Raw genomic sequence first — 56,478 nt, 5'->3', positions numbered from 1 at the left:
CGGTGCGTTCATCATGACCGTGTGGGTGCTGGCACTGCACGGCTTTAACCTTTCCGAGCTGCTGGGCGCCGCGGTGGAAACCGCCGGCAACCCCGAGCTGCTCAACCCGGGCCTGCAGTACGGCGTCTCGGAGGCGTCCAAGCTGGACTTCATCTCGCTGGCGCTGGCCTTGGTGCTGGGCACCGCGGCCCTGCCGCACGTGCTGATGCGCTTTTACACCGTGCCCACGGCCAAGGAGGCCCGCCGGTCCGTCGTCTGGGCCATCTGGCTGATCGGCGCGTTCTACCTGTTCACCCTCGTGCTGGGCTACGGCGCCGCGGCGCTGATTGGTCCGGAAGCCATCAAGAGCGCTCCGGGCGGGGTCAACTCCGCCGCGCCGCTGCTGGCCTTCGCGCTGGGCGGCCCGGTGCTGCTCGGACTGATCTCCGCGGTGGCATTCGCCACCATCCTGGCCGTGGTGGCCGGCCTGACCATCACCGCTGCCGCCTCCTTCGCCCACGATATCTACGCCAACGTGGTGCGCAAGGGGCAGGTCGACTCCGCCGGCGAGGTCAAAGTAGCCCGGCGCACCGTGGTGGTCATCGGCGTCGTCTCCATCCTCGGTGGCATCGGCGCGCAGGGCCAGAACGTGGCCTTCCTGGTGGCGCTGGCCTTCGCGGTGGCCGCCTCGGCCAACCTGCCCACCATTGTCTACTCCCTGTTCTGGAAGCGCTTCACCACCCAGGGGGCCGTGTGGAGCATGTACGGCGGCCTCGGCGCGGCCATCGTCCTGATCGTGTTCTCGCCGGTGGTCTCCGGAAAGGAGACGTCGATGATCCCCAGCGCGGACTTCGCCATCTTCGGACTGAACAACCCGGGCATCGTCTCCATCCCGCTGGCGTTCTTCCTGGGCTGGCTGGGTACCGTGCTGGACAAGAACCGCGAGGACGCGTCCAAGCAGGCCGAAATGGAGGTCCGCTCGCTCACCGGCGTCGGCGCGGAGAAGGCGACGGACCACTGACGCGACGACGGCGGTGCGCGCCTGCCGCAACGCGCCGCCACAGATAACACTGCGGGCCCGGCGGATGGATGCCGGGCCCGCAGCCATGCTGCGCGCGGGGATCAGCGGGCGGCGTGAGCCAGGCGCACGGGTTCGGAAACGATCTTCCCGTCCCGGGTGCTGAGCCCGGGCAACAGTTCCGGCCGTCGTTTGGCCGCGGCATCGAACCCCTCGCCGGCAATGAGTTTGGCGTAGGGGAGCGTGGCGTTGGTCAGCGCGTAGGTCGAGGTGCGCGGCACCGCTCCGGGCATATTGGCCACACAGTAGAACACCGTGTCGTGGACCTTGAACGTGGGGTCGGCGTGGGTGGTCGGCCGGGAATCTTCGAAGCAGCCGCCCTGGTCAATGGAGATGTCCACCAGGACGGCCCCCGGCCGCATCCGGCTGACCATCTCATTCGTGACCAGTTTCGGCGCCCTGGCACCGGGAATCAGCACCGCCCCGATCACCAGGTCTGCCGCCAGGACCGCCTGGCGCAGTTCCAGCGCGTTGCTGGCCAACGTGGCCACCCGGCCCTGATATTGGTCGTCGAGCCGCTGCAGTCGGCGCACGTCGGTGTCCAGCACGGTGACGTTGGCCCGCATGCCCACCGCCATGGACACCGCGTTGGCCCCTGCCACTCCCGCGCCGATCACGACGACGTCGGCGTGCCGGGTGCCGGGGACGCCGCCCATCAGGACGCCGCGCCCGCCCAGCGGCTGCATCAGGGAGTACGCGCCAACCTGGGCGGCGAGCCGGCCGGCGACTTCGGACATCGGGGCCAGCAAGGGCAGCGACCTGTCCGGCAGTTGCACGGTTTCATAGGCGATCGCCGTGGTGCCGCGGGAGCACAGTTCCTGGGTGAGGGTGGCGTCGGCGGCCAGGTGCAGGTAAGTGAAGAGCGTCAGGTCGCTGCGCAGCCGGTGGTATTCCTCTGCCACCGGTTCTTTCACCTTCAGGACCAGCTCCGCTTGCTCCCAGACGGCGTCGGCCGAATCCATGATCCTCGCGCCGGCCGCCGAGTAATCGTCGTCGGTGATGGAGGAGCCGAGGCCGGCGCCGGCCTCCACCAGTACCTGATGGCCGGCGGCGCTCAATTCATGGACGCCGGGCGGCGTGATGGCCACCCGGGACTCGTTGTTCTTGACCTCGCGTGGCACTCCAATGCGCATGGACGCCGTCCCTTCTGGTCGGACGCGGCCGGGGTTCCGGTCCCCAAACCCGGCCAGCGGTACGGGGCCTGCCCGATGCACCCGAGCTTACAGCTAGCCGGCTGCCCGGACCCCGCGGGAGAGCAGCGGTTCGATCCGGAACGGGATCAGTTCGTGCATGGCCAGCGACGTGTCGGTCCGCTCCACGCCGTCGATCGCCAGGATCTTGCCGTTGACGCGGAACAGGTCCTCGGCGCCCTCGGCGACGACGCGGGCCAGGATGTCCGCCTGGCCGGTGATGCCAATGGCTTCGAGTACCTCCGGGATGCGGGCCAACTCGTCGGTGATTTGTTGCAGTTTCGGCTGGTGCACGTGGATGTGGATGAAGGCCGCCAGCGGATAGCCCACGGCGGCAGGATTGATCCGCCGGTCAAAGGAGAGGAACACGTGGTCCTTTTCCAGGCGGGCCATGCGCGCCTGCACCGTGTTGCGCGACAGGCCCAAAATCTGCGCCAGGGCCACCACGGTCCGCCGCGGATCCTGCGCCAGGGCTCCCAGCAACCGCAGGTCGGTGCCGTCCAAATTCCGCATAGTGCGCAGACTAGCACGTCCTACACCGCCCCGACAGGGCATTCTGCTCAACTTTTTTCCGGATCATTGCGCTACTTGCGGGATGTGAGTAGTGTCACAATCAACCGCGGGCAAAGGTGCAGGCGGGGCTGTCCGGCGCCGAGAGGTCCACAAGACCTTCCCGGCCCTGAAGACGCAAAGGGAGTGTCGCAAGTGTCCTTACCAGGCACGGACCCGGCCGGTCCGCTCAACCAGGAAAGCTACATCCAACTGCTCGCGCCGGACGGAACGCGGGCCCCCAACGGGGAGTTCGACCCCTGGCTGGAGGATATCGACGGCGCCCGTCTCGCCGGTCTCTACCAGGACATGGTGGTGGTCCGCCGCCTGGACCAGGAAGCCACCGCTTTGCAGCGGCAGGGAGAGCTCGCCTTGTGGCCGCCGCTGCTGGGGCAGGAGGCGGCCCAGATCGGTTCCGGCCGCGCCCTGCGCAAGGACGACTTCGTCTTTTCCAGCTACCGGGAAAACGGCGTCGCGTACTGCCGCGGCGTGGACCTGACCGACATGATCCGCGTCTGGCGCGGCAACAGGCCCTCCGGTTGGGACCCCTACGAAATCAACATGGCCACCCCGCAGGTCATCATCGGGGCACAAACGCTGCACGCCACCGGCTACGCCATGGCGGTGAAGTTCGACGGCGACGATGCCGTGGCGGTGACGTATTTCGGCGACGGCGCCACCAGCCAGGGCGACGTGAACGAGGCCATGGTGTTTGCCGCCAGCTTCCAGGCACCGGTGATCTTCTTCTGCCAGAACAACCAATGGGCGATCTCCGAACCGGTGACCCTGCAGGCGCAAGGCAAACTGTCCGAGCGCGCACCCGGATTCGGCATTCCCAGTTACCGGGTGGACGGCAACGATGTTCTGGCCTGCCTGGCCGTGACCCGCAGGGCGTTGGAGCATGCGCGCAGCGGCGGCGGCCCGTCCTTCATTGAAGCGGTCACCTACCGAATGGGACCGCATACGACCGCAGACGATCCCACCCGCTATCGCGATGCCAACGAGCTGGAGGACTGGAAGAGCCGGGATCCGATCGACCGGCTGGCCGCCCTCCTGGCCGCCGAGGGCCTGTTGGACGAGGGGCTGCAAAAGCGGGTCCGCGACGCGGCCGACCAGGCAGCAGCCGAGATGCGCGCCGGTTGCACGACGATGGCCGAACCTGCCGACTTGGAACTGTTCGAGAACGTCTACGCGGCGCCGCACCCCGTGCTGGCAGAACAGCGCGCGCACTACGAGCGCTATCTTGATTCGTTCGACGCTGCCGAGGGAGGCCGCTGATGACCACCATGACGTTTGGACGCGCCATCAACACCGGGCTGCGCAAGGCCCTGGAAAACGACCCCAGGGTGGTGATCATCGGCGAGGATATCGGAGCGTTGGGCGGGGTGTTCCGCATTACCGACGAACTGCAAAAAGACTTCGGCGCCCACCGGGTGATCGACGCCCCGCTGGCCGAGTCAGCGATCCTGGGCACCGCCGTCGGCATGGCCTACCGGGGCTACCGGCCGGTCTGCGAAATCCAGTTCGACGGCTTCATCTACCCGGCGTTCGACCAGATCGTCAGCCAGGTGGCCAAGCTGCACTACCGCACCCGCGGCCGGGTAAAGATGCCGCTGACCATTCGGGTTCCCTTCGGCGGCGGCATCGGCGCGGCCGAACACCACTCCGAATCGCCGGAGGCGTATTTCACCCATACCTCCGGCTTGCGGGTGGTGGCAGTGTCCAACCCGCAGGACGCCTGCACGATGATCCAGCAGGCCATCGCCGCCGACGATCCGGTGGTCTACTTCGAACCCAAACGGCGCTACCACACCAAGGGCGAGGTGGACGAGAATGCGCTGGAGTCCGCGCTGCCGATGGGCAGCGCCCGGGTGGAGGTGCCCGGGTCCGATGTGACCCTGGTGACCTACGGTGCGCTGGTCCAGACGGCGCGGGAAGCGGCCCAGGCCGCCGAGGACGACGGCGTGTCGGTGGAAGTCATTGACCTGCGCTCGCTGTCGCCGCTGGACTTTCCCACCGTGGAGGCATCGGTGCGCAAAACCGGCCGCCTGGTGATCACGCACGAGGCGGCCCGGACCGGCGGGCTCGGCGCGGAGATCGCGGCCAGCCTGACCGAACGCTGCTTCTATCATCTGGAACACGCTCCCGTGCGGATTACCGGGATGGACATCCCGTACCCTCCGGCCAAGTTGGAGCGGCATCACCTGCCGGACCTGGACCGCATCCTGGACGGTGTGGACCGGGTGCTCGGCAGGCCCAACTCGCTGACCGGACTGGAGGACTGAATCCGTGGGGATCAAGGTATTCAAATTGCCGGACCTGGGCGAGGGGCTCACCGAGTCGGAAATCGTCAGCTGGAACGTGGCCGAGGGTGATGCGGTCCAGCTCAACCAGATCCTGGGCGAGGTGGAAACTGCCAAGGCCGTGGTCGAGCTGCCCTCGCCGTTCTCCGGGGTGGTCCGCACCTTGCATGAAGTTCCCGGCACCACCGTCAGCGTGGGCGAGCCAATCGTCTCCATCGAGGTGGAAGACGCGGGAGAGGACGGCGTGAAGGCGGCCGCAAAACCGCCGGAGCCGCGCCGCGAGGCGAACCTGGTGGGGTACGGCGCGGCGGCCGAAGGGAACGGACGGCCGGCCCGGCGCCGGCGCAAGACCGGCGGGGCGGCGGCCGCCACGGCGGTGCCGGCCGCATCCCCGGCGACCCTGGCGCAACGCGCAGCGGACGCGGAGCGCGCCGGAACCGCGGAGGTTCACGCCGCCGGCTGGCCGGCCGGCGCGCCCGACGAGGGCCCGGCCGAACCGTCCGGGAAGATCCTGGAGCGGCCGCGCACCACCCCGCCGGTCCGGAAGCTGGCCAAGGACCTCGGCGTCGATCTGGCACAGGTGGCCGGGACCGGCGAACGGGGCCTGATCACCCGCGACGACGTCCGGGCCTTCCACGAGGCAGCGGCAGCGGCCCCGGCCGTGGCGGCCCGGGGTGCCGTGCCCGGAACGGCCGGCGGCTGGCTCGGTGGCGCCGCCGGGGCAGAGACTAGGATCCCGGTCAAGGGCGTCCGGAAGCACACCGCCGCCGCCATGGTGGCCAGTGCTTTCACCGCCCCGCATGCGTCGTCGTTCCTCACCGTCGACGCCACGGAGAGCATGGAACTGATCCGGCGGCTCAAGGCGGGCAAGGCGTTCGCCGGGCTGAAACTCACGCCCCTGACCATCACCGCCAAAGCGCTGTGCCTGGCGCTGGAGCGCCGCCCCGAGCTGAACTCCCGTTGGGACGGGGACGCCGGCGAGATCGTGCAGCAGAACTACGTGAATCTGGGCATCGCCGCGGCGACCCCGCGCGGACTGACGGTGCCGAACATCAAGGACGCGCACCGGATGGACCTGCGCCGGCTGGCCGAGGCCCTGGGGGAGCTGGCCGAGACGGCACGCGCCGGCCGGACCGCCCCGTCCGAACTGCGCGGGGGAACCATCTCCATCACCAACATCGGGGTGTTCGGCATCGACGCCGGAACGCCGATCCTGAACCCTGGGGAGTCGGCCATCCTGGCCCTCGGCGCGGTGCGGCGGCAGCCGTGGGAATACCGGGGGGACGTGGCGCTGCGCGATGTGGTGACGCTCAGCCTGTCCTTCGATCACCGCGTGGTGGACGGAGAGCAGGCGGGACGCTTCCTCGCCGACATCGGCACCATCTTGTCGGACCCGGCCATGGTGCTGGCCATGGTGTGATGCCGGCGGGGAGGCGCCTCAGGCCAGTTCGAGGATCTCCTCGGTGACCACGGCGCCGCGGGCGTTGGCGAAGCCCTGGGCCTCACCGACGGTCCGGAAGCCGAGCTTGTGCAGGACCTTGACCGAGCCAAGGTTGTCCTTGACCACCCGCGCGCGGATGGGACGCGCGGTGAATTCCCGCAAGAAGGCCTCGACGGCCGCGGTGGTGACGCCCTTGCCCCACTGCGACTTCGCGGTCCAGTAGCTCAGTTCCGGGTACCCCTCGTTCGGGTAGGCCAGTACGCTGCCCACCACCTCGCCGTCGACGGTGACGGTGCGCACGGTGATGGTCTCGTCGTCGAGCAGGCTCTGCCAGTGAAGATCGAACACGCCGCGGTCAGACGGATTCCGGGCGGCGAATGCCGCCATATGGTTGGCGTCGGGATCCTGCTGGTACTCGAAGAACTCGTCGAGGTCGGCAGGTTCTACAGGACGAAGCTCAATCACAGCAGACCTTTCGGCTAGTTGGTGTCTGATACACCCTACTCGGCTTTCAACGCGGCCCAAGCCATTTGTTCCAGCAGGTTGCGGCGCCAGGCTTCCCGCGGCTGCCTGCTCCGGTGGGTCGAATGCGGCGTGGAGTTGATCAGTCCGAAGACGGCGTGCGCGCGGACCCGCAACTGCGCAGCATCGGCCTCGGGCAGCAGCCGCGCCAGCACGGAAACCCACACCTCCACGTAGGTGCGCTGCAGCGTCCGGACCATCGCCGAGTCCTCGGCGGGCAGGCTGTCCAGGTCCCTGTCGTGGACGCGGATGACGTCGGGATGCTTCAGGGCGAAGTCCACGTGGAAGGCGACCAATCCGCGGAGCGCCTCCTCGGCGTCCTGCGTGCCGGCCGCCACGTCCTGGCCGCCGTCGAGCAGGTCCTGGCTGACGCCCGTGAGCAGCGCCGCCAGCACCGCATGCTTGCTCTCGAAGTGCCGGTAGACGGCCGGGCCGCTGACGCCGGCCGCCGAGCCGAGGTCTTCAATGGAAACGCCGTTGAAGCCGCGCTCAGCAAAGAGGCGGGCGGCGGCGTCCAGCAGTGCGGCCCTGCGGGTCGCCTTGGCCAGGCTGCGGCCGGTCTGGCGCGTCGCGGCGGCGGCATGCGGTGCTGACATGGATCGGTTCCCTCGCGCAGATGCTGAATAAGTGCTGGACAAGACAGTTAGCGGCCACTAGCCTGATTTCAGTTAGTACAGACTAACCAAAATGCGTCCTGCAGGCCAGTTGCTCCCAGGCAGTGGGCGGCGGGTGGGGACGCGCGACGGCTTCGGCCAGGAAGGTGTCGATGGAGACACTGGCTTCCCGGGTGGACACTACCAGTGACAGCTTCCGGACCAACGACGCGGCGCAGCGCCGGCTGGCCGACGAGCTGCACGGCCGCCTGGCCTCGGTGGCGGCGGGCGGGCCGGAGAGCTCGCGCCGGCGCCACCTGGAGCGGGGCAAGCTGTTGCCCCGGGACAGGGTCGACACCCTGCTGGACGAAGGCAGCCCGTTCCTGGAGATCGCGCCGCTGGCCGCCGAGGGAATGTACGACGGCGATTCGCCGGGGGCGGGGATGATCGCCGGCATCGGCCTGGTGCACGGCCGCCACGTGCTGGTGGTCTGCAACGATGCGACCGTCAAGGGCGGGACCTACTACCCGATGACGGTCAAGAAGCACCTGCGCGCCCAGGAGGTGGCGCTGGAGAACAACCTGCCGTGCATCTACCTGGTGGACTCCGGCGGCGCGTTCCTGCCCAAGCAGGACGACGTGTTCCCGGACCGCGAGCACTTCGGCCGCATCTTCTACAACCAGGCGCGGATGTCGGCGGCGAAAATCCCGCAGATCGCCGCGGTGCTCGGTTCCTGCACGGCCGGCGGCGCCTACGTTCCGGCCATGAGCGACGAGACCGTGATCGTGCGCGACCAGGGCACCATCTTCCTGGGCGGGCCGCCGTTGGTGAAGGCGGCCATCGGCGAAGTTGTCACCGCGGAGGAACTGGGCGGCGGCGAGCTGCATGCACGGACCTCGGGGGTGACCGACCACCTGGCCGAGAACGATGTGCACGCGCTAGAAATTGTCCGCGACATCGTCGCCACGCTCCCGTGCCGGACGCCGGCCTGGGAGACGGCGCCGGTCGAGGAGCCGGCGGCCGACCCGCAGGAAATCTACGGAGCCGTCCCGGTGGACGTCAACGCCGGCTACGACGTCCGCGAGGTCATCGCCCGGCTGGCGGACGGCAGCCGCTTCCACGAGTTCAAGCGGGAGTACGGCACCACGCTGGTCACCGGCTTCGCCCGGCTCCACGGGCATCAGGTGGGCATTGTGGCGAACAACGGCGTGCTCTTTTCCGAATCCGCCCTCAAGGGCGCGCACTTCATCGAACTTTGCGACCAGCGCGGCATCCCGCTGGTTTTCCTGCAGAACCTCTCCGGCTTCATGGTGGGCCGCGACTACGAGGCCGGCGGCATCGCCAAGCACGGGGCGAAGATGGTGACCGCCGTCGCCACCGCCCGGGTGCCGAAGCTGACCGTGGTGATCGGCGGGTCCTTCGGTGCCGGCAACTATTCGATGTGCGGACGCGCCTACTCGCCGCGCTTCCTCTGGATGTGGCCGGCCGCGCGCATCTCCGTGATGGGCGGCAACCAGGCTTCCTCGGTCCTGGCCACCGTCAAACGGGACCAGTTGGAAGCCCGCGGGGAGGAGTGGAGCCCCGAGGCCGAGGAAGCGTTCAAGGCCCCCATCCGGGAGCAGTACGAAGCCCAGGGCAACCCGTATTATTCCACCGCGCGGCTCTGGGACGACGGGATCATCGACCCGGCGCAGACCCGCACCGTGCTCGGCCTCGCCCTCGACGTCTGCGCCAACAGTCCCTTGCCCGATACCTCTTTCGGCCTGTTCAGGATGTGATCAGCGTGTTCGAAACCGTCCTGGTTGCCAACCGCGGCGAAATCGCCTGCCGGGTCATCCGCACGCTGCGCGCCATGGGCATCCGCGCCGCGGCCGTCTATTCGGATGCCGACGCCGGGGCCCGCCACGTGCGCGAGGCCGACGTCGCGGTGCGGATCGGTCCCGCGCCCGCGGCCGAGAGCTACCTGCGCATCGACTCCGTGATCGAAGCCTGCAAGGCCACGGGCGCCGAGGCCGTCCACCCCGGCTATGGCTTCCTCAGCGAGAACGTGGCGTTTGCCCAGGCGCTGGAGGCGGCCGGCATCGTGTTCATCGGGCCCAACGTGGGGGCGATCGGGATCATGGGGGACAAGATCCGCTCCAAGAACCACGTGGCATCGCATTCGGTCCCGGTGGTCCCCGGGATCGCGGAACCGGGGCTGGACGACGACGGGCTGGTCCGGGCCGCCGAAGAGGTCGGCTACCCGCTGCTGATCAAGCCGTCGGCCGGCGGCGGCGGCAAGGGGATGATGGCCGTGCAGCGGCCCGAGGAACTGCGCGCGGCGCTCGCCGCCGGACGCCGGGTGGCCGCCTCCGCCTTCGGCGACGACACGCTCTTCCTGGAGCGGCTGATCGCCCGGCCGCGGCACATCGAAGTGCAGGTGCTGTGCGACCGGCACGGCAACGCCATCCACCTGGGGGAGCGCGAGTGCTCGTTGCAGCGCCGGCACCAGAAAGTCATCGAGGAGGCGCCGTCGTCGCTCCTTGACGCGGCGACCCGCGCCAGGATCGGCGAGGCGGCCTGCAACGCGGCGCGCTCGGTGGACTACACCGGGGCCGGAACCGTGGAGTTCCTGGTCTCCGACGACGCGCCCGACGAGTTCTTCTTCATGGAGATGAACACCCGGCTGCAGGTGGAACATCCGGTCACCGAACTGGTGACCGGCCTGGACCTGGTGGAGTGGCAGGTGCGCATCGCGGCGGGTGAGGTACTCACGCTGGCGCAGTCCGACGTCGTGCTCACCGGGCATGCGGTGGAGGCCCGCGTCTACGCGGAAGATCCCTCGCAGCAGTTCCTGCCCTCGGCCGGCACGGTGCTGGAATTGGCCGAAGCCGCCGGGGAGGGCATCCGGGTGGACAGTTCGCTGCTGCCGGGCCTGGTCATCCCCTCCGACTACGACCCGTTGCTGTCCAAGGTGATCGCCTGGGGCGAGGACCGGCAGCAGGCCCTGGCGCGGCTGGACGGTGCGCTGGCCGACACCATGGTGCTGGGCGTCCACACCAACATCGAGCACCTGCGCAGCCTGCTGGCCGACGACGACGTGCGGGCCGGGCGGCTCGACACCACGTTGATCGACCGGAAGATCGAACACCAGCAGTTCCGCCGGCCCGGTGACGCCGAACTGTCCGTGGCCGCCGTGGACTGGCTGCTCCGGCAACGGGACGCGCGGATCCGGACGGGCGCGGCAGGCCGGCCGGGGTCCGCCTGGCGGAGCGAGGGCTGGCGGTTGAGCGGGCCGCGCCCGGGCACCGTCAGCTTCGACCTCGGCGGCGGAGAACACCGTGACATGACCGTGGCCTGGACGGGGGACGCGGCCGGCCCGCCCTCCGGTGCCCTGGTGACGGCCGGCGGCGGCAGCTACGCCGTCGTGCTGGACCGGGCCGGGCAGGCGGCGGAGGTCGACGGAGTCCGCCGGCCGCTGCGCCACGCGTTCGGCGAGGACGGCACGATTTGGCTCGGCGACGCCGGCTGGTCGGCCCGGGTGACCGTCCGCGGCCGGGAGCGCAGGCTCGCCGACGCCCTGGCAGGGGTTCGCCAGTCCGGGGGCGAGGCATCACCCGAAGTGCGCTCGCCGATGCCGGGGACGGTGACGTCAGTCGCGGTGGCCAACGGCGACCGGGTGGTGGCCGGCCAGCCGCTGCTGACGGTGGAAGCGATGAAGATGGAACACCAGTTGAGCGCCGGGATCGACGGCGAAGCCAGCATCAACCTTAAACCCGGCGACCTGGTCAAGGCCGGCCAGATCGTCGCCGTCGTGCGGGCAGCGGATCCTGTCCCCGAAGAACCTGAACAGAAAGGGGCATGACCATGCCTGACTTCTCACTGAGCGAGGACTACCAGGACCTGGTGGAGACCGTGCGGGAATTTGCCCGGGAGGTGGTCGCCCCGGTGTCCGCCAGGCACGACGAGGAGCACAGCTTCCCGTACAAAGTGGTGGAACAGATGGGCGAGATGGGCCTGTTCGGCCTCCCGTTCCCCGAGGAATACGGCGGCATGGGCGGCGACTACTTCGCGCTCGCCCTGGCGCTGGAACAACTCGGGGCGGTGGACCAATCGGTGGCGATCACCCTGGAGGCCGGGGTCTCGCTGGGGGCGATGCCCATTTACCGCTTCGGCAGCGAGGACCAGAAGCAGCAGTGGCTGCCCATGCTGGCCAGCGGCGAGGCGCTCGCCGGCTTCGGCCTGACCGAACCCGAAGCGGGCTCGGACGCCGGCGGCACGAAGACCCGGGCCGAGCTCGTGGACGGGCAATGGGTGGTCAACGGGCACAAGGAGTTCATCACCAACTCCGGCACCGAGATCTCCCGGCTGGTCACCGTCACCGCGGTCACCGGCACCTCCGAGCGCGAAGACGGCTCGGTGAAGAAGGAAATTTCCACCATCCTGGTTCCCACGGACACCCCGGGCTTCACCGCCGAGAAGGCGTACAACAAGGTGGGCTGGAACGCGTCCGACACGCATCCGCTCACCCTGGACAACGTCCGCGTCCCGGAGGAAAACCTGCTGGGCGCCCGCGGCAGGGGCTATGCCAACTTCCTGCAAATCCTGGACGAGGGCCGGATCGCCATCGCCGCGCTGGCCACGGGCGTCGCGCAGGGCTGCGTGGACGAGGCGGTGCGCTACGCGAAGGAGCGCCAGGCCTTCGGCACCAACATCGGCTCCTTCCAGGCCATCCAGTTCAAGATCGCCCGGATGCAGGCCCGCGCGCACACGGCGCGGCTGGCGTATTACGACGCCGCGGCCAGGATGATCGCCGGCCGGCACTTCAAAACGCAGTCGGCGATTGCCAAGATGGTGGCAGGCGAAGCCGCCATGGACAACGCCCGCGATGCCACGCAGATTTTCGGCGGCTTCGGCTTCATCAACGAATTCCGGGTGGCGCGCCACTACCGCGACTCGAAGATCCTGGAGGTCGGCGAAGGGACCACCGAAGTGCAGCTGATGCTCATCGCCCGCGAACTGGGGCTTTGACGTAGCGCACAGGCAAAGGAGGACGCAGTGATCAACAAGGTAATGGCTTCCGCCGCGGAGGCCGTGGCGGATATTCCGGACGGCGCCTCGCTGGCCGTGGGCGGCTTTGGCCTGTGCGGCATTCCGGTGGCGCTGATCCAGGCCCTGCACGACGCCGGCACCACCGACCTGGAGACCATCAGCAACAACTGCGGCGTGGACGACTGGGGGCTGGGCGTGCTGCTGGCCGACGGGCGGATCCGGCGCACCATCAGCTCCTATGTGGGCGAGAACAAGGAATTCGCCCGGCAGTTCCTGGCCGGCGAGCTGGAAGTGGAGCTGACCCCGCAGGGGACGCTGGCGGAGAAGCTGCGGGCCGGCGGCGCCGGGATTCCCGCGTTCTACACGGCCGCCGGTGTCGGCACCCAGGTCAGCGAGGGCGGGCTGCCGCGCAAATACGACGCCGACGGCGCGGTCGCCAAGGCATCGGAACCGAAGGAAGTCCGCAGCTTCGGCGGGGCCGACTACGTGCTGGAGGAGTCCCTGCGGCCCGACTTCGGCCTGGTGCACGCCTGGAAGGGCGACCGGCTGGGCAACCTGGTGTTCCACGTGACCGCCATGAACTTCAATCCGCTGTGTGCCATGGCCGGCAAGATCACAATCGCCGAAGTCGAAGAACTCGTGGAACCGGGCGAACTGGACCCCCAGCAGATCCACACCCCCGGCATCTTCGTCCAGCGGGTGGTGGTGGCACCGGAGGTGGAAAAGCGCATCGAAAAACGCACGGTGCGCCTGGCCGGCCAAGACACCGGCGCGACCGGGAAGTAAAGGAGCACGCCATGGCGCTGACGCGCAACGAACTGGCCGCACGGGTGGCCCGGGAATTGGAAAACGGGCAGTACGTGAACCTGGGGATCGGCATGCCCACCCTGATTCCCAACTACATTCCCGACGGCGTGGAGGTCATCCTGCATTCCGAAAACGGGATCCTCGGCGTCGGCCCGTATCCGACCGAGGACAACATCGACCCGGACTTGATCAACGCGGGCAAAGAGACCGTGACGCTCAACCGCGGAGCGGCGATCTTCGACTCCTCCGCTTCCTTCGGCATGGTCCGCGGCGGGCACGTCGACGTGGCCGTTCTCGGCGCCATGCAGGTGTCCCGGACCGGAGACCTGGCCAATTGGATGATCCCGGGCAAGATGGTCAAGGGCATGGGCGGTGCCATGGACCTGGTCTTCGGTGCCAAACGGCTGATCGTCATGATGGAGCACGTGGACCGCGGCGGGAACCCCAAGATCCTCACCGAATGCACGCTGCCGCTCACCGGCAGGGGCTGCGTGGACACCATCATCACCGACCTGGCGGTCATCGACGTCGCGGAGCAAGGACTGGTGCTGCGCGAGACGGCCCCGGGCGTCGACGTGCAGGACGTCGTGGCCGCCACCGGAGCCGAGCTCCGGATCGACCAGTACCAGGCGGGTGCCCGGTGAACACCGACGCCGGGGCAGCGGCGACGCCCTCCGAAGCCGCGGGGGCGCAGAAAGTGATCATCCAGCGCGGGCTCTACTTCGAGGAGATCGAAGCGGACGTCATCTACGCGCACCGGCCGGGCCGGACGGTCACCGAGGCGGACAACGTCTTCTTCACCACTGCCACCATGAACAACCAGGCCCTGCACCTGGACGCGGCGTGGGCAGCAGGGCAGCCGTTCGGCCAGCGGCTGATGAATTCCATGTTCACCCTCGCCACGGTGGTGGGCCAGTCCGTCGGCCAACTCACCCAGTCCACGATTGTGGCTCAACTGGGCATGACGGACGTGACCTTCCCGCACCCGCTCTATCACGGGGACACCCTGTATACGGAGACGGTGGTCACCGACAAGCGGCTCTCCAGGTCCCGGCCCGGAACCGGCGTGGTGACCATGCACCACACCGGCCGGAACCAGCACGGGGATGTGGTCGCCACCGTCACGCGCAGTTGCCTGATGTGGACCAAGGACGGCCACGCGGCCGCCATCGCAGGCTCGGAAACCGGCGACGCCGAACTGTGGGACGGCCGGCCCGGGGGCGTCCGATGACCGGCTTCGGCATGGGACCGGCCATCCTGTTTTGTCCGGCGGACCGGCCCGACCGGTACGGCAAGGCGGCCGAACGCGCCGACGCGGTGATCCTGGACCTGGAGGACGCGGTCGCCCCGGCGGACCGCGCGGCGGCGCGCGCCGCCATCATCGACACCCCGCTGGACCCCGAACGGACCATCGTCCGGGTCAACGCGGCCGGCACCGCCGACCACGGCCCGGACCTGGACGCCGTCCGCCGGTCCGGCTACCGCACCGTCATGCTGGCCAAGGCGGAGGACGCGGCGGCGGTCGGCGGGCTGGGGGAGTACTCGGTGGTGGCCCTGTGCGAGACGGCCCTCGGCGTGCTGCACGCCGCGGAACTGGCACGCTGCGCGAACGTCACCGCGCTGATGTGGGGAGCGGAGGACCTGGTCGCCTCACTGGGCGGCAGTTCCAGCCGGTTCGCGTCCGGAACCTACCGGGACGTCGCCCGGCAGGCGCGTTCGAAGGTCCTGCTTGCCGCCGGCGCCTACGGCAAGGCCGCCATCGACTCGGTCTACATCGACATACCGGACCTCGGCGGGCTCGCGGCCGAGGCCGAGGATGCGGTCGCCTCGGGTTTCGCAGCCAAGGCCATCATCCACCCCAGCCAGGCCGACGTGGTGCGGGCCGCCTACCGCCCGGGCGAGGAGGAAACCGACCATGCGGCCGCGCTGCTGGCCGCCGCCGCCAACGAATCCGGCGCCTTCCGGTTCCGGGGCCAAATGGTCGACGGACCGGTCCTCAAGCACGCGGAGCAGATCCTGCGGCGGGCCCGGCAGTCTAGTCCTAACGGGTGAGCGGGACGTAGAACTTCTCCGGCCGGCCGGCCGCCCCGTACCGCGGGGTGATCCGGGCCTCGCCGCGCGACACCAGGTACTCCAGATAGCGCCGTGCGCTGACCCGGGCCAATCCCAGCCGCCCGGCGACCTCGGACGCAGAGGAGGCCGCGCCGGCCGCGTTAAGGTCGGCGATAACGGCCTCCAGGGTGGGCAGGGACAAGCCCTTGGGCAGCGGAACCGCAGCCACCGGGCCGGGCAGCGTGGCGGCGGAAACGGCGCGGCCGGCGTCCCTTCCCGGCGCAGCAGCGCGCGCCCGCAGCGTCGGTTGGCCGGAGGCACGGCGGGCCGCCGGCCCTTCGGCGGTGCTGTCCGCATCCGCCCGGGCGGGCTCCCTGCCGGCATCTAGCTGCGGCGCGAGCAGCCGGTCGATGCCGTCCTGGTCTAGCACGGCGGAGTCGTCGCCGCTGATCTGCCGGCGGTGCTCCACATACGCGTCCAGCCGCTCCATCAGAACCCGCGCGTTGAACGGCTTGACCAGGTAGTGGAGCACCCCGCCGGCCATCGCGGCCCGCACCGTGTCCAGTTCGCGTGCCGCGGTAATCGCGATAACGTCAACGGGTTCCCCGGGAAGGTTCCGGACCGCGCGCAGTACTTCGATGCCGCTCATGTCCGGCAGGTGAATGTCCAGCAGCACCAGCTCGGGGCGAAGCTCCGCGACCATGGCCAGCCCCTCGGCTCCCGTGTACGCGGTGCCCACGGCATCGAAGGCACCGTGGGCCAGCAGGAAGCCGGTGTGCACCCCCGCGACCTCTTTGTCGTCGTCGATGACGACGGTGCGGATCAGGCTCATGGAACCGGAACTCCTTGCGGTCGGGCGTTCGGCGGGGTCGGCGAGAACTTTACCGTGAACTCGGCGCCGCCGGATGCCGAGGCCGCCACCCGGGCGCTGCCGCCGCGCCGCGCCGCCACGCGGCTGACCAGCGCGAGGCCGAAACCGCGGCTGCCCGGCAGCGCGGCCTCCTTGCCGGAGACGCCGGGCTCGAAGATGCGCTGGTATTCCTCCGGCGGGACGCCGGGACCGTCGTCGGCGACCGTGATGGTGCAACCGTCCGGGCCGCTGGTGATGGCGACCGTGATGGTTCCCTGCGCCCCCACGGCTTCGATGGCGTTGTCGATCAGGTTCCCGAGCACGGTGACCGGGTCCGTCGTGCCGTCCGGGGCGAGCTTGGACGCCGGGTCGATAAGCAACCTGATGCCCTTTTCGTCGCAGATCGTGGTCTTGGCCATCAGCAGGCTGGCCGCGTCCGGGTCGGTGATGCCCGGGGCCAGTTCGCCCGCCACCACCGAACCGCCGTGGCCGGCACGCGAAATGAAGTCCACTGCCTGTTGCGCGCGGCCCAGTTCCAGCAGGCCGGAGATCACATGCATCTTGTTGGAGAATTCGTGTGCCTGGGCCCGCAGCGCCTGGGTGACATCGCGGGCGCCGTCCAGATCCTGCAGCAGCTGGTGCAGTTCGGTGCGGTCGCGCAGGATGAGGATGCTGCCCACGCGGCGCGAGTCGACGGTGGCCGCGTTGGCCCGGGCCAGCAGCACGCGTTCGCCGGCGAGGACCGTTTCGTCGGCGCCGCCGGTGGCCGCCAGCATGGCCGCCAGCGCCGGGTCCAGGATCTTGCCGGCTGCCTGGCCCAAGGCGGCGTCGGAGACCTCCAGGAGGCGTTTGGCCTCATCGTTGAGCAACGCGATGCGCCCGCGGTCGTCCACGGCGACCACGCCTTCGCCGATGCCGTGAAGCATGGCGTCGCGGGTTTCGAGCAGGGCGGCGATCTCCTCCGGCTCGAGCTGGTAGATCCGCCGCCAGACCAGCCGCGAGATGTAGATGGCACCGGCCGAACCGACCAGTGCCGCCGCGATGAGCCAGGCCAGCAGAACGGGCAGGTCGTCGTTGAGGTCGTCGCGCAGCGTGGATTCCAACGTGCCGACAGACGCGGTGCCGATCACTGTGCTTCCCGACCGGTCATAGACGGGCACCTTCACCCGCCACGACTCGCCCAGCGTGCCGGTCTGCCTGCCAACGAACGTCTCGCCGGACAAGGGGATCGATGGGTCGGTGGAAACCATCTGTCCGATCAGCGCCTCGTTGGGGTGGGAGTAGCGGATCCCGCGGTCGTCCGTGACCACCACGTACGTCACGCCCGTGGACTGCGCTATGAGCTCGGCGATCGGCTGGATGGTCTTGCTGGGGTCTTCGTCGTCGAAGGCCTCCACGATGGACGGCAGTTGAGCCACCGAGCGTGCCACGCCGATCATCCGTCCCTCGTAGGCATCGCGGATCTGCTGCTCCTGCATCGAAATGGCGACCGAGCCGGCCACCAGGACGACGGCGAGCAGGATGGACAGCTGCAGCACAAACAGCTGGGTCCGCAGAGACAGGGATTGGAACACACCACCATTTTCGCATGCTGTGAGCTGCCCCACTTTCTGATGCTGTGGGCTGCGCCCCGGCGCGGGGCATGGCTGTGACCACAATGACCAATACGGCCACAATGACCGCATTCTTCCCGCGCGCCGAACGGGTCCCTACGCTGGGGCGCACGGCATGGTGATGCCCATCACGCCGGCTGGAGGAGGAAGAACCCACATGAAGCTCGACCGTACGATGAGACGCCGTTCGGCCCTGGTGGCCGCCGCGGCAGCATCCGCCCTGGTCCTGGCCGCCTGCGGCTCCACTGGTGGCGGCGGTGGCGGTGCCGAAGAAGCCGGCATCGACAAGCTCAACATCATTGTCCCGGCAGACCCGGGCGGCGGCTGGGACCAGACCGGCCGCGCCATCCAGAAGGATCTGCAGGAGAACGACCTGGTTTCCAGCGCCTCGGTGGTCAACATCGGCGGCGCCGGCGGCACCAACGGGCTGGCGAAGCTTGCCACCGAACAGAACCCGGACACCCTGATGGTGATGGGGTACGTCATGGTCGGGGCCGTGGAAACCAACAAGTCGAAGAATCGGATCGAAGACACCACGCCGATCGCCCGGCTCACCGAAGAGCCGCTCGTCGTCGTTGTTCCCGCCGACTCGCCGTACCAGACGATCGACGACCTGATCGCCGACGTCAAGGCCAAGGGCAAGGGCGTCTCCATCACCGGCGGTTCCGCCGGCGGCGCGGACCACATCCTGGCCGGCCTGATGCTGAAGGAAGCCGGAATCGGCGCCGACAGCCTGAACTACATCCCGTACTCCGGTGGCGGGGAATCGCTGGCGGCGCTGCTGGGCAACAAGGTCTCGGCCGGCATTTCCGGGGTGGGCGAGTACGCGGAGCAGGTCAAGGCCGGCAAGCTGCGTGCCTTGGCGGTCTCCGGTCCGGAGGCCGCGCCGCAGCTGCCCGAGGTCAAGCCGCTGAAGGAACAGGGCGTGGACGTGGTGCTCACCAACTGGCGCGGCGTCGTGGCTCCCGGGTCCATCGACGATGCCCAGGCGGAGAAGCTCACGGCGCTGATGACCGAACTGCACGGCACCGATGCGTGGAAGGAGACCCTGTCCACCAACAACTGGGGGGACGCCTTCCTGGCCGGCGACGAATTCGCCAGCTTCCTGACGGAGGACATCAAGACCGTCACCGCAACCCTGACGGATATCGGTCTCGTGAAGTAATCATGGCCTCTTCCACTACTGGAGCGGTCCGGGGCGGCACTGCCGCCCCGGGCAAGCCGCTCGGAGAAATAATCTTCGCGGCCGTGATCCTGAGCATCGGGATCGTCGGCTTCGTGGCCGGGGCAGGGATCCAGACGCCCGACGCGGCCAGCGACATCGGGCCCCGGGCGCTGCCCTACATCGTCTCCGGACTGCTGGTGGCCGTCGGTGCCGGGCTGATCGTGCAGTTGCTTCGCGGCGTCACCGGCGAGGCCGAAGAGGGCGAAGACATCGATCCAAATGTCAAGACGGACTGGCTGACCGTCGCCAAGATGGCGGGCGCCGTCGTCGTCCATATTTTCTTGATCGTGCCGCTGGGCTGGCCGGTTGCCGCGGCGGTGCTGTTCGTCGGCGCCGCATGGGCGCTCGGCGCCAAGCCGCTGTGGCGTGCGGCCGTGGTCGGGGTAGTCATGGCGCTGCTGCTGCAGTTCGCGTTCGCCGGGCTCCTCGGCGTCTCGCTGCCTGCCGGCGTGCTCGAAGGGGTGCCATTCCTGAATGGATAACTTCTACGCCCTCCTGGAGGGCTTTTCCGTGGCGATGCAGCCGATCTACCTGCTGTACGCCCTGGGCGGCGTGCTGGTCGGAACGGCGGTGGGCGTGCTGCCGGGTATCGGGCCGGCGATGACCGTTGCCCTGCTGATGCCGATCACGTACAGCCTCGAGCCGACGGCGGCGATCATCGTTTTCGCCGGCATCTACTACGGCGGCATGTACGGCGGTTCGACCACCTCGATCCTGCTGAATACGCCGGGTGAATCGGCCTCCATCGTCACCGCGCTCGAGGGCAACCGGATGGCCAAAGCCGGCCGCGGTGCCGCGGCGCTGGCGACGGCGGCGCTCGGCTCCTTCATTGCCGGCACGGTCGCCACGGTGCTGCTGAGTTTCGTGGCGCCCTATGTGGCCGCTTTCGCCGTGCAGATCGGCCCGGTGGAGTACGTCGCCCTGATGGTCGTGGCGTTCCTAACCGTCGGCGCGCTGCTGGGCGCCTCGGTGCTGCGCGGCCTGGCCTCGCTGGGGCTGGGACTGTTCATGGCGTTCATGGGCGTGGACCTGATGACCGGCCAGCAGCGCTACACCTTCGGCAGCCCCTTCCTGGCGGACGGGATCGACGTGGTGCTGGTGGCCGTGGGCCTGTTCGCACTGGGCGAGGCGCTGTATGTGGCGTCCCGGCTGCGGCACGGGCCCGTCAAGGTCATCCCGGTGACCGGGGGCTGGACGTCGTGGATGAAGAAGGAGGACTGGAGGCGGTCCTGGAAGCCGTGGCTGCGGGGGACGTTCATCGGCTTCCCGATCGGCACCATGCCGGCCGGCGGCGCCGACGTGGCCACCTTCCTGTCCTACGCGTCCGAGAAGAAACTGGCCAGGGGCGCGCGCAAGAAGCAATTCGGGCGCGGGGCCATCGAAGGCGTGGCCGGGCCCGAGTCGGCCAACAACGCGGCCGCGGCCGGCGTGCTGGTCCCGCTGCTGACGCTGGGCATTCCGACGACGGCGACGGCGGCGATGATGCTGGTGGCGTTCCAGCGCTACAACATCCAGCCCGGGCCGCTGCTGTTCGAGGTCGAGGGTGCCCTGGTCTGGGCACTGATTGCCAGCCTCTACGTGGGCAACCTGATGCTGCTGGTGCTGAACCTGCCGCTGGTGGGTATCTGGGTGAAGATCCTGCAGATCCCGCGGCCGTACCTCTACGCCGGCATCCTGGTCTTCGCGGCCATGGGCGCGTTCTCGGTGAACTTCACCCCGGTGGACGTGTTCGTGCTGCTGGTGGTGGGCGTGCTGGGCTTCTTCATGCGCCGGTACGGCTACCCGATTGCCCCGCTCGTGGTGGGCATGATCCTGGGGCCGATCTTCGAGAGCCAGCTGCGGCGTTCGCTGGCCATCTCCCAGGGCGACCCGATGGCGTTGGTGTCCACCCCGATCTCCGCCGGCATCTACATCGCGCTGGTCGTCATCTTCGTGCTGTCCTTCTGGCTGAAGAAGCGCCAGCGACTGATGGAATCGGCGCTGCTCGACGACGACAATCCGCAAGGCAAGGAGGTCAGCGCATGACCACGATAGTGGTGGGGTATGTTCCCAACGCCTTGGGCGACGCCGCACTGGCCGCCGCGATCGACGAGGCCGGCCGCCGTTCGGCGGAGCTGCTGGTGGTCAACACCACCCGGGCAGACCGGCTGGTGGACCCAACCTATGCGGACGCCGCCGACGTCTCCCGGCTGGAATCGGTCCTGTCCGGGGCCGGCGTGACCTTCAGCATCAGGCACGGCATCTCGGACGGACTGGCCGCCGACGACGTGCTCGACGCCGCCGAAGAGTCCGGGGCGGACCTGATTGTCATCGGTGTGCGCAACCGCACGCCGGTGGGCAAGCTGGTCATGGGTTCCACGGCGCAAACCATTCTGCTGGGCGCGTCCTGCAACGTGCTGGCGGTGAAGCAGGGGTAGCCGGTGCCGGCGTCTGGACCCGCCGCGGTCGGCGACGCCGGGCTCACCGGGCGGAGCGCCGCAGGGCAGCCCCTATCGCCTGCGTCTATCCCACGCCCGCCGGGAGCCGCAATCGTTGAGGACCGGATTCACCGGGGCAGGGTTCCGCTGCCGGGGCAGGGCGCACGAACCCTGTCCCGGCGGTTTTTCCCTGTACCCGGTGCCATGTCCCGCGCGGCCGGGGAGCGCGCCGGGAGCGCGGCCAGGGGTTGTCGTCGAAATAACCCGCCGTGGAGGGTGATCTCGCCACCAGGTCGGTGATCTCGCTACCAGGTCGGGGGATGGCTTCGAGATCACCCCGTATAACCGGTGATCTCGAAGACAGGGGGTAACTTGGACGCCACGCAGCCCGTGCTCGGCGGGCGGACCGCCGGTGCTGGATAATTGAGCGCATGGAGTTCCGAGATCCGCCCCCCGCCGCCCCGCTTTCCGACCGGCGCAAGGTAGTGCTGCTGGGTTCCACCGGTTCGATCGGCACCCAGGCGATCGACGTCGTGGACGCCGCCCCGGAACGCTTCGAGGTCACGGCGCTCGCCGCCGGCGGCAACGTGGAACTGGCGGCCCGACAGGCGGTCCACACCCGGGCCCAGGCCGTCGGAATCGCCGCCGGAACGGTGGATGACCTGGCGACTGCGGTCAAGGCCGCCGCGGCGGACGCCGGCATTTCCGGCTACTCACCCGAGCTCTTCGCAGGCCCCGACGCAGCCGCACAAATCGCCGCGTGGCCGGACGCCGACGTCGTGCTTAACGGCATTACCGGGTCCATTGGACTGGCCCCCACGCTGGCCGCGCTGGGGGCCGGACATTTGCTGGCACTGGCCAACAAGGAGTCCCTGATTGTCGGCGGGCCGCTGGTCAAGCAAGCCGCGCGGCCCGGGCAGATCGTGCCGGTGGATTCGGAACACTCGGCGCTGGCCCAGGCGCTCCGGGCGGGCACGGCCGCCGAAGTGGAACGGCTGATCGTCACCGCCTCCGGCGGCCCGTTCCGCGGCTTCAGCCGAGATGAGTTGCGCGACGTCACCCCGGCGCAGGCGCTGGCCCACCCCACCTGGGACATGGGCCGGATGGTCACCACCAATTCGGCCACCATGGTCAACAAGGCGCTGGAAGTCATCGAAGCCCACCTGCTCTTCGACGTCCCGCTGGAGCGGATCGACGTGGTGGTGCACCCGCAGTCGGTGGTGCACTCGATGGTGCAGTTCACCGACGGGTCCACCATCGCGCAGGCCTCGCCGCCGGACATGCGCCTGCCGATCGCCCTCGGCATGGGCTGGCCGGAGCGGGTGCCGGGCGCCGCGCAGCCGTGTGACTGGAGCCGGGCCACCAGCTGGACCTTCGAGCCGCTGGACGAGGAGGTCTTCGGCGCGGTGCGGCTGGCCAAGGAGGCGGCCGGCCGCGGCGCGACCTTCATGGCCGTCTACAACGCGGCCAACGAAGAAGCCGTCGACGCCTTCCACGACGGCCGGATCCGCTTCGACGAGATCGTGGAAACGGTGGCTGCCGTGGTGGACGAACACGCGCCCTCCGGCGAACTGACCGTTGCCGCCGTGCTGGCCGCAGAGGACTGGGCACGCTCGCGGGCCCACGAACGTTTGGCTATGTTGTGACCATCTTGCTTTTCATTCTCGGCGTCCTGTTCGTGGCCGTCGGCATCGCCGTGTCCATCGCCCTGCACGAGGTGGGCCATCTGCTGCCCGCCAAGCTGTTCAAGGTACGGGTCACCCAGTACATGGTCGGCTTCGGCAAGACCCTCTTTTCCCGTCGGCGCGGCGAGACCGAATACGGCGTCAAGGCCATCCCGCTCGGCGGCTACGTCTCGATGATCGGCATGTACCCGCCGGCCAAGGCCAGCGGCGACAGCGGCGGCAGCAGCGGCGACGGCGGCAGCGGCGGCGCGGTCCGCCGGTCCAGCACCGGCATGTTCCAGCAACTGGCCGACGACGCCCGGCAGGCCGAAGCCGAGCGGCTGCAGCCCGGCGACGGGAACCGGATGTTCTACAAACTGCCGGTCTGGAAGCGGATCATCATCATGCTCGGCGGACCGTTCGTGAACCTGGTCATCGGCACGGTGCTGATCGGCATCGTGCTGGTCGGCTTCGGCTCCGCCCAGGCCACCACCACCATTGCCCAGGTCAATAAATGCGTGGTCCCGGCGTCGCAGGCCGCCGAAACCGGCCAGACCGACTGCCTGCCCAGTGATCCCGAAGCTCCGGCCACGGCGGCCGGGATCCGGCCGGGGGATACCGTCGTCGCCTTCGCCGGGAAACCGGTCACCGACTGGTACCAGCTGACTGCCTGGATCCGGGACGCAGCGGGGGAGGAGACGCCGATCACGCTGCTGCGCGACGGCAGGGAAATCACCACCACCATCACCCCGATCCTCACCGAACGTCCGGTGTACGACGACGTCGGGCAACCGCTGCTGGACGCCAACGGCGAGCCGGTGACGGAGCAGGCAGGTTTCGTGGGGATGGGCGCCACCACCGCCCTGGTGCCGCAGCCGGCCGGCGACGTGCTCCCGGCCGTGGGGGAGAACCTGCAGGCGATCACCGGCGTGGTGCTCCATCTGCCGCAGCGGCTGGCCGATGTGGCCGAAGCCGCCTTCAGCGTTGCTCCGCGCGACCCGAACGGGCCGATGAGCGTGGTGGGCGTGGGCCGGATCGCCGGCGAGATCAGCGCGATGGACGAGATTCCCTTCGAGGCGCGGGCGGCATCGCTGATCGGGTTGGTCGGCTCGGTCAACTTGGCGCTGTTCGTGTTCAACCTGATCCCGCTGCTGCCCTTGGACGGCGGGCACGTGGCCGGTGCGCTATGGGAAGCCATCCGCCGCGGCGTCGCCAAGCTGTTCCGCCGCCCGGATCCGGGACCGGTGGACATCGCCAAACTGCTCCCGCTGACCTACGTGGTGGCCGTGGTGCTGATGGGCATGGGCGCGCTGCTGATCTACGCGGACATCGTCAAACCGGTCAACATTTTCGGCTGACTCGGCGCCGTGGCGGCGCCCCGGCGAACCGCCGCCTCCCTGATCCGGCACGACGGCGGTGCGCACCTGCGTGCGCGGCACGCCGTCCGAACGGTGGAAGCCCGGCGAACCGCCGCCTCCCTGACCCGGCACGACGGCGATGCATGCCCGCGTGCGCGGCACGCCGTGCGAAGGTTGGAACCCCGCCGGTCCCCGTGGTTAGACTGGCCGAAACCGGCGAAGGGAGCCACAACCCGTGAGCACGGCACCGCGGACAGTCCGTACCGCAGCGAGCCTTAGGGGCACTGCCCGGGCGGAGACGATGCGCCGCAGGACCTGGTTCAGGACCGGCGCCGCCGCTGTCATGGCGGCCGCTGTGGCGCTTGCCGGTTGCACCGCGCCGGGCGAAGCGCAGGGTCCGCAATCATCGGAAGCCTCGGCGGAGGCCCCGGACCGCGTGCAGTTGAGGGCGGGAGCCGCAGATCCGCAGGTGCTCGCCGGCTCCGACGGCGAAGCATCGCTGGCCGCCAGCCAGGCGTTGTTTGATTCCAGCCCCGTGGCGTTCGTCGCACCGCCGGACGATGCCAACGCCATCGCTGCCGCGGCTGCCGAGTCGGTGCCGATGGGCGTGCCGCTGCTGTTGGCCGGAGACGGGCTGGCCGAAGAGCTGAAGCGGCTCGGCGTCCGCCGGGTCAAGGCTTTCGGCCAGCCGCCCGCCGAGCCGGCCGACTCCCCGAGCGCAGCGCCGGAGGCCGGCTCCGCGGCGGAGCCCTCCGCCTCGAACGCTGCCGGCTCCGCCGCCCGGAACACCGCCTCGACCGTGTCGGACACCGAACCGGACCGCGGCATCGAGGCCTGGGCCCCGCTGCTGGCGGACGCGGAAATCCTCCCCCCGGACGGGGACGTCGAGGCGCCCGAGCGTCCGGAGGAGCTTGCGGCCGTGTCGGTGTTGATGGGCAAGGACGGCGGGCAGGACTATCCCGCAACCCTGGCCGTCGTGGAGGCGGCCGGCGCCCGGGTCTTCCAGGACCCGCACGCAGACCCGCGGCGGAGCGGCGAAACCATCGATTTCCTGCGCAAGGAGCCCGACAACCGCGTGCTCGCCGTCGGCGAAGCGTTTGGCAACGGCGACACCTTCGCCCGCCGGACCACGGCAGCGCTGACCGTGCCGGAACTGCCCGGCGGCGGGCAGTTCGCCTTCCCGTCCCGGCGGATGGTGGCGCTGTACGGGCACCCCTCCGGGCCCGCCCTCGGCGCACTCGGCGAGCAGGATGCCAAGGCGGCGGTGACGCGCGTGAAGAAACTCGCCAAGCAGTACCAACCGCACAGCAAGGAACCGGTGGTCCCGGCGTTCGAGATCATCGCCACGGTTGCCAGTGCCTCGGCCGGAAAGGACGGCGACTATTCGGAGGAGACCGATCCGGACGAGTTGCGCCCCTGGATTGATGCCGCCGGCGAGGCGGGGGTGTACGTGGTGCTGGACCTGCAGCCGGGGCGGTCGGACTTCCTCACCCAGGCCAAAATCTATGAGGACCTGCTGAAGGAACCGCACGTCGGCCTGGCCCTGGACCCGGAATGGCGGCTGGGCAAGGGGCAGCGGCACATGGAGCAGATCGGCTCGGTCTCCGCTGCCGAGATCAACCAGGTCAGCGACTGGCTGGCGAAACTCACCCGGAAGAACTCCCTGCCCCAGAAGGTGCTGATCCTGCACCAGTTCCAGTACCAGATGATTTCGGACCGCCAGAAGCTGGACACCGGCCACGAGGAGCTCGCCCTGGTGCTGCACGCCGACGGCCACGGCGAACCCGGACAAAAACTGGACACCTGGCGCGTGCTCCGGGAGGACCTGCCGAAGAACATCTGGATGGGTTGGAAGAACTTCTACGACGAAGACACCCCGACCTTCAGCCCGGAGCGCACCTACACCGGCGTGAAGCCGGCCCCGTGGTTCGTTTCCTACCAATAGCCCCGCCTCCTGCCGATAGCCCGCCCGTATCCACCGGCTGGCTACCTATGCCCCGCCCCATCCACAGGCGGGCTCCCGATAGCCCGCCCGCATCCGCCGGCGGGTAAGGTGAAGACCATGAGTGTCTTTGCCGTCGAATACGTCTACGCCGCCGATTCCGAGTCCGGCCGGGACGAGTACCGTCCCGCCCACCGCGCCTGGCTGGGTGGCTTCGTGGACCGGGGCCGCCTGCTGGCCTCCGGCCCCTATGCCGACGGCACCGGTGCGCTGCTGATCTTCACCGCCGAGGACGAAGCCAGCCTGCTGGAGGAGCTGAAGCAGGATCCGTTCAACGTCAACAACTTCGTTTCCGGCCTGAAAGTCACCGACTGGAAGCCGGTCACCGGGGCGTTCGCCGACCACGCATGATCCATCCCACTCCCGCAGCATGTGCCAAGGCCGTGCGGGAAGGGGATAATGAAACCTGATCAGCAACTGCCTACCGGCACATGGAGGACGTTTTGACCTCGGTCAATCTTGGAATGCCAGCTTCACCACCGCCAGTCCTGGCGCCGCGCCGCAAGACCCGGCAGATCAAGGTCGGGTCCGTCGGGGTCGGGTCGGAATCGCCCATCAGCGTGCAGTCGATGACCACCACGCCCACCACGGACATCAATGCCACGCTGCAGCAGATTGCCGAACTGACGGCCTCCGGTTGCGACATTGTCCGGGTGGCCTGCCCCAGCGCGGACGACGCCGAGGCCCTGCCGATCATCGCCAAGAAGTCCCAGATCCCGGTGATCGCGGACATCCACTTCCAGCCCAAGTACGTCTTTGCCGCGATCGATGCCGGCTGCGCCGCCGTCCGCGTGAATCCGGGCAACATCCGCAAGTTCGACGACCAGGTCAAGGAGATCGCCGAGGCCGCGAAGGCCGCCGGCACATCCATCCGGATCGGCGTCAACGCCGGTTCGCTGGACCCGCGGCTGATGCAGAAGTACGGCAAGGCGACTCCGGAGGCGCTGGTGGAATCCGCCGTCTGGGAGGCCTCGCTGTTCGAAGAACACGACTTCCACGACTTCAAGATCTCGGTCAAGCACAACGACCCGGTGGTCATGGTCCGCGCCTACGAGCTGCTGGCCGAACGCGGCGACTGGCCGCTGCACCTCGGTGTCACCGAGGCCGGTCCCGCCTTCCAGGGCACCATCAAGTCCGCCACCGCCTTCGGGGCGCTGCTCTCGCGGGGGATCGGGGACACCATCCGCGTCTCCCTGTCCGCCCCGCCGGTGGAAGAGATCAAGGTCGGCCTGCAGATTCTGCAGTCGCTGAACCTGCGGGAACGCAAACTCGAAATCGTTTCCTGCCCCTCCTGCGGGCGCGCACAGGTCGACGTGTACAAGCTGGCGGACGAAGTCACCGCGGGGCTCGAAGGCATGGAGGTGCCGCTGCGGGTCGCCGTGATGGGCTGCGTGGTCAACGGACCGGGCGAAGCCCGCGAAGCCGACCTCGGTGTGGCCTCCGGAAACGGAAAGGGCCAGATCTTCGTGAAGGGCCAGGTCATCAAGACCGTTCCGGAAGACCAGATCGTGGAAACGCTGATTGAAGAAGCACTAAGGATTGCCGAGGAAATGGGTGACTCCGATGGCGAGAATGCTGTCAAGGGTAGCCCCGTGGTTAACGTCAGCTAGCCGTGACACGGCGGGTGCGGCAGCTGCCGTGCCCGCCGATCAGCATGCCGGAATACGGCCGCTGGAGCATGCGGATACCGGCGAGCTGTGGGAGCTGGTGCGCGCCGATCCGGTAGCCAACGTCTTCCTCGCCGCCCATCTGGAGTCCGCCGGCACCGCCGGCCCCACCCCGTCCGGTGCCCAGATCCTGGGAATGTACGACGACGGCGTCCTAACCGGAGCCTGTTGGGCCGGCGTGAATGTGGTCCCGTCCGGGCTGGATGCCGAACAGGGCGCACGGCTGGGCGCCCATCTGGCCGCCGGCGGGCGGCGCATGTCCTCGATCTTCGGGCCGGCAGAAGGCGTGCTCGGCATCTGGTCTTCGTTCCGGCACGCCCATCCGCGGGCCTTCGACGTCCGGCCCAACCAGCCCCTGATGGAGTTGCGCGGAACCCCCGCGGTGGCCGCCGACCCGCAGGTGCGGTTCTCCACCGACGACGATTTTGACGTGCTGGTGCCCGCCTGCGTGGCGATGTTCGAGGAAGAAGTCGGGTACTCGCCGCTGATCGGCGGCGGCCAGCACTACCGGCAGCGCGTGGCCACCCTGATTGGGAAGGGACACTCGCTGGTCCGCCGGGACGACCAGGGGGAGGTCGTCTTCAAGGCAGAGCTGGGCAACGTCAGCGCCGACGCGGTACAGATCCAGGGCGTGTGGGTGAACCCCGCCTACCGTGGCCGGGGGCTGGCGGCCGGCTGCATGGCCGCCGTCGTCGAGCTGTCCCGAAAGTACGCGCCGGTAGCCAGCCTGTACGTCAACGATTACAACCATCGAGCCATGGCCGCCTATGCCGCGGTCGGCTTCCGGCAGGTCGGCACCTTCGCCACCGTCTTGTTCTAGGGCGGGCCGGCGGCGTCCCCGTTGGCCGCTGCCGACCGGCCCCGCGGCCTGTCGCTGGCACGCGCGCGAAGCCAGTAGATTAGAAGGCAGTTGATTTCGCGGGCCGCTGCCGGCCCAACCCTTGAGAAACGGATTCCTGCAGTGGTTCTTCGCCTGTCCAGCATGTTCCTGCGCACCCTGCGCGATGACCCGGTCGATGCCGAAGTTGCCAGCCACAAGCTGCTGGTGCGCGCCGGTTACATCCGCCGCGCCGCCCCCGGCATCTATTCCTGGCTGCCGCTGGGCTTGAAGGTGCTGGCCAAGGTGGAGGCAGTTGTCCGCGAGGAAATGAACGCCATCGGCGCCCAGGAAGTCCATTTCCCGGCGCTGCTGCCGCGCGAGCCGTACGAGGCAACCAATCGCTGGACCGAGTACGGCGACGGATTGTTCCGCCTGCAGGACCGCAAGGGTGCCGACTACCTGTTGGCCCCCACGCACGAGGAAATGTTCACCCTGCTGGTCAAGGATCTGTACTCCTCGTACAAGGACCTGCCGGTGACGCTGTACCAAATCCAGAACAAGTACCGTGACGAGGCCCGCCCGCGCGCCGGGTTGCTGCGCGGCCGCGAGTTCATCATGAAGGACTCCTATTCCTTCGACATCGACGACGAGGGCCTGGACGTCAGCTATGACGCGCACCGCCGCGCCTACCTGCGGATCTTCAAGCGCCTGGGCCTGGAAGTCGTGACGGTCAAGGCCACCTCGGGCGCCATGGGCGGGTCAAAGAGCGAGGAGTTCCTGCATCCCACCGAGGTCGGCGAGGACACCTTCGTGCGTTCGCCCGGTGGCTACGCCGCCAACGTGGAGGCCGTCACCACGGTAGCTCCGGATCCGGTGGACTACGCCGATGCCCCGCCTGCCGAGGTCAAGGACACCCCGGACACCCCGACCATCGATACCCTGGTGGCCGCGGCCAACCAGCTGGCACCGCGCGCGGACGGGGAGTGGACCGCCGCAGACACGCTGAAGAACGTCGTCCTGGCCATCAAGCTGCCCACCGGAGAGCGGAGCCTGGTGGTCCTTGGCGTACCGGGCGACCGCGCCGTCGACCTCAAGCGCGTCGAGGCGAACATCGGTGCCTTCCTCCCGATCGGCGGCGAAGTCGAGGTCGAGGCAGCCACCGAGGAAGACCTGAAGAAGCATCCGGGCCTGGTCAGGGGCTACATCGGTCCCGGCGAGAGCCTGGATGCCGCGGTCCTCGGGACCGAGTCAGTCACCGGCCTGCTCTACCTCGTGGATCCCCGGGTGGTACCAGGAACGCGCTGGATCACCGGCGCGAACGAGGACGGCAAGCACGTGTTCGGCCTGGTGGCCGGCCGCGACTTCGGCTGGGACGGTGTCGTCGAGTCGGTCGAGGTCCGTGAAGGCGACCCCGCTCCCGACGGCTCCGGTCCCTTGGAGGCTGCCCGCGGCATCGAAATGGGCCACATCTTCCAGCTTGGCCGCAAATATGCCGAGGCGCTGGGACTGCAGGTGCTGGACCGCAACGGCAAACTGGCCACGGTGACCATGGGTTCCTACGGTGTGGGCGTCACGCGCGCGGTGGCCGCTCTGGCCGAGGCCTACCACGACGACAAGGGCCTGACCTGGCCGCGCAACGTGGCCCCGGCCGATGTCCACATTGTCGCCACCGGAAAGGGCACGGAGATTTTTGAGGCGGCCAACAAGCTGGCCGAGGAACTGTCCGGCGCCGGGGTCGAGGTCATCTACGACGACCGGCCCAAGGTCTCCCCGGGCGTGAAGTTCTCCGACGCGGAACTCATCGGCGTGCCCACCATAGTGGTGGTCGGCCGCGGGCTGGCCGACGGCGTCGTCGAAATCAAGGACAGGGCCACCGGCCAAGCCGAAAACGTGCCCCTGGTCGAGGCGGCGGCGCAGTTGGCGGCACTGGCCGGGAGGTGAGCTCCGGACTCGAGGAACTGCAGCTGGCCACCCTCGCCCTCGTGGTAGTGGGTGGCTTCGCCGCCGGCTGGGTGGACGCCGTGGTGGGCGGCGGCGGCCTGCTCCAGTTGCCGGTGCTGCTGCTGATCCCCGGGATCAGCCCCGTGCAGGCACTGGCCACCAACAAGATGGGCTCCATCTTCGGCACCACCACCAGCGCGGTCACCTATTACCGCAGGGCGCACCCGGACCTGAAAACCGCCCTGCCGATGGCCGGCATCGCGCTGGCCGGTAGCTTCGGCGGGGCCATCGTGGCCACCGTGCTCCCCGCCGAGGTGTTCAAGCCGATCATCGTCGTCGCGCTGATCGCGGTAGCCGTCTTCACCGCGCTCCGCCCGACGGCAGGTTCCTTGACCAAGCTGAGGTACAAGGGTGCCCGGCACCTGGGCACGGCGGCCGCAATCGGCCTGGTCATCGGCTTCTACGACGGCTTGATCGGTCCGGGTACCGGGTCGTTCCTGATCATCGCGATGGTGGCGCTGCTCGGCTACAACTTCCTGGCCGCCAGCGCGAAGGCCAAGATCGTCAACATGGCCACCAACCTGGGCGCCTTGGCCTTTTTCCTGCCCAGCGGAGCGCTGCTGTGGGGGCTCGGGCTGGTGCTGGGCGTCGCAAACATGGCCGGCGGCTATGTCGGTGCGCGGATGGCCGTCTCACAAGGAAGCAAGTTCATCCGGGTGGTCTTCCTGATAGTGGTCGCGGCCCTGATCCTCAAGCTTGGCTACGACGTGCTGCAGGAGAACGTGCTGGGCCGCTGAGCCCACATCGAGGGCGGTCCGATGCCCGCCCTCACGAGGCGGTGGCAGGCGCGGCCGGCAGTTCGTCGTCCAGTCCCGGGGCCGGCGGCACGACGCCGGTGGAGGCCGCCAACTCCGCCGTGGCGGCGGCGAGGCCGGACACCGCATGCTGCCGCACGCTGCCGCTGCTGAGCGCGACCAGGTCGGCCAGCGGGCTGAGGGCGGCCTTCTCGGCGTCCTGCAGCGCGGGCAGCGGATCGGCCGCGAAGTCGCTGCCCAGGGCATACGCCGGCTCCGGCAACGGCAGGTCCAGGCATTCGGCGGCCGCCACCGCCCGCCAGTTCCCGGCGGCGTCGGAATGCGCCGTCAGGCGTTCGGCAGCAGCCCCGCGTTCGGCGCCGGCGAGGCGCGGCAGCACCGTCTCATAGGCGTACGCCAGGCGTTCGTGGCTGCGGACGACGGCGGCCATGGCCTCCGCCGTCGTGGGCGCGCCGGCCGTTGCCGACTCGAGCCCGCCTTTCGCCGGGGCGGACGTGCCGGGGCAACTGGCGGCCGCCAGCGGTTTCTCCGGAGCGTCCCACGGCGCAACTACTTCCGTCCCGCCGGCCAACGCCTGCGCCTGGGCGAAGACGGCGGAGCCGATCGAGGCCAGCAGCCGGGCGAGCCCGGGGTCCGTCTCCTGGGCGTCGGCGAGCAGGTCGCCGGCCAGCGCGGCCAGGTCCCCGGGACCGGGTGGCGGCACGGCTTGCGGTGAGCCGCTGGCGGAGGCGGCGGCGGAAGACGGTGCGGCGGTGCCAGGCGCGGCAGGGGATCCGGATGGCCAGGACGTGGTCAGCTTCAGCAGGTCCGCCTGGGTCCGGAGCAGGTCGGCGGTGGGGGAGGCGCCGTCGTCGTCGTGCTCCTCGAAGGCCGACGCCAGGCCCTCCAGGCCCGCCACGGCGTCAAGGCGGGCCTGCTCTGTGGTGCTCGGGGGCGGGACGGGCTCGGTGATGCTCGCCACCACGGTGCCGGTGCTGACCACGATCGCCGCGGTGAGCAACAGTAGCGGCGCCCGGCGCCACGCCCGGGATGGCGCGGCCTGCTTGCCGCCGCGGCGCCTCGAAGTAGATCCCACAACTGAAGATGATGTCACGGGTTCGGCCTCCGCTGCACCGGCGGCAGCCGGTACTGGCGGCGGGGAGGCCACCTGTCACGGTAAAGTCGCTAGTCTAGAAGACAGACTTACCAAGACAGGGAGGCAGCATGGCCCAGCGGCGCGATCACAGCGGCGTGCCCACTACCGGAGGGACATCCGGTACCGACACGTCCGCGGAGGCCGCACGCCTGAAAGAGCTGCTGGAACCGTCCGTGGCCGCGCACGAGTTGTTCCTTGAGGATGTGGAAATCCGCTACGCCGGATCACAGCGCACCGTCCATGTCATCGTGGATCTCCCCGAGGACCAGACCGGCGGTGTGGGGCTCGATGCCATCGCCGAAGTGTCGCAGGCCCTCTCCAAGACGCTGGATGAGGATCCGCGGGACGACGGCCGGGCCTACAGCCTGGAGGTGTCCTCGCCGGGGCTCAGCCGGCCGCTGACCCAGCTGCGCCACTGGCGCCGGAACGTGGGCAGGCTGGTCAAGGTCAAGCTGGTGGCGGGGGAAGACATTTCCGGCCGCCTGCTTCAGGTCCGCGAGGGCGGCGTGACGGTGCGGCCGGAAGAAGCGCCGAAGAAGGGCATGAAACCCCGTCCGGGCGAACCGGTCCAGCTGGACTTTGCGAACATCCGCTCCGGCAAGGTCGAAGTGGAATTTGCCCCGGCGGACGAAGACACGACTGCAGCCGACGCCGACGGCGAGCTGGAGAACGAGGAGGAGGCCTGAGATGGATATCGATATGAGCGCCCTGCGGCTGCTTGAGCGCGAACGCGAAATTCCGCTGGACCTGCTGATCCCCACGATCGAGCAGGCCCTGCTGGTGGCCTATCACAAGTCCCCCGGCTCGATTGACCAGGCCCGGGCCGAGCTGGACCGCAAAAGCGGCCACGTCACCATCTGGGCAGCCGAGGTGGACGACGACGGCACCGTCATCGGCGAGTTCGACGACACGCCCACCGGGTTTGGCCGGATCGCCGCCAGCACGGCACGCCAGATCATCCTGCAGCGGCTGCGCGACGCCGAAGACGACAACGTCCTGGGCGCGTTCCGCGGCAAGGAGGGCGAGCTGGTCTCCGGCTTGATCCAGCAGGGCCACAACCCCCATATGGTCCAGGTGGACCTTGGCACGGTGGAGGCACTGCTGCCGCCGCCCGAACAGGTTCCGGGGGAGAGCTACGTCCACGGCACGCGCCTGCGCGCCTATGTGGTGGATGTCCACCGCGGCATGAAGGGCCCCTCGATCACGCTGTCCCGTTCCCATCCGGGGTTGGTGCGCAAGCTCTTCGAGCTGGAAGTACCCGAAATCGCGGACAAGAGCGTGGAGATTGTTGCCCTTGCGCGGGAGGCCGGCCACCGGACGAAGATCGCCGTCAAGGCCAACGTGCCCGGACTGAATGCCAAGGGTGCCTGCATCGGCGAGATGGGTTCCCGCGTCCGGGCCGTCATGACCGAGCTGCACGACGAGAAGATCGACATCGTCGACTTCAGCGAGGATCCGGCGACGTTCATCGCCAGTGCGCTGTCGCCGTCGCGGGTCAGCTCCGTGACCATTACCGACGCGGAAACCCGTTCCGCCCGGGTCGTGGTGCCGGATTACCAGCTCTCGCTGGCGATCGGCAAGGAAGGGCAAAACGCCCGGCTGGCGGCAAAACTGACGGGCTGGCGGATCGACATCGTGTCCGACGCGGCCATGGCGGGATAGCGCCTGCAGAAGCGAAGACCATGCCAGGCTGCGAGCCTGCAACACGCCCGGTTCGTTGGCTGGGCACTGGAAGCGGTAGAATATCCATGGCCGGGTTTCCCGACAGTCAAAAGCCCATGCAGGCGCGCGCCCAGGCGGCCACGCCGCCCCAGCGGACCTGCATAGGCTGCCGGCGCCGGGAAGACCAGGCCGTTCTGCTGCGGCTGGCAGTCGAGGAGGTCGGCGGTGTTCCCACCGTCGTCGTCGATCCGGCCCGCCGCAGGCCCGGACGCGGTGCCTGGATGCACCGCGAACCGGAATGTATGGAGCTGGCACTGAAACGGCGTGCCTTCGGCAGGGCCTTCCGGGCCACTGTCGACAGCAGCGCTGTTGCACACCTGTTCCGTGCTGACGACGAGGCGGCCACCGCGGCCGGCCCTGTCACCCCAACCGTCCAACCTGAAAGCGGGTCAGAAAACTGATGGAAACCCGATGAGTGCCAAGTGATGAGTACTTCATTGTGCTCCGCCCGCGGCGTTTCAGCCCTTTCTGCTGAAAGCCGCAGCAAGAAATAGACGGTTCGTGCCCGGCAGACCTGCCTCGTGCGGACCGAGACAGGAGAAATGTGGCCAAGGTCCGCGTACACGAGCTGGCAAAAGAGCTCGGTATTACCTCGAAAGATGCAGTATCCAAACTGCAGGAGTTGGGCGAATTCGTCCGCTCAGCGTCATCGACCATTGAGGCACCCGTCGTGAAGAAGCTTCGCGACGCGTTCCCCGCCGCCGCCCCCAAGGGTGAGCAGGCGGCCCCCAAGACAGCGCCCAAGGCAGCGCCCAAGCCGGGAGCGAAGCCCGCTCCGAGCGCAGCGCCGGCCGCCCCGGCGGCAGAACCGGCTCCGGCCGCGGAAGCCGCCAAGCCGTCGCCTGCCGCCCCGGCTGCTCCGGCGGCCCCGGCTGCTCCGGCGGCTCCGGCTGCGGAGGCGGCCGAAGCCCCGAAGCGTGCAGAAGCACCGGCTGCCAAGCCGGGATCTGCAGCTCCGCGGCCCGGCGGTCCCGCCGCCGCACGGCCGGGTGCTCCGCGCCCCGGTGGCCCGCGCCCCGGCAACAACCCCTTCGCTACTTCGCAGGGCATGCCCCGTGGCCGCGGCGACCGCGACACGGAGCGTGCACCGCGTCCGGGCAACAACCCGTTTGCAACCTCGCAGGGAATGCCGCGTCCGGGCGGCCCGCGTCCTCCGGCAGCCGGCCAGGGCGGTCCCCGTCCTGCCGCACCGCGTCCCGGAGCTGCACCGCGTCCGGGTGCTCCCGCGCGGCCAGGCGCACCTCGTCCCGGTGCACCGCGTCCCGGCGCTGCCCGGCCTACTCCGGGCATGATGCCCAACCGCACTGAGCGACCGGCTCCGGCCGGCCGCGGCGGCGGCGCTCCCGGACGTCCGGGAGCTCCGGCCCGCCCCGGGGCCGGCGGACCGCCGGCGGCCGGCGGTGGTTTCGGCAAGGGCGGCCGCGGACGCGGCGGCACCCAGGGTGCCTTCGGCAAGGGAGGCGCCGGCCGCGGCAAGCAGCGCAAGTCCAAGCGCGCCAAGCGCCAGGAACTGGAGCAGATGAGCGCACCGTCGCTGGGCGGTGTCTCGGTACCCCGCGGCGACGGCAGCACCGTTGTCCGGCTGCGCCGCGGCTCCTCCATCACTGACTTCGCCGACAAGATCGAGGCGAACCCGGCCGCGCTGGTGACCGTGCTGTTCCACCTCGGTGAGATGGCCACTGCCACGCAGTCGCTGGACGAAGACACCTTCGAGCTGCTGGGCGTTGAACTGGGCTACAAGATCCAGGTTGTCTCCCCCGAGGACGAAGAGCGCGAACTGCTCGACTCGTTCGACATCGACCTTGACGCAGAACTTGAGGCCGAGGGCGAAGATGACCTGGAGCGGCGCCCGGCCGTCGTGACGGTCATGGGCCACGTGGACCACGGTAAGACCCGCCTGCTGGATGCCATCCGCAACACCCGCGTGGGCGAAGGCGAGCACGGCGGCATTACCCAGCACATCGGCGCCTACCAGATCGACTTCCAGCACGATGACCGGGACCGGAAGATCACCTTCATCGACACCCCGGGCCACGAGGCGTTCACCGCCATGCGTGCCCGTGGTGCGAAGGTGACCGACATCGCCATCCTGGTGGTGGCCGCGGACGACGGCGTCATGCCGCAGACCGTGGAAGCACTGAACCACGCGCAGGCGGCCGGCGTGCCGATCGTCGTCGCCGTGAACAAGATCGACAAGGAAGGCGCCAACCCGGAGAAGATCCGCGGCCAGCTGACCGAGTACGGCCTGGTCCCGGAGGAATACGGCGGCGACACCATGTTCGTGGACGTATCGGCACGCGAGGGCCTGCACATCGAGGATCTCCTCGCGGCCGTGCTGCTGACGGCTGACGCTGCCCTGGACCTGCGGGCCAACCCGAACAAGGACGCCCGCGGCATCGCAATCGAGGCAAACCTGGACAAGGGCCGCGGCGCCGTGGCGACCGTACTGGTCCAGTCCGGAACGCTGCGGGTGGGCGACGCCATCGTCACCGGCAGCGCCCACGGCCGCGTGCGTGCCATGTTCGATGAGGACGGCGCATCCGTCACCGAGGCCGAACCGTCGCGTCCGGTCCAGGTGCTGGGTCTGTCCACCGTCCCGCGCGCCGGCGACACCTTCCTGGTGACCGACGACGAGCGAACCGCCCGCCAGATCGCCGAGAAGCGCGAAGCCGCGGACCGCAACGCTGCGCTGGCCAAGCGCCGCAAGCGCATCAGCCTCGAGGACTTCGACAAGGCCGTGGCCGAGGGCAAGGTCGACACCCTCAACCTCATCCTCAAGGGCGACGTGTCCGGTGCCGTGGAGGCGCTGGAAGACTCGCTGCTCAAGATCGATGTGGGCGAGGATGTCCAGCTGCGCGTTATCCACCGGGGTGTCGGTGCCATCACGCAGAACGACGTCAACCTGGCCACCGTGGACAACGCCATCATCATCGGCTTCAACGTGAAGCCGGCCGAGCGTGTGGCCGAACTGGCCGACCGCGAGGGCGTGGACATGCGCTTCTACTCGGTCATCTACGCGGCGATCGATGACATCGAGCTCGCGCTGAAGGGCATGCTGAAGCCGGAGTACGAAGAGGCACAGCTGGGCACCGCCGAAATCCGCGAGATCTTCCGTTCGTCCAAGTTCGGAAATATCGCCGGCTCCATCGTCCGCTCGGGCACGATCCGCCGCAATACCAAGGCACGTGTCACCCGCGAGGGCAAGGTCATCGGCGAGAACCTCACCGTTGACTCGCTCAAGCGGTTCAAGGACGACGCGACCGAGGTCCGCGAAGGATTCGAATGTGGTATCGGACTTGGGTCGTTCAACGACCTCAAGGAAGGCGACATCATCGAGACCTTCGAAATGCGCGAAAAGCCGCGCGTCTAGCAGTCGGCTTGCAGCGGGCGTCCGGTGGCATCGCCGCCGGGCGCCCGCTGTTCCGCCATCAACACGAGAATTGAGGAGGGGTCATGGCAGACCCAGCACGCGCCGCCAAGATGGCCGACCGGATCAAAGTTGTGGTGGCCCAGGCGCTCGAGCGCCGGGTCAAGGATCCCCGCTTGGGATTCGTGACCATCACCGACGCCCGGGTGACCAACGACCTGCAGCACGCCACCGTCTACTACACGGTGTTCGGCGACGCCGAAGAGCAGGACGGCACCCGCAAGGCACTCGAGTCAGCCAAGGGCGTCCTGCGGGCGGAAGTGGGTCGGAACATCACCGCCCGGCTTACGCCCACGCTGGAATTCGTTCCGGATGAGATTCCGGTGAACGCCAGCCACCTGGAGGAGCTCTTGCGGGCCGCGAAGGCCAAGGACGCCGAGGTGGCGGCATTGGCCGAAGGCGCCGCCTTCGCCGGGGAAGAGGATCCGTACCGCAAGCCCGAAGACGAGGACGAGGACGAATCCGGCCGCGGAGCGCGTCCGGAATAACGGCTGCTGCGCGGCGTAACGACCGCTGCACGGCTTGACGACCGCTGCACCAAGACGGTGGGCCACCTGCTGTGCGCAGGTGGCCCACCGTTTCTTTGTGCCGGCAGTCGGGGATCAGCGCAGGTGGATCTTGATGACCTTGCCGGCGGGCGGTGTCTTCCCGGTGAAGTCAGGCAGCGCATTCGTCGTCGCGTAGAGCCGGTCGCCGCGGATCTCCAGCGCACCGGGGGCAGTGGTCTCAAAGAACGTTTCCACCTCGTGGTGGCCCCTCTTCAGCACGGAGATCTCGTTGCCGAACATCTCGGCAATATAGATGTCACCGCGTGAGCTGACAGCCAGGTTGGTGGCGCCGGACAGGCCATCGGCCAGCTGCACGACCTCGCCGGTGTGGGCATGGACCTTGTAGACGCGCCCGAGCGCGCCGATGCTCCCGTCTTCGGGTCCGCCCGGCAGCGAGGTGACGTACAGCCAGCCGTGCCGGCCAAACTCCACATCCGTGGGCACCGGCTCCAGATAGTACTTCTGGCCGACCACGCAGTCCGGCAGGCCCATGCCTGCCGCCAGCTCAGCGGTCACCCTGAAGGAAACCGGAGGCAGCACCGCGACGGTGCTGACCCGCTTGCTGTGCTTGTCGACCTTTAGGATGGCGTTGCCGCCGGCGTCGGCGACGTAGATGCTGTGCCTGTTGGCGGCCGTGGCATAGGCGTTGGAGTCAACGTTGCCCTTGTACTTGGCCGGGATTCCCTCCGGAATCTTATCCAGGCACTGCTGGTCCTCCACATGGCGGAAGCCATAGGTGACGCGGCCGTCCGGGTTGCGCTTCGCCTCATAGGCTGCCACGTCCGCGATCTTCTTCGGCGTGGCCTTGTGGTCGTGCCGGTCCAGGGACTTGATCCACTGCACGTTCGGCAGGCCGTCCATGCCGCCGGCACCGGTGCCTTCGGAGAAGTAGACCGTGTGCTTGTAGAGGGAGACGGCTTGGACCTGGGGGCCGCCGGAGCTGTACAAGACTTCGGGATCGCCATGGCGCGGGATCCTGTTCAGGATGCCGGCGAAGTTCTGTGTCACAAACAGGCCGTGGCGGCCGGCGGCAAGACTCAGCGGCGATTGCAGCCCCTCGGCAAGCACGGTCGCCGACGGCGCCTCCGGGCTCTCCCGGTGGGCCGATGCCGGTGCCAGGCCAGTGCCGAACGCAAGGCCGAGCGCCAGGGGAAGGGCAAGATACAGCGGTGGTTTTTTCACAATTGAGCTCCTGAAGAGAGCCGCAGGGCACCGGACGACCCGCAGGTCGATGGAGTGACCGAAGGAACAAGGGCTAGTGATGCCGAATAGGCGACTGTGCCGGTGGCCTGCTGAAATCCCTCGTAAGGCCGCATCGACGGCACGCGATTAGCTCAAAATATTGCAGCCCGCGGAGGCTGTCAACGATGCACGCTTTAAGCCCCGACCGGCCGCGCACCGGGACGCCATATACTGAAAAGCGTGACTTCTGGCCTGCTCCGTTCCGGATTGATACTCGTCGACAAGCCGCAGGGGTGGACCAGCCACGACGTCGTCGGCCGCATGCGCCGCCTGGCCGGAACGCGGAAGGTCGGCCACGCCGGCACCTTGGATCCCATGGCCACGGGCGTGCTGGTGGTCGGCGTCAATAAAGCCACCCGGCTGCTGACCTACATCGTCGGCGCCCCCAAGACGTATGACGCGACCATCCGGCTGGGCCAGTCGACGGTGACCGACGACGCCGAGGGCGACGTCACCGGGGAAACCATCGCCGCGGCCGTGACGGAACAGCAGATCAGGGACGGGATCGCCGGGCTGACCGGGGACATCCTGCAGGTGCCGAGCAGTGTCTCCGCCATCAAGGTCAACGGTCAGCGGTCCTATGCCCGCGTCCGCTCCGGACAGGAAGTGGTGTTGGCGGCCCGCCCGGTGACGATCCACAGGTTCGAGGTCCACGGCATACGGCGCGGCCGGGGCGGCAAAGTGCAGGACGTCGACGTCACCGTCGAATGTTCGTCGGGAACCTACATCCGGGCCCTGGCCCGCGATCTCGGACAGCGGCTGGGCGTCGGCGGACATCTGACGGCCCTGCGCCGGACCCGTGTAGGTCCGTTCCGGATCGAGGACGCCGCCACACTGGATGAACTGGCCGAAGACCTGCAGATGACGGCTTTGGACGATGCCGCCAGGGTGTTGTTTCCGGTCCGGGAACTCAGCGCCACGGAAGCCGACGACGTCTCGCACGGCCGGCGCATTTCCGCCGGGGGAGAGCCTGGCGCGACGGCGGCGTTCGCGCCGGGCGGTTCGCTGGTAGCGCTGCTGGAAGACAACGGTTCTCAAGCCAAACCCCTGCTGGTGTTCGCACCGGGAAACGAGGCAGAAGCACAGTGATCATTGACGGTTTCTTCATTGCCGGCGCGGTGGTCACCCTGCTTGCTGCGGTCGTCTGCGTGGTGGCCGCCATCCTGAAGTACGGGCCCAACGACGTCACGATTCTCTCGGTCGCGGCGGTGGAGCTGTTTCTGCTGGTCTACGGGGTGGCCGGTATCATCAGACAGGCTTCCGGTGAGGCTGTCACCGGGGAAACCTGGGAATTCTGGGGCTACCTGATTACCGCACTGCTGGTTCCGGTCGCTGCCTTCTGGTGGTCCATCATGGACCGCAGCCGGTGGAGCAACCTGGTGCTGGGGGCCGCAGGAATCACGGTATTCGTCATGCTGGTGAGAATGGAACAAATTTGGGACGGAGCAATCGCCGTATGAAATCCGGCCAGGAACAACAACGGGCCAGGCAGACCCGGGACGTGAACGCCGCCGCCGGCCGCGCCACCGGTCCCGGGCGGCTCCTGGTAGCGGTCTACGGAGTCTTCGCGCTCTCCGCCAGCGCCCGGGCTGGCTACCAGATAGCAACCAAGTTCGCAGAAGCGCCGGTGGCGTACCTGCTTTCCGCCTTCGCCGCCGTCGTGTATATCCTTGCGACCATCACGCTGGCCAAGTCCGGCACCCGTTCCTACTGGCTGTCCGTGGCCGCCGTGAGCATCGAACTCGTGGGTGTGCTGGCCGTCGGGCTGCTGAGCGTGCTGGATCCTCAGTTGCTTCCGCAGGACACGGTGTGGTCAGGCTTCGGCAAGGGGTACGGATACATTCCCCTGCTGCTGCCGATCATCGGACTGTGGTGGCTCTGGCGGCACCGGCCGGCGGCGGGCCTGAAGCCCTCCGAAGATCGTCCATAATGGAAGGGGTCCCGGCAACGGGGCCGCACCCGCTGAAGGCCCGATCGACGAGGAGTTTACTGTGCACTACTGGAAAGACCTGGCCGACGTACCCCGCGGCTATGGTCCGTCAGTGGTGACACTGGGAAACTTCGACGGCGTCCACCGCGGACACCAGCAGGTGCTGCGCCGCCTGGTGGAGACCGCATCCGCCCGGGGGACACGGGCGGTGGCGATTTCTTTCGACCCGCATCCTTCCCAGGTCCATCGACCGGACGCCGCCCCGCAGCTGATCATGGGACTTCAGGACCGGGTCGAGGCGTTGGAGGCCAGCGGCCTGGACGGGCTGCTGATGATGACCTACACGCTGGAACTGGCCGGAGAAACGCCGGAGGAGTTCGTCCGCAAGGTCTTCGTGGAGGCCCTCGGCGCCACCGCCGTGGTGATCGGCCACGACACCCGGTTCGGAAAGAACAACGCCGGCGACCTGAACACCATGCAGGAACTGGGGCGCCAGTTCGGCTTCACGGTCGAGGTCGTCGACGAATATGAAACCGATGCGGAACACGATGCCGCCGGCAGCGGCCGGCGTTACTCGTCGTCCTGGGTCCGCGAAGCCCTCGCCGCCGGGGATGTCGCCACGGCGGCGGAGGTGCTCGGACGCAACCACCGGATGCGCGGCGAAGTGGTGCACGGCGACGCCCGCGGCCGCGAACTGGGTTTTCCCACCGCGAACCTGTCCAAACATGCAACGGGCATGATCCCCGGCGACGGCGTTTACGCCGGCTGGCTGGTGGACCAGCACGGGACCAGGTGGCCGGCCGCCATCTCGGTGGGCTCGAATCCGACGTTCGAGGGGGCCAGCCGCCGGGTCGAGGCGCACGTCATCGACCGGCCGCAGGAGGACACGGACGACTTCGATCTCTACGGCCAGCAGGTGGTGGTCGAGTTCGTGGAACGCTTGCGCGGCATGGTGGCCTACACCGGCCCGGAGGCGCTGATCGCCCAAATGCGCGACGACGTTGTGCGTACCCGAAGCCTGCTTTCGACAGACTGAGCCCGCAACAGGTAAACTTGCCGGTGGATTCGGCTGCGGTCCGTGGCGGCTGTATCCCTCCGTGCTCTGCTGCCGGCAAGCCTCTGGCGGCTGGCGCAAAATACGGAGCCCCCGGCAGCGAAGTGCTGACTCGGGCCTCACGGCACAACTTCTAGGAGTTACTGTGGCATTAGACGCCGCGCTCAAGCAGGAAATCATCAAGGAATACGCCACGCACGAGGGCGACACGGGTTCTCCCGAGGTACAGATCGCTGTTCTGTCCCGTCGCATCTCCGACCTGACGGAACACCTGAAGATGCACAAGCACGACCACCACACCCGCCGCGGCCTCATGGCCCTGGTCGGCCGCCGTCGTCGCATGCTCACCTACCTGCGTGACACCGACATCACGCGCTACCGTTCGCTCATCGAGCGCCTCGGCCTGCGCCGCTAGCACGTGAACGAGGCGGCTCTTTTCGTCCACTGCGACAAGGGGACAGGAGAGCCGCCTTTTTCCTACCGCGCCGGTTTCCGGCGCGGCAGGACCACGGCCGGCGGGAGACCGGCGGCCGATAATTACATCAACTGGAGACTCTCGGTATCGCGGCATTCGCGGTCCTCGGTAGTGGCTTCCGGGACGCCCCCCAGGGCAGCCCGTAGGTCTCGATCGAAGACCGGGTGGCGTACAGGCAGGCTGGCCGTGAAGCGGCCTGGCAGGTTTGGGCAGATACCGGCAGCCTCCGCACACTCGAAGAAACGGAGGTGGCTCTCTTGGAGGGTCCCGAAATCCAGTACTCAGAAGCCGTCATTGACAACGGTCGGTTCGGCCAGCGCGTAGTCCGGTTTGAAACCGGCCGCGTGGCCCAGCAGGCGGCCGGCTCGGCGATGGTCTACATCGACGAAGACACCGCACTGCTCTCCGCCACCACGGCGGGCAAGTCCCCGCGTGAAGGCTTTGACTTCTTCCCGCTGACCGTCGACGTGGAAGAGCGGATGTACGCCGCCGGCCGCATCCCGGGCTCGTTCTTCCGCCGCGAAGGCCGCCCGTCCACCGAAGCGATCCTGGCCTGCCGCCTGATGGACCGCCCGCTGCGCCCAGCCTTCGTCAAGGGGCTGCGCAACGAGGTCCAGGTTGTGGTGACCGTGTTGGCAATCAACCCGGACGTCATGTACGACGTCGTCGCGATCAACGCCTCTTCCATGTCCACCCAGCTGAGCGGCCTGCCGTTCTCCGGCCCGATCGGCGGCGTCCGCGTGGCACTGGTGGACGGCCAGTGGGTGGCCTTCCCCAAGCACTCCGAACTGGAGCGCGCCGTGTTCAGCATGGTGGTGGCCGGCCGCGTTGCCGCCGGCAACGACATCGCCATCATGATGGTCGAGGCCGAGGCGACCGATAACGCCTGGAACCTGATCAAGGAAGAGGGCGCCACCGCCCCCACCGAAGAGGTCGTGGCCGAGGGCCTCGAGGCCGCCAAGCCGTTCATCCGGGCGCTGTGCGAGGCCCAGTCCGATCTGGCTGCGCGCGCCGCCAAGCCGACCGTCGAATTCCCGATCTTCAAGGACTACGAGGACGATGCCTTCGCCGCCGTGGAGTCCGCCGCAGCCGCCAAGCTGACGGAAATCTTCTCGATCGGCGACAAGCAGGAGCGCAACGATGCCGCAGACGCCTTCAAGGCCGAGGTCCTGGCGCAGCTGTCCGGCACCGAGACGGCGGAATTCGCCGGCCGCGAGAAGGAAATCTCCGCAGCCTTCAACGCCGTGACCAAGAAGATTGTCCGCCAGCGGATCCTCACCGAGCAGGTGCGCATCGACGGCCGCGGGCTGAGCGACATCCGCAAGCTGACCGCCGAGGTCGAGGTCCTGCCCCGCGTCCACGGATCGGCCATCTTCGAGCGCGGCGAAACCCAGATCCTGGGCGTCACCACGCTGAACATGCTGAAGATGGAGCAGCAGATCGATTCGCTGTCGCCGGTAACGCGCAAGCGCTACATGCACAACTACAACTTCCCGCCTTACTCCACCGGTGAGACCGGCCGCGTGGGCTCGCCCAAGCGCCGTGAAATCGGCCACGGCGCGCTGGCCGAGCGCGCCCTGGTGCCGGTGCTGCCTTCGCGTGAAGAGTTCCCGTACGCCATCCGCCAGGTCTCCGAGGCGCTGAGCTCCAACGGCTCCACCTCCATGGGCTCGGTCTGCGCTTCCACGCTGTCCCTGCTCAACGCCGGTGTGCCGCTGAAGGCTCCGGTGGCCGGCATCGCCATGGGACTCGTCTCCGACCAGGTCGACGGCGAAACCCGCTACGCGGCGCTCACCGACATCCTGGGCGCCGAGGACGCGATGGGCGACATGGACTTCAAGGTCGCCGGTACCTCGGAGTTCGTCACCGCCATCCAGCTCGACACCAAGCTCGACGGCATCCCGGCGTCCGTCCTGGCCGCCGCACTGAAGCAGGCCCGTGAGGCACGGCTGCACATCCTCGGCGTGATCAATGCCGCAATCGACCAGCCGGACGAGATGAGCGAATACGCCCCGCGGATCATTTCGGTCAAGATCCCGGTGGACAAGATCGGCGAGGTCATCGGCCCCAAGGGCAAGATGATTAACCAGATCCAGGAAGACACCGGCGCGGACATCTCCATCGAGGACGACGGCACCGTGCTGATCGGCGCGACCGACGGTGCTGCCGCCGAAGCCGCCCGCGCGGCCGTCAACGCGATCGCCAACCCGCAGATCCCCGAGGTGGGCGAGCGGTACCTGGGCACGGTCGTGAAGACCACCACCTTCGGTGCGTTCGTGTCGCTGACCCCGGGCAAGGACGGCCTGCTGCACATCTCCGAGCTGCGCAAGCTGGCCGGCGGCAAGCGCGTGGACAACGTCGACGACGTCGTCTCGGTGGGCCAGAAGGTCCAGGTCGAGATCACCAAGATCGACGACCGCGGCAAGCTGTCGCTCGCACCGGTCGTGGCCGAGGAGGCCGCAGCCGACGAGGCTTCGGCCGAAGAGGCCGTGGCCGAGTAAGTATGACCGTCGTCGCCCTGCCGCTGGTCGGCAGCATGCAGCATGCCGACGCCACCGAGCTCGGCGGGTCGGACCCCACGCTGGTCCACGGCGAACCGGGCGGCGCCATCGTGCGCCGCTCGGTGCTGCCCGGGGGAGTGCGGGTGCTGACCGAAGCAATGCCGGGCCAGCGGTCGGCGACGATCGGATTCTGGGTTGGTGTTGGCTCGCGGGATGAAGCCGCGGGCCAACACGGCTCGACCCACTTTTTGGAGCACCTGCTCTTCAAAGGCACCAGACGCCGGACGGCGCTGGACATCGCCTCCGCCTTCGACGAGGTCGGCGGTGAATCCAATGCGGCCACGGCCAAGGAAAGCACCTGCTACTACGCCCGCGTCCTGGATTCGGACCTGCCGATGGCGATCGACGTGATTGCGGACATGATCACCTCCGCGGTCCTTGACCCGCAGGAGCTTGAACAGGAACGCGGGGTCATCCTCGAAGAGATCGCCATGGACAATGACGATCCCGCGGACGTGTGCCACGAAAAATTCGTGGAGGCGGTGCTCGGCGGACACCCCCTGGGCCGGCCGATCGGCGGCACGCCGGAGGCGATCAAAGCGGTCGCCCGCGACTCCGTCTGGGCCCACTACCAGCGCTACTACCGGCCGGACGAGCTGGTGGTCACCGCTGCCGGCGGCCTGGACCACGACGCCGTGTGCGCCCAGGTGCTCGCCGCCCTCGAGTCGGCCGGCTGGCACCTCGAGGCCGGCGCGGTTCCGGTGCCCCGGCGGGAGACAGCGGCTGCGGCCATCGCCCCCGTCGCCGGCACCTACGTGCACCGCCGCCCGGTCGAGCAGGCGAACATCGTCATGGGCTGCCCGTCGATCAACGCCACCGACGAGCGCCGCTTTGTCATGAGCGTGCTCAACGCCGTGCTGGGCGGCGGCATGTCCTCCCGGCTCTTCCAGGAAATCCGGGAGAAACGCGGCCTGGCCTACGCCACCTATTCGTTTTCCGGCGCATACGCCGATGCGGGCTACTTCGGCATGTATGCCGGATGTTCGCCGGCCAAAACCGGCCAGGTCATCGACCTGCTCGGTGCCGAACTCGACCGGCTGGCGGCCGACGGCGTCTCCGCCGACGAGCTGCGCCGGGCCGTTGGCCAGCTTTCGGGCGGCATCGTGATGGCCCTGGAAGACAGCGGTTCGCGGATGTCTCGGTTGGGCCGCGCCGAACTGGTGTCCGGGGAGTTTTTGGACATCGATGAGTCGCTCGCCCGGATCGAGGCCGTCACCGCCGGGCAGGTCCGGGAGCTCGCCGGCGAACTGGCCGCGGCGCCCCGCGTTGTTACCGTCGTCGGACCCTTCGACTCGGCGGCGGATTTCGGCCGGTAGGCCCGCGCCGGCCCGGGGATAGCCCGGCCCCGTGGATAGGGGAGGCGGCGGTCAGCCGCCGGCAAACGGGGGCAGGATGTCAATCACGTCGTCTGCCGCCAGCGGTGCCTGCCGGTCCTTCCACGCCACCTCGTTGCGCAGGAAACTGCTCCGGGCGAGGACCGACTCCATCGACGGAGTGGACGATCTGCCCGGTGCAGCAGCCGTCGGAAGCGCACCGCCGGCCCCGGCCCCGGCACCGGCCGGCACGGTTTCGTGCGACGCCACCGGGCTGTGGCGGGCAAGGACTTCGCGCAGCACCGTGTCCAGCGTGCTGCCATCGGGCAGCTGCAGGAATTCCTCCTCGACGCCGGCGGCGGCCTGCGCCGCACCGAAATACCGGATGATCATCTATCCGCCTATCGCACTCATGGTCCGGTCCGGCTGGACGAAGTCCGTGCCGCCCAGACCTGCATGATCCATACCGTGGGCTTTCGGTTTGGCCCACATCGCATTCCGCCACCGCTCCGCCACCGCGTCGTCGTCCGCACCGGAGCGCAGGAGGGCCAGCAGGTCCGTTTCCTCGTGCGAGAACAGGCAGGAGCGTACCTTGCCCTCGGCCGTGACCCGGGTGCGGCGGCAATCGGCACAGAACGGTTCCGTCACGGAGGCGATGATCCCCACGGTGCCGGCGACGACGTCGGGGTGGTTCCGCCGTCGCACTTCCCACCGTTCCGCCGGGGCGCCGTCGCGTTCGCGCGGGTCCGGGGAGAGCAGGAAGGCCGGCTCCAGCAGGTCACGGATCTCGGCGGCCGACAGCATGTTCTGCCGGGTCCAGCCGTGGTCGGCGTCCAGCGGCATCTGCTCGATGAACCTCAGCTCGTAGCCCCGTTCCACCGCCCAGTCCAGCAGCGCGGGCGCCTCGGCGTCGTTGATGCCGCGCATCAGCACCGCGTTGATTTTCAGCAAACCCAGGCCGGCCGCGTCGGCGGCTTCGATGCCGGCGAGCACCCGGTCCAAAAACGGGCGGCGGGTCAGCTGCGCGAACGTTTCCGGATGCAGCGAGTCCAGCGAGACGTTGATCCGCGTCAGGCCGGCCGCCTTCAGGGCGGCGGCCTTCTTCTCCAGTCCGAGGGCGTTGGTGGTCAGCGACACCGGCAGGTCGGGGTGGTTGTTCCGGACGGCAGCGATGATGTCCATCAGTCCCGCACGGACCAGGGGTTCGCCGCCGGTCAGGCGCAGCTCGCGCACCCCCAGCTGCCCGACGGCGATCCGGACCAGTCGGACCACCTCGTCGTCGCTGAGGACCTGTTCCTTGGCCAGCCAGTCCAGGCCTTCGGCCGGCATGCAATAGGTGCAGCGGAGATTGCACTTGTCGGTCAGCGAGATCCGCAGGTCGGTTGCCACCCGGCCAAAGCGGTCCACCAGCGCCGGGCCGGTCCCTGCTGGGCGCGCCGGAGCCGCGGCGGACGCGGCCCCGCCCGGAACCTGCGGCATTCCCAGATCAACACTCATACCTCGAGGGTACCCGGCGGAGGCCGGCTGATGCGGGATGGCTGCGGCGGGTGCGCAACCGGGCGCAACCCGAACGTGTCAATTTCCGCATTTGCGGAACTATACTGCTTCACATGACGCAGATACGCATCTCGGATGCTGCGCGCTTCCTGGGGGTCAGCGACGATACCCTCCGCCGCTGGATTGACGCGGGCATCCTGGCCAAGCACCGGGACGCCTCCGGCCGGGCGACGGTGGACGGCGCGGAGCTGGCCGCCGTGGCCCGGGAGCAATCGGCGCTGCCGGAGGATCCCACCGGGATCGGCAGCTCGGCCCGCAACCGCTTCGTGGGGATCGTGACGGATATCCGGCTGGACGCGGTGATGGCCCAGGTGGAGCTGCAGTGCGGCCCGCACCGGGTGGTGTCTTTGATGAGCGCCGAAGCCGTCCGTGACCTCGGCATCGAACCGGGCTCGGTGGCGGTGGCTTCGGTCAAGGCGACCATGGTCGTGGTCGAGACCCCGTCGGGGACGAGCTGAGGTGGCGTACTGGCAGCGCCTGGCCGGCCCGGCGGCGGCCGTCGCCTGCGTCCTCGCCGGCAGCGCGTGCGCGGCGCCGGCGCCGTCAGGACCGGGGGCGGCGGACGGTTCCGGGCTGGACGGCACAGTCACCGTCTTCGCGGCGGCGTCGCTGCACTCCGTCTTTTCCGGCCTGGCCAACGAGTTCGAGGCCGACCACCCCGGGGTGGACGTGCGCCTGAACAGCGCCGGTTCTTCCGACCTCGCCGCCCAGATCCTCGCGGGGGCCCCGGCGGATATCTTCGCGCCGGCCGACCGGGCAACCATGGATTTGGTTGCCGGGCAGGGATTGAACGACGGCCCGCCGGCGGCCTTCGCCACCAACGTGCTGCAGATCGCGGTGCCGGCCCGAAACCCTGCCGGCGTCGCTTCGCTGCACGACCTGGCCGATCCCGGGGTGAAAACCGTCCTGTGCGCACCCCGGGTTCCCTGCGGCGCCGCGGCCGCCACCGTCCAGCGCGCCGCCGGCGTGGACATTCCGGCGGTCAGCGAAGAGCAGTCGGTCACCGACGTCCTGGGCAAGGTGCTCTCCGGCCAGGCCGATGCCGGCCTGGTGTATGCGACGGACGTGCAGGGCGCCGGGGGCAAGGTCGGCGGCATTCCCATCGCGGAAGCCGGGCAGGCGGTCAACGCCTACCCGATCGTCAGCCTGAAGGGGGCGGACAACCCTGCGGCAGCCGACGCCTTCATGGATTTCGTCACCGGGAGCACCGGCCAACGGGCCCTGGCCGCAGCCGGATTCGGCCCGCCGTAGCCGCTGCCCCGCACCCGGGCATGACGAGGGTGCCGGCCGGGATTGCGGACAACCTTCGGAACGAACGGGAGACTATGAATACGACGACGGCGGTGCGCGCCCCGGTGCCTTACTGGGTGTATCCGCTGGCTGCAGCCGGCGCTGCCTTCGTCCTGCTGCCGCTGGCCGGGATGGCGGCGCGGGTGAACTGGCTGGAGTTTCCCCGGCTCGTCACCTCCGAGTCGTCGCTGGCCGCGCTGGGCCTGAGCCTGCGGACGGCCGCGGCCAGCACGGCCTTATGCATCGTCCTGGGCGTCCCGATGGCGCTGGTGTTGGCGCGCAGCAGGTTCCCGGGCCAGCAGGTGGTCCGGTCGCTGGTGCTGTTGCCCCTGGTGCTGCCGCCCGTCGTCGGCGGTCTGGCGCTGCTGTATACGTTCGGGCGACGCGGCCTGCTCGGCGGCACCTTCGAAATGGTCGGCGTCGAGATCGCCTTCTCCACCACCGCCGTGGTGCTCGCGCAGTCATTCGTGGCACTGCCCTTCCTGGTGCTCAGCCTCGAAGGTGCGCTGCGCACGGCGGGCACCAGGTATGAAGCGGTCGCGGCAACGCTGGGCGCCCGGCCGTCCCGGGTCCTGCGCACGGTGACACTGCCGCTGGTGCTGCCGGGGCTGCTCTCCGGGGCGGTGCTGTCCTTCGCCCGGTGCCTGGGCGAGTTCGGAGCCACGCTGACTTTTGCCGGAAGCCTGGAGGGAGTCACGCGCACGCTCCCGCTGGAAATCTACCTGCAGCGGGAAACCGATGCCGATGCCGCGGTGGCGCTGTCGCTCGTGCTGGTGGTGGTCGCCGTCGCCGTGGTGATGCTGGTCCACCGCAGGACCGGCCCGGCCTGGGCGGCGGGTGTCCGGTGAGCCTGGAACTGACCGCGCGGCTGCCGTCCCGGGGCTTCGAGGCGGACTTCGGCGTTGCGGACGCAGAAACCGTCGCCGTGCTCGGCCCGAACGGCGCCGGCAAGTCCACCCTGCTGGGCGTGGTGTCCGGGCTGCTGCGTCCCGCCTGGGGCCGGGCGGAACTGGACGGCAAGGTGCTGTTCAGCGCCGGGCAGCCGCAGCCGGACCGCTGGGTGCCTGCCCATGCCCGCGGCGTCGGCCTGCTGGCGCAGGAACCGCTGTTGTTTCCGCATCTGGGCGTCGAGGCCAATGTCGCCTACGGGCTGCGCAGCCGGGGAGCCTCCCGGGCCGAAGCCCGCAAGGCCGCCCGGCATTGGCTGGCGGAACTGGACGCCTCCGGGCTGGCTGACCGCCGGCCGGCCGAGCTTTCCGGGGGCCAGGCGCAGCGCGTCGCGGTGGCCCGTGCGCTGGCGGCCGACCCCTCGCTGCTGCTGTTTGACGAGCCGATGTCCGCCCTCGATATCACGGCGGCGCCGGCCCTGCGCAGGCTGCTCCGCAGGGTCCTGGCAGGGCGCAGCGCCGTCATCGTCACCCATGACGCGCTGGATGCCCTGCTGCTGGCCGACCGGGTGGTGGTCATGGACGGCGGGCGGATCGTCGAGCAGGGGCCGGTCCGCGAGGTGTTTGCCCGGCCGCGCAGTGCCTTCGCCGCCGGCATGACCGGCCTGAATTTCGTCACCGGCACCGCCACGGAGACCGGGCTGGTCGGCGCCGACGGGACGCACTGGAGCGGCGAGGCCGAAACCGGGCTGCGTCCCGGGGAGCCGGCGGCGGCGGTGTTCCGCCCTGCCTCGGTGGCGCTGTTCCCGGACCCGCCGGCCGGAAGCCCGCGCAACTCCGTGGCGGCCACCGTGACCGAACTGGTGCCCCACGGCGGCCTGGTCACGGTCAGGGCCGGCTGGCTGGCGGCCGAGGTCACGCCCGCCGCGGTATCCGACCTCACGCTGGCGCCGGGGGAACGCGTGCACTTTGTGGTTAAGGCGGCCGAGGTGGCGATCTACCGGCGCTGACAGTCCCGTCCGGCGGGGCCGTCCGCGGTCGTCCCCTAGGATGGCACCAGAACATGTACCAGCGGCGGCACAAACCCCCGGCATAAACGGCCGCCGGTTCCGCCTGCGACAAGGAGGGCCAGTGGCACAGAGCGTTGCCGGGCATTGCGCCGACGTCGAGGAACTGCTCCGTCACGCGGCACGGGGCTGCCTCGCCGGGAGCGAGACGGTGGCACTGGCCTCAGCCCTCGGGCGGGTGCTGGCCGCCGATGTAGCCGCGCCGATGAGCTTGCCGCCCTTCGCGAACTCGCAGATGGACGGCTACGCGGTCCGCAGCGCGGAGACCGCCGGCGGCGCCGAGCTCGCCGTGGCGGCGGCGATTCCCGCCGGGCATGCCGCCCCGGCGCTGCCGCCGAACGCGGCCGCACCGATCATGACGGGGGCCATGCTGCCCGAGGGGGCCGACGCCGTCGTGCCGATCGAGGAAGCCGTGCCGGACGCCTTCCTGGCCGAGGGCGAGGGGGGCACGGTCACGCTGCCGGAAACCCCGGCCGGCCGGTTTGTCCGCCCGGCCGGCAGCGATATTGCCGCCGGCGACGTCGCGCTGGCGGCCGGAACGGTGCTGAGGGCGCCGCAACTGGGCCTGCTCGCCGCGCTCGGCCTGGCCTCCGCCGAGGTGCGGCCGCGGCTGCGGGTGCTGCTGCTGAGCACGGGCGACGAGGTGGTGGCCGCCGGCACACGGTTGGAGGCCGGGCAGATCTACGATGCCAACAACACCATGGTGGCGGCATCGCTGCGGGAGGCCGGCTGCGAGGTGGTGTTGAGCCGGATCCTGGCCGACTCGGCGCCGGAGTTCCGCCGCCGGCTCGACGACGACCTGCGCCGCCACGGCGCCGACCTCGTGCTGACCTCCGGCGGAATCTCCAAGGGCGCCTTCGAAGTGGTCCGGCAGGCGCTCGAGCCCGAAGGGGTGGCTTTCGGCTCGGTGGCGATGCAGCCGGGCGGACCGCAGGGCGCCGGCCGGATCGGTGACGCGGTCTTCCTGGCCTTCCCGGGCAACCCGGTCAGTTGCCTGGTCTCGTTCGAGATGTTCCTGCGGCCCGCGCTGACGGCCGTGCTGGGAGCCCCCGCACCGCGGACGGTGCTGCGCGCCCCGCTGGCGGAAGCCGCGGAGTCGCCCGCCGCCAAACACCAGGTGCGGCGCGGCCGTTACGACGGCGAACGGGTGCAGTTGGTGGGCGGGGCAGGGTCCCATTTGGTGCACGCGCTGGCGCAGTCCAATGCGCTGGTCCACCTGCCCGTGGGGATGGAGCGCGCCGAAGCCGGCCAAGACGTGGAAATATGGCTGCTATGAGCGAAGCAGAACGCCTGACCCACGTCCGCGAGGACGGCACGGCGCACATGGTCGATGTCAGCGGCAAGGACGAAACCACCCGGGAGGCGACCGCGCAGGCCGTGCTCACCACCCGCCCCGACGTGGTCGAGCTCCTGGCCGCCGGATCGCTGCCCAAGGGCGACGCGTTGGCCGTCAGCCGGGTGGCCGGGATCATGGCGGCCAAGCAGACGCCGCAGCTGATCCCGCTGTGCCATCCGCTGCCGATCAGCAAGGTCACCGTCGACTTTTTCCCGGCCGCGGAGTCCGTGCGGATCGAGGCGACGGTGAAGACGCGATCGGTCACCGGCGTGGAAATGGAGGCACTGACCTCCGCCTCGGTGGCAGCGCTGAGCCTGTACGACATGATCAAGGCCGTGGACAAGCACGCGGTCATCTCCGACATCAAGGTGCTGGCCAAATCCGGGGGCAAGAGCGGGGACTGGGCGCTGTGAGCGCCAGGACCGCCGGCATCATCGTTGCCTCCACCCGCGCCGCGGCCGGCGCCTACGAGGACGAATGCGCGCCGTTGATTTCCGAGTGGCTGGCCGGACACGGCCTGGCCGCCGGCGTCCCGCAGATCGTCGCCGACGGCGAACCCGTCCGGCAGGCGCTGCGGAAGATGCTCGCTGCCGGGCCCCGGGTCATCGTCACCAGCGGAGGCACCGGACTGGCCGCCGACGACCGCACCCCGGAAATCACCGCCGTCGCGCTGGAACGGGAACTGCCGGGCGTGATGGAAGCCATCCGCGGCTACGGGCGGACCAAGACCCCGCTGGCTGCGCTGAGCAGGGGCGTGGCCGGAACCGCCGGGTCCACCTTCGTGGTCAACCTGCCCGGATCTCCCGGGGGAGTGCGCGACGGGCTGGCCGCCCTGGATCCGCTGATCGGCCATATCTGCGCGCAGCTGGAAGGCGATACCGACGCCGGCCACTCCTGCTAGGCGCCGCCCCTGCCGGTCAGGGGATACTGGAACCATGCAGCTGATGAGAGGACAACGATGACCAGCACGGTGCTGTATGCCGCGGTGACCGGTGAAGCAATCGACGTGGGGGAGGCGGCCGCAGCGGTGGATTCAGCCGACTGCGGTGCCGTGGTCAGCTTCAGCGGCGTGGTCCGCAACCACGACGGCGGCCAGGCCGTGACCGCGCTTTCCTACTCCGCCCACCCCAGCGCCCAGCGCGTGATCGCCGAGGTCGCGGGGCAGATCGCCGCGGAGCACCACGGCGTGCGGATCTGGGTGGCACACCGCACCGGACCGTTGGCGATCGGGGATCCGGCCCTGGTCGCCGCCGTCGCCTCGGCGCACCGCGCCGAAGCCTTTGCCGCCTGTTCAGAGCTGGTGGACAGGATCAAGGAAGAGGTCCCGGTCTGGAAGGAACAGCACTTCGCCGACGGCAGCACCGAATGGGTGGGCATCGGCCATTGACATCCTCCCCCGTACTAGGTGACGGGGATTCCTCAGGCAGGCGCATGTGCGACCGCTCGCAGGGTGGTTCCTGCTTCGTTGGGGTGGGCCGGCGCTGACGCCGGGCTTACCTTCCCTCCACAGGCGTTTAGGGTCTCCGCATGTCCTGCGGCGACTCGCATCAGGTTTACTGCGGCGTTGTTGTCTCGGTCGTGCACTGCCCCGCATCGGCAGGTCCAAGACCTGACCTTCAGTGGTTTGGTTTCGCCGATGATCCCGCACGCCGAGCAGAGTCGGGTGGATGGGAATGACCGTTCCGCCTTGATCAGGGTGCGTCCGGCCTCAGTGGCTTTTTCCGCGATCAGCCGCAGGAGCATACCCCAGCCGGCGTCGTGGACGGATTTGGCCAGCCGGGTCCTGGCCAAGCCCGTAATGCCCAGGGTTTCGGCACCGATGACTTGGTTTTCATTAACGATCCTGCGGGCAAGTTTGTGATGGTGGTCGGCCCGGGTCTCCCGGACCTTGCGGTGGAGGACGGCGACCTTGCGGCGCGACTTCTTTCGGTTCGCCGAGCCCTTCTGTCGGCGGGCCAGCTCTTTTTGGGCCTTGGCCAGCTTGGCAAGCTTCTTCTTCAGGTGCCGCGGGTTCTCAATCTTTTCACTGGTGCCGTCGATGTACGCAATCGCGGCAAGGTGCTCCAGGCCAAGATCGATGCCGGCCACTTTGTGCTTTGGCCCGGGGCGGTGGACCGAGGCCACCTCGACCACGAACGAGGCATAATAGCGGCCGTCCGCTTCCCGGATGAGGGTCACGCTGGTCGGCTCTGAAGGCAGCGGCCGGGACCAGACGACCCTCACTGCACCGATCTTGGGCAGCGCCAGCCGGCCCCCCGCCGGGACCCGTGTTGGTCCAGCCGCCCTTGACTCGGAACCGTGCGTTACCAGTAAACCGGGCCGCCTGTGTGCCATCCCGCCGGGACCTGAACCGCGGGGCACCCACCCGACGACCCTTGCGGCGGCCTGTGACGGAGTTGAAGAAATTCCGGTAGGCCCTGTCGGCATCGGCCAGCGCTTGCTGCAGCGGAATCGCCGACACCTCAGCAAGCCACGCCCGCGCCGGGGTCTGCTTCGCAGCCGTCAGCTCCCGGGACAGTTCCGCGGCAGACGGAAGCCTCTCACCCTGTTCACGGGCGGCTCGGCGGGCAGCGATGGCATCGTTGAACACCACCCGTACGCAACCGAACAGCCGGGCCAGATGCTGCTCCTGATCCGGCGTCGGGTAGGCACGGTAGCGGTAACGCTTCGACACGCTTCCAAGATATTTGTTGCCTATGACAAAAACGGTGTATCCCAAAGGAAATCCGGTGCTCCGAGGACAGCCCCCGTTTTGTACCTAACCAAAATGCGGCGGCGGGGGATCTGAAGAGATCCCCAAACGTGATCCCTGTCGCAGTTAGAGCCCGCAGTTCCGGAAACCGGAACGGCATTACCGGAACTCCGGGCGGCGCCAGTCCGGGTGATACTTCGCCGGATCCGTCGATGACACCCTCGCTGGACGTCATCCGAGAGTACATCGAGCAACAAGTACGAACAGGCTGACATCGCCCGCGACGTCTATACCCCCAACTGAATTTGGCGCACAGCGGCGCATT

54 protein-coding genes and 1 pseudogene (1 of these 55 running past the window's edge) are annotated in these 56,478 nt (G+C 68.9%); 43 read left to right on the top strand and 12 right to left on the bottom strand.

All coding sequences use genetic code 11. The annotated features are described in order from the left end of the window. On the top strand, window positions 1-1,000 hold the 3' portion of the coding sequence (locus AC5RUK_RS12305; protein ID WP_494107952.1) for a monocarboxylic acid transporter. Its footprint begins 626 nt before the window's first position; the window shows 1,000 of its 1,626 coding nt (coding positions 627-1,626); its start codon lies off the left edge, out of view; the stop codon is at window positions 998-1,000. Between the two features lie 101 nt (window positions 1,001-1,101). Here the strand turns inward: AC5RUK_RS12305 and ald are convergent, their stop codons facing one another. Both ald and AC5RUK_RS12295 read right to left on the bottom strand, forming a co-directional pair. Then, window positions 1,102-2,190, bottom strand: a complete 1,089-nt coding sequence (ald, locus tag AC5RUK_RS12300) for an alanine dehydrogenase (protein ID WP_494107951.1) — start codon at window positions 2,188-2,190, stop codon at window positions 1,102-1,104. Between the two features lie 93 nt (window positions 2,191-2,283). Beyond that, the gene (locus AC5RUK_RS12295; RefSeq protein WP_493988130.1) at window positions 2,284-2,760 is read right to left on the bottom strand and encodes an Lrp/AsnC family transcriptional regulator; all 477 of its coding nucleotides are present in this window, start codon (window positions 2,758-2,760) and stop codon (window positions 2,284-2,286) included. A 192-nt stretch (window positions 2,761-2,952) separates the two neighbouring features. Between AC5RUK_RS12295 and pdhA the strand changes: the two genes are divergently transcribed. From pdhA to AC5RUK_RS12280, 3 genes are read left to right on the top strand one after another with little or no spacing between them, the layout of a single operon-like run. After that, window positions 2,953-4,074 carry a pyruvate dehydrogenase (acetyl-transferring) E1 component subunit alpha gene (pdhA, locus tag AC5RUK_RS12290; RefSeq protein ID WP_494107950.1) on the top strand — a complete coding sequence of 374 codons (1,122 nt, stop codon included), beginning with the start codon at window positions 2,953-2,955 and terminating at the stop codon, window positions 4,072-4,074. Further along, window positions 4,074-5,081: an alpha-ketoacid dehydrogenase subunit beta gene (locus AC5RUK_RS12285; RefSeq protein WP_493988132.1), complete on the top strand. Its 1,008-nt coding sequence runs from the start codon at window positions 4,074-4,076 to the stop codon at window positions 5,079-5,081. The genes pdhA and AC5RUK_RS12285 overlap by 1 nt, the downstream gene beginning before the upstream one ends. Window positions 5,082-5,085: 4 nt before the next feature. Further along, window positions 5,086-6,519, top strand: coding sequence for a dihydrolipoamide acetyltransferase family protein (locus AC5RUK_RS12280; RefSeq protein ID WP_494152336.1), 1,434 nt, complete (start codon window positions 5,086-5,088; stop codon window positions 6,517-6,519). An 18-nt stretch (window positions 6,520-6,537) separates the two neighbouring features. Here the strand turns inward: AC5RUK_RS12280 and AC5RUK_RS12275 are convergent, their stop codons facing one another. Next, complete coding sequence (locus tag AC5RUK_RS12275; RefSeq protein ID WP_494107947.1) at window positions 6,538-7,005, bottom strand: GNAT family N-acetyltransferase; 468 nt, start codon at window positions 7,003-7,005, stop codon at window positions 6,538-6,540. A 35-nt stretch (window positions 7,006-7,040) separates the two neighbouring features. Continuing rightward, window positions 7,041-7,658 carry an SACE_7040 family transcriptional regulator gene (locus AC5RUK_RS12270; protein WP_493988135.1) on the bottom strand — a complete coding sequence of 206 codons (618 nt, stop codon included), beginning with the start codon at window positions 7,656-7,658 and terminating at the stop codon, window positions 7,041-7,043. Between the two features lie 170 nt (window positions 7,659-7,828). On the opposite strand from AC5RUK_RS12270, the gene AC5RUK_RS12265 reads away from it, so the two are divergent. The 7 genes from AC5RUK_RS12265 to AC5RUK_RS12235 are packed head-to-tail and all read left to right on the top strand — an operon-like array spanning window position 7,829 to window position 15,545. Continuing rightward, window positions 7,829-9,433, top strand: a complete 1,605-nt coding sequence (locus tag AC5RUK_RS12265) for a carboxyl transferase domain-containing protein (RefSeq protein ID WP_493988136.1) — start codon at window positions 7,829-7,831, stop codon at window positions 9,431-9,433. After that, window positions 9,430-11,499 carry an acetyl/propionyl/methylcrotonyl-CoA carboxylase subunit alpha gene (locus AC5RUK_RS12260; RefSeq protein ID WP_494152335.1) on the top strand — a complete coding sequence of 690 codons (2,070 nt, stop codon included), beginning with the start codon at window positions 9,430-9,432 and terminating at the stop codon, window positions 11,497-11,499. The genes AC5RUK_RS12265 and AC5RUK_RS12260 overlap by 4 nt, the downstream gene beginning before the upstream one ends. A gap of 2 nt (window positions 11,500-11,501) precedes the next feature. Further along, a complete protein-coding gene (locus tag AC5RUK_RS12255) occupies window positions 11,502-12,665 on the top strand; it encodes an acyl-CoA dehydrogenase family protein (protein WP_494152334.1) in 1,164 nt (387 codons plus the stop codon). A 27-nt stretch (window positions 12,666-12,692) separates the two neighbouring features. Continuing rightward, window positions 12,693-13,472: a CoA transferase subunit A gene (locus AC5RUK_RS12250; RefSeq protein WP_494107943.1), complete on the top strand. Its 780-nt coding sequence runs from the start codon at window positions 12,693-12,695 to the stop codon at window positions 13,470-13,472. Window positions 13,473-13,483: 11 nt separating this feature from the next. Beyond that, window positions 13,484-14,137, top strand: coding sequence for a CoA transferase subunit B (locus tag AC5RUK_RS12245; protein WP_493988140.1), 654 nt, complete (start codon window positions 13,484-13,486; stop codon window positions 14,135-14,137). Beyond that, window positions 14,134-14,724 (top strand): MaoC family dehydratase, encoded by a 591-nt coding sequence (locus AC5RUK_RS12240; protein ID WP_493988141.1) that lies wholly within the window; start codon window positions 14,134-14,136, stop codon window positions 14,722-14,724. Before AC5RUK_RS12245 ends, AC5RUK_RS12240 begins: the two co-directional genes overlap by 4 nt. Beyond that, window positions 14,721-15,545: an HpcH/HpaI aldolase/citrate lyase family protein gene (locus AC5RUK_RS12235; protein WP_494152333.1), complete on the top strand. Its 825-nt coding sequence runs from the start codon at window positions 14,721-14,723 to the stop codon at window positions 15,543-15,545. Before AC5RUK_RS12240 ends, AC5RUK_RS12235 begins: the two co-directional genes overlap by 4 nt. Here AC5RUK_RS12235 and AC5RUK_RS12230 read toward each other — a convergent pair. Both AC5RUK_RS12230 and AC5RUK_RS12225 read right to left on the bottom strand, forming a co-directional pair. Beyond that, entirely contained in the window at window positions 15,535-16,377 is an 843-nt protein-coding gene (locus AC5RUK_RS12230) for a response regulator (protein ID WP_494152332.1), read from the bottom strand. The genes AC5RUK_RS12235 and AC5RUK_RS12230 overlap by 11 nt on opposite strands. Continuing rightward, window positions 16,374-17,969 carry an ATP-binding protein gene (locus AC5RUK_RS12225; protein WP_494152331.1) on the bottom strand — a complete coding sequence of 532 codons (1,596 nt, stop codon included), beginning with the start codon at window positions 17,967-17,969 and terminating at the stop codon, window positions 16,374-16,376. Before AC5RUK_RS12225 ends, AC5RUK_RS12230 begins: the two co-directional genes overlap by 4 nt. Window positions 17,970-18,165: 196 nt before the next feature. On the opposite strand from AC5RUK_RS12225, the gene AC5RUK_RS12220 reads away from it, so the two are divergent. From AC5RUK_RS12220 to AC5RUK_RS12165, 12 genes are all read left to right on the top strand, one after another. Then, window positions 18,166-19,173 carry a Bug family tripartite tricarboxylate transporter substrate binding protein gene (locus tag AC5RUK_RS12220; RefSeq protein WP_494107939.1) on the top strand — a complete coding sequence of 336 codons (1,008 nt, stop codon included), beginning with the start codon at window positions 18,166-18,168 and terminating at the stop codon, window positions 19,171-19,173. 2 nt (window positions 19,174-19,175) lie between these two features. Continuing rightward, window positions 19,176-19,715, top strand: coding sequence for a tripartite tricarboxylate transporter TctB family protein (locus tag AC5RUK_RS12215; RefSeq protein WP_494107938.1), 540 nt, complete (start codon window positions 19,176-19,178; stop codon window positions 19,713-19,715). Further along, window positions 19,708-21,258 (top strand): tripartite tricarboxylate transporter permease, encoded by a 1,551-nt coding sequence (locus tag AC5RUK_RS12210; protein WP_494152330.1) that lies wholly within the window; start codon window positions 19,708-19,710, stop codon window positions 21,256-21,258. The genes AC5RUK_RS12215 and AC5RUK_RS12210 overlap by 8 nt, the downstream gene beginning before the upstream one ends. Continuing rightward, window positions 21,255-21,650, top strand: coding sequence for a universal stress protein (locus tag AC5RUK_RS12205; protein WP_493988148.1), 396 nt, complete (start codon window positions 21,255-21,257; stop codon window positions 21,648-21,650). Before AC5RUK_RS12210 ends, AC5RUK_RS12205 begins: the two co-directional genes overlap by 4 nt. A gap of 431 nt (window positions 21,651-22,081) precedes the next feature. After that, window positions 22,082-23,296 carry a 1-deoxy-D-xylulose-5-phosphate reductoisomerase gene (gene dxr, locus AC5RUK_RS12200; protein ID WP_494152329.1) on the top strand — a complete coding sequence of 405 codons (1,215 nt, stop codon included), beginning with the start codon at window positions 22,082-22,084 and terminating at the stop codon, window positions 23,294-23,296. Next, on the top strand, window positions 23,293-24,672 hold the full coding sequence (locus tag AC5RUK_RS12195; protein WP_494152328.1) for a M50 family metallopeptidase: 1,380 nt from the start codon (window positions 23,293-23,295) through the stop codon (window positions 24,670-24,672). The genes dxr and AC5RUK_RS12195 overlap by 4 nt, the downstream gene beginning before the upstream one ends. Before the next feature lie 355 nt (window positions 24,673-25,027). Continuing rightward, window positions 25,028-26,617: a hypothetical protein gene (locus tag AC5RUK_RS12190; protein ID WP_494152327.1), complete on the top strand. Its 1,590-nt coding sequence runs from the start codon at window positions 25,028-25,030 to the stop codon at window positions 26,615-26,617. Window positions 26,618-26,734: 117 nt separating this feature from the next. Then, a complete protein-coding gene (locus AC5RUK_RS12185) occupies window positions 26,735-27,025 on the top strand; it encodes a YciI family protein (RefSeq protein ID WP_494107934.1) in 291 nt (96 codons plus the stop codon). Window positions 27,026-27,117: 92 nt separating this feature from the next. Continuing rightward, window positions 27,118-28,284, top strand: coding sequence for a flavodoxin-dependent (E)-4-hydroxy-3-methylbut-2-enyl-diphosphate synthase (gene ispG / locus AC5RUK_RS12180; protein WP_493988248.1), 1,167 nt, complete (start codon window positions 27,118-27,120; stop codon window positions 28,282-28,284). Between the two features lie 28 nt (window positions 28,285-28,312). After that, window positions 28,313-29,161, top strand: coding sequence for a GNAT family N-acetyltransferase (locus AC5RUK_RS12175; protein WP_494152326.1), 849 nt, complete (start codon window positions 28,313-28,315; stop codon window positions 29,159-29,161). A gap of 141 nt (window positions 29,162-29,302) precedes the next feature. Then, window positions 29,303-31,102: a proline--tRNA ligase gene (locus AC5RUK_RS12170; protein ID WP_494152325.1), complete on the top strand. Its 1,800-nt coding sequence runs from the start codon at window positions 29,303-29,305 to the stop codon at window positions 31,100-31,102. Further along, on the top strand, window positions 31,099-31,899 hold the full coding sequence (locus AC5RUK_RS12165; RefSeq protein ID WP_494152324.1) for a sulfite exporter TauE/SafE family protein: 801 nt from the start codon (window positions 31,099-31,101) through the stop codon (window positions 31,897-31,899). The genes AC5RUK_RS12170 and AC5RUK_RS12165 overlap by 4 nt, the downstream gene beginning before the upstream one ends. A 31-nt stretch (window positions 31,900-31,930) precedes the next feature. Here AC5RUK_RS12165 and AC5RUK_RS12160 read toward each other — a convergent pair whose 3' ends face one another. After that, a complete protein-coding gene (locus AC5RUK_RS12160; RefSeq protein WP_494152323.1) occupies window positions 31,931-32,992 on the bottom strand; it encodes a DUF4439 domain-containing protein in 1,062 nt (353 codons plus the stop codon). A 128-nt stretch (window positions 32,993-33,120) separates the two neighbouring features. Between AC5RUK_RS12160 and rimP the strand changes: the two genes are divergently transcribed. The 5 genes from rimP (at window position 33,121) to rbfA (ending at window position 38,689) form a co-directional block, all read left to right on the top strand. Further along, on the top strand, window positions 33,121-33,738 hold the full coding sequence (gene rimP / locus AC5RUK_RS12155; protein WP_494152322.1) for a ribosome maturation factor RimP: 618 nt from the start codon (window positions 33,121-33,123) through the stop codon (window positions 33,736-33,738). Window position 33,739: 1 nt separating this feature from the next. After that, window positions 33,740-34,714, top strand: coding sequence for a transcription termination factor NusA (gene nusA, locus AC5RUK_RS12150; protein WP_493988158.1), 975 nt, complete (start codon window positions 33,740-33,742; stop codon window positions 34,712-34,714). Window positions 34,715-34,800: 86 nt separating this feature from the next. Then, entirely contained in the window at window positions 34,801-35,175 is a 375-nt protein-coding gene (locus AC5RUK_RS12145; protein ID WP_493988159.1) for a YlxR family protein, read from the top strand. A 143-nt stretch (window positions 35,176-35,318) separates the two neighbouring features. Next, window positions 35,319-38,144 carry a translation initiation factor IF-2 gene (gene infB, locus AC5RUK_RS12140; protein WP_494152321.1) on the top strand — a complete coding sequence of 942 codons (2,826 nt, stop codon included), beginning with the start codon at window positions 35,319-35,321 and terminating at the stop codon, window positions 38,142-38,144. 83 nt (window positions 38,145-38,227) lie between these two features. Then, window positions 38,228-38,689, top strand: coding sequence for a 30S ribosome-binding factor RbfA (gene rbfA, locus AC5RUK_RS12135; RefSeq protein ID WP_493988161.1), 462 nt, complete (start codon window positions 38,228-38,230; stop codon window positions 38,687-38,689). A gap of 114 nt (window positions 38,690-38,803) precedes the next feature. On the opposite strand, the gene AC5RUK_RS12130 is transcribed toward rbfA, so the two are convergent. Next, window positions 38,804-39,931 (bottom strand): ScyD/ScyE family protein, encoded by a 1,128-nt coding sequence (locus AC5RUK_RS12130; RefSeq protein WP_494152320.1) that lies wholly within the window; start codon window positions 39,929-39,931, stop codon window positions 38,804-38,806. 240 nt (window positions 39,932-40,171) lie between these two features. Here AC5RUK_RS12130 and truB point away from each other — a divergent pair, with 240 nt between their 5' ends. The 7 genes from truB (at window position 40,172) to AC5RUK_RS12095 (ending at window position 47,327) form a co-directional block, all read left to right on the top strand. After that, complete coding sequence (gene truB / locus AC5RUK_RS12125; RefSeq protein WP_494152319.1) at window positions 40,172-41,080, top strand: tRNA pseudouridine(55) synthase TruB; 909 nt, start codon at window positions 40,172-40,174, stop codon at window positions 41,078-41,080. A 2-nt stretch (window positions 41,081-41,082) separates the two neighbouring features. After that, window positions 41,083-41,451 (top strand): hypothetical protein, encoded by a 369-nt coding sequence (locus AC5RUK_RS12120; protein ID WP_493988249.1) that lies wholly within the window; start codon window positions 41,083-41,085, stop codon window positions 41,449-41,451. Next, window positions 41,448-41,921 (top strand): hypothetical protein, encoded by a 474-nt coding sequence (locus tag AC5RUK_RS12115; RefSeq protein ID WP_493988164.1) that lies wholly within the window; start codon window positions 41,448-41,450, stop codon window positions 41,919-41,921. Before AC5RUK_RS12120 ends, AC5RUK_RS12115 begins: the two co-directional genes overlap by 4 nt. A gap of 61 nt (window positions 41,922-41,982) precedes the next feature. Then, on the top strand, window positions 41,983-42,957 hold the full coding sequence (locus tag AC5RUK_RS12110; RefSeq protein ID WP_494152318.1) for a bifunctional riboflavin kinase/FAD synthetase: 975 nt from the start codon (window positions 41,983-41,985) through the stop codon (window positions 42,955-42,957). A 163-nt stretch (window positions 42,958-43,120) separates the two neighbouring features. Then, complete coding sequence (rpsO, locus tag AC5RUK_RS12105; RefSeq protein WP_493968104.1) at window positions 43,121-43,390, top strand: 30S ribosomal protein S15; 270 nt, start codon at window positions 43,121-43,123, stop codon at window positions 43,388-43,390. Window positions 43,391-43,707: 317 nt separating this feature from the next. Continuing rightward, on the top strand, window positions 43,708-45,951 hold the full coding sequence (locus AC5RUK_RS12100) for a polyribonucleotide nucleotidyltransferase (protein ID WP_494152442.1): 2,244 nt from the start codon (window positions 43,708-43,710) through the stop codon (window positions 45,949-45,951). Between the two features lie 2 nt (window positions 45,952-45,953). Then, a complete protein-coding gene (locus AC5RUK_RS12095) occupies window positions 45,954-47,327 on the top strand; it encodes a M16 family metallopeptidase (protein WP_493988166.1) in 1,374 nt (457 codons plus the stop codon). Window positions 47,328-47,378: 51 nt separating this feature from the next. Here the strand turns inward: AC5RUK_RS12095 and AC5RUK_RS12090 are convergent, their stop codons facing one another. Together AC5RUK_RS12090 and moaA are read right to left on the bottom strand one after the other, a co-directional pair. Next, window positions 47,379-47,717 carry a MoaD/ThiS family protein gene (locus AC5RUK_RS12090; RefSeq protein WP_494152317.1) on the bottom strand — a complete coding sequence of 113 codons (339 nt, stop codon included), beginning with the start codon at window positions 47,715-47,717 and terminating at the stop codon, window positions 47,379-47,381. Further along, window positions 47,718-48,821: a GTP 3',8-cyclase MoaA gene (gene moaA, locus AC5RUK_RS12085; protein WP_493988168.1), complete on the bottom strand. Its 1,104-nt coding sequence runs from the start codon at window positions 48,819-48,821 to the stop codon at window positions 47,718-47,720. A gap of 113 nt (window positions 48,822-48,934) precedes the next feature. Between moaA and AC5RUK_RS12080 the strand changes: the two genes are divergently transcribed. The 8 genes from AC5RUK_RS12080 (at window position 48,935) to AC5RUK_RS12045 (ending at window position 54,848) form a co-directional block, all read left to right on the top strand. Then, entirely contained in the window at window positions 48,935-49,339 is a 405-nt protein-coding gene (locus tag AC5RUK_RS12080; RefSeq protein ID WP_494152316.1) for a TOBE domain-containing protein, read from the top strand. Between the two features lies 1 nt (window position 49,340). Continuing rightward, window positions 49,341-50,132, top strand: a complete 792-nt coding sequence (gene modA / locus AC5RUK_RS12075) for a molybdate ABC transporter substrate-binding protein (protein WP_494152315.1) — start codon at window positions 49,341-49,343, stop codon at window positions 50,130-50,132. A 74-nt stretch (window positions 50,133-50,206) separates the two neighbouring features. Continuing rightward, complete coding sequence (locus tag AC5RUK_RS12070; protein WP_493988171.1) at window positions 50,207-51,019, top strand: ABC transporter permease; 813 nt, start codon at window positions 50,207-50,209, stop codon at window positions 51,017-51,019. Beyond that, window positions 51,016-52,068, top strand: a complete 1,053-nt coding sequence (locus tag AC5RUK_RS12065) for a sulfate/molybdate ABC transporter ATP-binding protein (protein ID WP_494152314.1) — start codon at window positions 51,016-51,018, stop codon at window positions 52,066-52,068. Before AC5RUK_RS12070 ends, AC5RUK_RS12065 begins: the two co-directional genes overlap by 4 nt. A 121-nt stretch (window positions 52,069-52,189) precedes the next feature. Further along, window positions 52,190-53,401, top strand: coding sequence for a molybdopterin molybdotransferase MoeA (locus AC5RUK_RS12060; RefSeq protein ID WP_494152313.1), 1,212 nt, complete (start codon window positions 52,190-52,192; stop codon window positions 53,399-53,401). Beyond that, window positions 53,398-53,874, top strand: a complete 477-nt coding sequence (gene moaC, locus AC5RUK_RS12055) for a cyclic pyranopterin monophosphate synthase MoaC (protein ID WP_494107919.1) — start codon at window positions 53,398-53,400, stop codon at window positions 53,872-53,874. Before AC5RUK_RS12060 ends, moaC begins: the two co-directional genes overlap by 4 nt. Next, a complete protein-coding gene (locus tag AC5RUK_RS12050) occupies window positions 53,871-54,362 on the top strand; it encodes a MogA/MoaB family molybdenum cofactor biosynthesis protein (RefSeq protein ID WP_494152312.1) in 492 nt (163 codons plus the stop codon). The genes moaC and AC5RUK_RS12050 overlap by 4 nt, the downstream gene beginning before the upstream one ends. A 57-nt stretch (window positions 54,363-54,419) precedes the next feature. Then, entirely contained in the window at window positions 54,420-54,848 is a 429-nt protein-coding gene (locus AC5RUK_RS12045) for a molybdenum cofactor biosynthesis protein MoaE (protein ID WP_494107917.1), read from the top strand. Between the two features lie 32 nt (window positions 54,849-54,880). On the opposite strand, the gene AC5RUK_RS12040 is transcribed toward AC5RUK_RS12045, so the two are convergent. Both AC5RUK_RS12040 and AC5RUK_RS12035 read right to left on the bottom strand, forming a co-directional pair. Then, window positions 54,881-55,795: an RNA-guided endonuclease InsQ/TnpB family protein gene (locus AC5RUK_RS12040; RefSeq protein ID WP_494152311.1), complete on the bottom strand. Its 915-nt coding sequence runs from the start codon at window positions 55,793-55,795 to the stop codon at window positions 54,881-54,883. Window positions 55,796-56,012: 217 nt separating this feature from the next. Beyond that, window positions 56,013-56,135 (bottom strand): annotated as a pseudogene (locus AC5RUK_RS12035) (helix-turn-helix domain-containing protein); the annotation flags it as partial. Window positions 56,136-56,478 lie beyond the last annotated feature (343 nt).

The organism is Arthrobacter sp. Y3223065 (assembly GCF_059090885.1).
Note: the sequence above shows the minus strand (reverse complement) of the source record. Positions and strands in the feature narration are given on the sequence as shown.

Bases quoted from the DNA above. Each gene is read 5' to 3' on its own strand.
- AC5RUK_RS12235 (WP_494152333.1), top strand. From the start codon at position 14,721: ATGACCGGCTTCGGCATGGGACCGGCCATCCTGTTTTGTCCGGCGGAC.
- AC5RUK_RS12040 (WP_494152311.1), bottom strand. From the start codon at position 55,795: ATGGCACACAGGCGGCCCGGTTTACTGGTAACGCACGGTTCCGAGTCA.
- rimP (WP_494152322.1), top strand. From the start codon at position 33,121: ATGGCCCAGCGGCGCGATCACAGCGGCGTGCCCACTACCGGAGGGACA.
- AC5RUK_RS12285 (WP_493988132.1), top strand. From the start codon at position 4,074: ATGACCACCATGACGTTTGGACGCGCCATCAACACCGGGCTGCGCAAG.
- AC5RUK_RS12220 (WP_494107939.1), top strand. From the start codon at position 18,166: ATGAAGCTCGACCGTACGATGAGACGCCGTTCGGCCCTGGTGGCCGCC.
- AC5RUK_RS12230 (WP_494152332.1), bottom strand. From the start codon at position 16,377: ATGAGCCTGATCCGCACCGTCGTCATCGACGACGACAAAGAGGTCGCG.
- AC5RUK_RS12255 (WP_494152334.1), top strand. From the start codon at position 11,502: ATGCCTGACTTCTCACTGAGCGAGGACTACCAGGACCTGGTGGAGACC.
- AC5RUK_RS12210 (WP_494152330.1), top strand. From the start codon at position 19,708: ATGGATAACTTCTACGCCCTCCTGGAGGGCTTTTCCGTGGCGATGCAG.
- AC5RUK_RS12245 (WP_493988140.1), top strand. From the start codon at position 13,484: ATGGCGCTGACGCGCAACGAACTGGCCGCACGGGTGGCCCGGGAATTG.
- AC5RUK_RS12045 (WP_494107917.1), top strand. From the start codon at position 54,420: ATGACCAGCACGGTGCTGTATGCCGCGGTGACCGGTGAAGCAATCGAC.
- nusA (WP_493988158.1), top strand. From the start codon at position 33,740: ATGGATATCGATATGAGCGCCCTGCGGCTGCTTGAGCGCGAACGCGAA.
- AC5RUK_RS12185 (WP_494107934.1), top strand. From the start codon at position 26,735: ATGAGTGTCTTTGCCGTCGAATACGTCTACGCCGCCGATTCCGAGTCC.
- AC5RUK_RS12265 (WP_493988136.1), top strand. From the start codon at position 7,829: ATGGAGACACTGGCTTCCCGGGTGGACACTACCAGTGACAGCTTCCGG.
- AC5RUK_RS12070 (WP_493988171.1), top strand. From the start codon at position 50,207: ATGAATACGACGACGGCGGTGCGCGCCCCGGTGCCTTACTGGGTGTAT.
- AC5RUK_RS12205 (WP_493988148.1), top strand. From the start codon at position 21,255: ATGACCACGATAGTGGTGGGGTATGTTCCCAACGCCTTGGGCGACGCC.
- AC5RUK_RS12145 (WP_493988159.1), top strand. From the start codon at position 34,801: ATGGCCGGGTTTCCCGACAGTCAAAAGCCCATGCAGGCGCGCGCCCAG.
- moaC (WP_494107919.1), top strand. From the start codon at position 53,398: ATGAGCGAAGCAGAACGCCTGACCCACGTCCGCGAGGACGGCACGGCG.
- AC5RUK_RS12270 (WP_493988135.1), bottom strand. From the start codon at position 7,658: ATGTCAGCACCGCATGCCGCCGCCGCGACGCGCCAGACCGGCCGCAGC.
- dxr (WP_494152329.1), top strand. From the start codon at position 22,082: ATGGAGTTCCGAGATCCGCCCCCCGCCGCCCCGCTTTCCGACCGGCGC.
- moaA (WP_493988168.1), bottom strand. From the start codon at position 48,821: ATGAGTGTTGATCTGGGAATGCCGCAGGTTCCGGGCGGGGCCGCGTCC.
- rbfA (WP_493988161.1), top strand. From the start codon at position 38,228: ATGGCAGACCCAGCACGCGCCGCCAAGATGGCCGACCGGATCAAAGTT.
- AC5RUK_RS12095 (WP_493988166.1), top strand. From the start codon at position 45,954: ATGACCGTCGTCGCCCTGCCGCTGGTCGGCAGCATGCAGCATGCCGAC.
- AC5RUK_RS12090 (WP_494152317.1), bottom strand. From the start codon at position 47,717: ATGATCATCCGGTATTTCGGTGCGGCGCAGGCCGCCGCCGGCGTCGAG.
- AC5RUK_RS12215 (WP_494107938.1), top strand. From the start codon at position 19,176: ATGGCCTCTTCCACTACTGGAGCGGTCCGGGGCGGCACTGCCGCCCCG.
- AC5RUK_RS12295 (WP_493988130.1), bottom strand. From the start codon at position 2,760: ATGCGGAATTTGGACGGCACCGACCTGCGGTTGCTGGGAGCCCTGGCG.
- AC5RUK_RS12115 (WP_493988164.1), top strand. From the start codon at position 41,448: ATGAAATCCGGCCAGGAACAACAACGGGCCAGGCAGACCCGGGACGTG.
- ald (WP_494107951.1), bottom strand. From the start codon at position 2,190: ATGCGCATTGGAGTGCCACGCGAGGTCAAGAACAACGAGTCCCGGGTG.
- AC5RUK_RS12080 (WP_494152316.1), top strand. From the start codon at position 48,935: ATGACGCAGATACGCATCTCGGATGCTGCGCGCTTCCTGGGGGTCAGC.